We start from the raw sequence: 57671 nt of genomic DNA on the forward strand, positions 1-57671 counted from the left end.
AACGTATAATTTAATTCGATATCAAATGGTCGAACTCTGCTTAAATTTAAAGGGGAATTACCTTCCTTATCAGTTGAGTTTTAATGGAACCTTGGCCCATATATCGGCGTTACTTGTTGGCTTACCTTACTCAACGCCGGGCGCAATTCCAAGGCAACTAAAAGGCTTCCATAACATGGCAGAAAGCTTAGTGCTGGAGAGGCGAAGGGAAAGAACATTCCCAAGGGCAGTCAAACCTAGACCGCAGCGATATGCCAATAATAAAAAAGCCGTTCACACTCTTAAGTGAACGGCATTACACCTAAGTGGGCTTTACTATCACTTTTATCAACAAGTGATTTATTGAAGTACTTCAGAGTTAGGGAAGTACTCAGCCCAAATACCAAAATGGAATCCATTGTGAGTGGGTACTTGTTGATTTGTCTCAGCGTTGACTAAACGTACTACACTACCGTCGGTGATAATGCGTAATTTTTCGTCTGCTAATTCAAATTCGTACCCATTATTTGTGCGAGCAAACTCTGGATTAATCGCAACTTGCTGGCCGCGGCCATTGTCATAACCAAAAATTTCAGTTTTTGGATTCATACGTAAATCATCCAGTGAAAGAGTTGGGAATATGAACTCTTCTTTCTCCATATCGCGTTGATTAATCAATGGTTGTTCAAACAAATCAAGTAACACGCCGTCAATCATTCGCTGCATACCATAAACATAGACTTGTGCATCTGGGTACTGAACTTTAGCCTCATCCCATGTCATCATTGTGTTTGGAATCACCGTTGGTTTATGCTCTGTAAATTCTGATTGCATTGTTGCCTGCTGAATAGCAGTGCCATTATTTACATCTTTAAACACCAAATTATTATGGGTTTGTCCTAATACTTGTAAGTCTGCTTCCCCAAGACCGTAATCGGTTTCAACAACCATTGGTAAGTTTGACAAGCCACAATAGGTGATAGCGTAGTCCGTATCATTGTGCTGCCAACCTGCTACGTGTGGCAATTGAACGTGGTAGCGTGGAAATATACGAACCTCGCCATCTTGTTCTACAACATACACTCGTTGATCTTCTTGCGGTATTTGAGAGTCGGCTTCATCCACAGAAACGTAATTAGCAGTAAATTGCTCCGTAGGAAATGCCGTTGGCATTGCATAGGAGACAGCCCAAAACGTAATCAAAACACCTACGGTTGCAAGAGACATCAGCTTACGACTCCACATCCCCCATTTTTCACTTAAGTACCACAAACCAATAAGTGCGAAAGTTTGCGCAATGATAAAGGTAGAAAGGTTGTTGTAATAACCTAAAACCCAATCTCTGGGTACGGCCAGTGATTGGCCTGGTTCTGTCATTAAAATAGCGCAAAATATTGCAATCGAAGCAAGCAAAGCAGCATATACATTAAAGATTATTTTTTTCATCAGTGTATCTCTTAGTTATTAGGATGAAACGTGTCTTGTTTCTATCCGTAATATTGAGTTCTGTTACCGCGTCCTATCGCAGTAGTTCTAAAGTTCGAGCCATTAAATTAACTCATGTTATTGAGGTATTAATGGTGTTGAAGGCATCGACACTTTTTACTACATGTTAGTAATGTTGCGCCATCAACAATATGGTTATAGTGCTTTATTTTTGTTGATGACGCAACATAAAGCGCGTACTTTTGTTCTTTATGATTGGTTTTTTCTGTTAAGTTGTTGTTTTTAAGTGGATTGTTTTTGTGTCAAATATGTCCAGTCAAGTCGATATATATTAGTGGGGTAGTTGGTTGTTTTGGTTATTGTTGATGGCGCAATAAATATGCTATCTTTGTTTGGTATTATTTTGAATAAGAATAGAAGATGTCTAATCAATCACTTTCTGCAGCAGGGTTACCAAATCTTTCCATCTTGGAAGACAGTCCATTATTTTTAATGACGATTCTTACTCGCTTGCATCGTAATTTGACCCATGAGCAATTGCGTCAACATGCAGATATCACGTTGGAAATGTTAATGGCGATGCATATCATTGCTAAATATCAACCAATTAAACAGCAACAACTTGCTGACTATTTAATGCATGATCGAAGCGCAGCCAAAAGGACCGTTGATAATATGGTTAAACGTGGTTGGGTGATTACGATGAAAGATGATAAAAATTTAAAAAACAAGCTGGTTGCTTTGACTGAAAGTGGTGTTGCAGTGAAGGATCTTTGTACTGGTATTGCTAAAGAAACCCGTTCAACGTTTTTAGATTGTTTAACCGAAGATGAAAATAAAGAACTTACGCGTCTATGTACTAAAGCATTGATTGCGCGACATAAATAGGAAAGCGTGCTGTTTTATTAACATAAAAAAACACACTAAAGGTAGCACCTTAAAGTGTGTTTTTTTTAATTTTCACTATCTCTAATTTTAGCCTATCTAGCGACTAACAATAGAAATTGAAAATGAGACTGCTACTTATTAGTTGCGGCTTTCATGTTAGTGACAAAGCTTGAAAGTTGCTCAAGCATTTTATCGTCATCACCAAGATTACTCTCGATGATTTTCACTACCGCAGAGCCTGAAATAGCACCCGCTGCGCCAGCGTTAATTGCTGAAGCCACTTGTTCTGGTTGAGAAATACCAAAGCCAAGTAATGCTGGTGGCGCGTCAAATTTAGCGAGGCGCTCAAGCATGTGATCAACGGGCATGTTTGCTTTAGTTTCCGCGCCAGTGACACCTGCGCGAGAAAGTAGGTAAGTGTAACCTCCACCTAATTCTGATACTTCTTTTAGTGTTTCATCTGTTGCCGTTGGCGGCGCGATGAAAATAGCGTGTACGCCTGCTTTTTTAGCCGCAGCGTTAAACTCTTTACTCTCGCCAGTCGGTACATCGGCAATCAATACCGAGTCAACGCCAGCGTTAGCACAAGCTTGGTAAAAATGTTCAATACCATTGGCAAATACAAGGTTGGCATAAACTAACAAACCGATTGGCATATCAGGGTATTGTGCGCGAATTTGGCTGATTAGATCAAAGCAAATGCTCGGGGTAGTTTTAGAATCCAATGCGCGAATGTTGGCACCTTGAATCGTCGGGCCATCTGCAAGAGGATCAGAAAATGGAATACCTAATTCAAGTGCATCAGCGCCAGCCTTCGCTAGAGTCTGCATGATGCGCAGAGACTGCTCTGGGTTAGGATCGCCAATGGTCACAAACGGAACAAATGCACCTTGGCTTTTCGCTTCTAAACGCTCAAATAATGCTGCGTAACGGTCCATTACATCTCTCCTCTTTCTTTCAAAATGTCGTACACAGTGAAAATGTCTTTATCACCACGACCAGAAAGGTTAACCACTAATAGCTGTTCTTTTTCAGGTTCATCGTGCGCCATTTTTAATGCATAGGCTAGGGCGTGAGCGGACTCAAGCGCTGGGATAATGCCTTCTTTTTTCGCTAATATTTGGAATGCTTCAAGTGCTTCATCATCTGTTGCTGCGCCGTATTCTGCGCGGCCTATGGCATTTAGATGAGCATGCTGAGGACCAACCGATGGGAAATCTAGACCTGCAGAGATAGAGTATGACTCTTCAATTTGACCATCAGGGTCTTGCATTAGCGGTGATTTCATACCAAAGAAAATACCCAGCTTACCGTGTTTAAGCGGTGCGCCGTGCATTGTGGTATCTAAGCCTTTACCTGCAGGTTCAACGCCAATTAGGCGAACATCTGACTCTTTAATGAAATCGGCAAACATACCGATGGCATTTGAGCCGCCACCCACACAGGCAATCACAGCGTCAGGCAGTCTGCCTTCACGAGCTAAAATTTGATGTTTGGTTTCTTCACCAATCATACGCTGGAACTCACGCACGATAGTTGGGAATGGGTGAGGGCCGGCAGCTGTACCTAGTAGGTAGTGCGCCGTTTCATAGCTAGCAGACCAGTCACGCAGTGCTTCATTACACGCGTCTTTTAGCGTTGCAGAGCCAGAATGAACAGGGATAACCGTCGCGCCCATTAAGCGCATACGGAAAACGTTCGGGCTTTGACGTTCAACATCTTTTGCGCCCATGTAGATACGACACTTTAGACCGAGCAGAGCACAAGCTAATGCTGAAGCTACGCCGTGTTGACCCGCGCCAGTTTCAGCAATGATTTCTGTTTTACCCATGCGTTTAGCCAGTAGTGCTTGGCCTAATACTTGGTTAGTTTTATGCGCGCCGCCGTGCAGCAAATCTTCACGCTTAAGGTACAACTTAGTCTTGGTACCTTTGGTTAGATTTTGCGTCAGCGTGAGTGCGGTAGGGCGACCTGCGTATTCTTGCAATAAATGCATGAATTCGGCACGAAACTCAGCGTCATCTTGCGCGTCAATAAATGCTTGCTCTAGTTGGTCAAGCGCAGGTACGAGGATTTGTGGAACGTATTGTCCACCAAACTCTCCAAAGTAGGCATCAAGTTTTGCCATGATTTTTTCCTTAAAATTTCTGTCACGCCTTCTTAATAGGGAAGGCGTCTAAATCAATAGTGTCTGATCGCAGCAAAAGCTTGTTCAAGCTTCTCACGAGATTTTTTACCCGGCTCAGATTCCACTCCAGAATTGAGGTCGAGTCCCAAGCATCCTAGTTTGGATGCTTGTGGAATGTTATCGGCATTAAGTCCGCCAGCCAGCATCACATTAGGGTTGTCAATTTTAGACCAATCAAATGCTTGCCCAGTACCGCCGCTTTGCGCGCCCACTTTAGAATCTAAAAGGTGACGGTCAACGTTGCCAATAAATGATGGCATATCGTCCAACACGCCGTAGGCTTTCCAAATTTCAGTACTGTCATCAAGTTGCTGACGAAGGTCGTTAATAAACGCTTCATCTTCATCACCATGCAACTGCACCGCGTTAAGCTGTAGTGATTTTGCAAGACTGCTAATGTATTGGCAGTCCTGATTTTGAAAGACACCCACATAACGAAGTGGTGCGCCGCTCATGGTTAAGCGAGCCATTTCTTCATCTACTTTACGTTTAGACTTGTCAGCAAAGATCAAACCGCCGTAGATAGCCCCTGCATTATATGCTTTTGCTGCATCATCAGCATGAGTAAGACCGCAAACCTTGTTTTCACCAAGCAGTACTTTACGCACCGCAAGCTCAATATTCTCTTCTGACATTAATGAACTGCCGATAAGAAAACCATTGGCGTGGTTAGCCAAGTCACGAACTTGTTGGTGATTGTAAATACCAGATTCTGATATCACCGTTGTGCCTTGCGGAAGTTTCGGTGCTAACGCTTTAGTACGATTTAAATCGATGGTGAGATCTCGTAGGTTGCGATTATTAATTCCCACTACTTTAGCTTTAAGGTTGATAGCGCGTTGCAGTTCACCTTCATTGCTGACTTCGGTAAGGATGCCCATATTTAATGAGTTAGCAATTGTCGCAAGCGCTTGGTATTGCTCATCATCAAGTACTGATAGCATCAGCAAAATAGCATCGGCTTGATAGTGACGAGCAAGATACACCTGATAAGGTGTAATCATAAAATCTTTGCACAAGATAGGCTGTTTGGTTTGCTTCTTAATACGCGGAAGAAAATCAAAGCTACCTTGGAAGTATTTCTCATCGGTTAATACCGAGATGGCACTGGCATGGTTGTTATAAACAGAGGCAATGTAATCAAGATCAAAGTCATCACGAATCAGACCTTTTGACGGTGACGCTTTCTTACACTCAAGAATGAATGCGGTTTCTTCACCAGAAAGGGCGTCGTAAAAGCTGCGATCTGAGTCAGTGAGTGAAGACTGAAAGCTCTCTAGTGGTTGAGCCTTTTGTCTTTCTTCAACCCAAATGGCTTTATCGGTAACGATCTTAGCCAGTACTTGAGCCATGTCTTTATTTTGTTGTGAAATGTGCTCTGACATAATTAACCTCTTGCTGCCAATTGTTCGACAAGTTGATACGCCTTACCACTGCGCATTGCTTCAATAGCTTGCTTGGCGTTGGCTTTAAGATCTTCGTGACCAAATAGTTTCATTAGTAGCGCCACATTGGCCGCAACTGCAGATTCTTGCGCCTCAGTGCCTTTACCTGACAGTAGGTTGCTCACTAGAGTTCGGTTTTCATCAGGCGTGCCGCCTTTTAAGGCTTCTAGCGGATGAGTTTTTAGACCGAAATCTTCAGCGGTTAAGCTGTAGTATTCAATCTTGCCATCTTTGATTTCAGCGACAGTGGTTTTGCCATGAATGGCCACTTCGTCAAGACCGCTACCATGAACCACTGCGGCGCGCTTCATGTCCATTTGCAGCATGGTTTGCGCAATGGGTGCAACTAAGCTTTCGCCATACACACCCATCAGTTCAATGTTGGGTCTGGCTGGATTAATCAAAGGGCCTAAAATATTGAAAATAGTGCGAGTTTTTAACGCCTGACGGACAGGCATCGCGTGACGCACGCCTTGATGGTATTGAGGGGCAAACAAAAATGCCACGCCAAGATCATCCACCGCTTGGCGCGTATCTTGCGCGCTCATCGCCAAGTTAATGCCAAATGAATCTAATAAATCTGAAGAGCCAGATTTACTTGAAACGCCGCGGTTGCCATGTTTTGCCACTTTTAGGCCAACGGCTGCAGCAACAAAAGCGGCAGTAGTTGAAATGTTAAAGGTGTTTGAGCCATCACCACCAGTACCTACAATGTCAGCAAAGTCATAGTCAGGACGAGGGAAAGGCTTGGCATTTGCCAGCAGTGCTTTGGCAGCGCCTGCAATCTCAGCGGGCGTTTCGCCTTTAATTTTTAAAGCAGTAAGAACAGAGCTCAATACAATAGGTTCGACTTCACCTTTGATTATCTGATCAAACAGTGTCTGGCTTTGCTCTTGGCTTAGCGCTTGTTGACGATAAAGTTGTTCTAGAATGTCTTGCATTATTCTTCCTTGTTACTGCTGTTTTCTAAGCTTGCTGAATTTCTAAGGTCGCCAAACTCTAGTGCCCATTCAATTGAGTTGGCTAAAAGAGTCGCACCGTAGGTGGTCATTATTGATTCTGGGTGGAATTGGAATCCACAGATTTTATCTTGCTCATGCACCACAGACATTACCAAATCATCAACTTGAGCGGTAATGGTTAAATCGTCAGTGACTTTAGTTGCCACCAGTGAGTGATAACGAGCAATGGCAAATGGAGAGGGTAGATCTGCATAAGTCGCGTGGTTATTGTGCTCCATCATCGACACTTTGCCATGAATGATTTCGCCTGCGCCCGCAACGGTGCCACCATAAGCTTCAACAATGGCTTGATGGCCAAGACAAATGCCAATCATTGGCACTTTACCTTTAAATTGTTGAATGATTTTAGGCATGTTGCCTGCTTCACTTGGCGCGCCAGGACCTGGAGACAGTACGATAACGGGATTATCCAAGGTCTGTAAGGTGCTTTCTAACACGCTAAGATCGGTCTGGTTTCGATACACAGTCACGTTGTGGCCAAGAGTACGAAATTGATCCACTAAGTTATAAGTAAACGAGTCGAAATTATCAATAAATAGAATATTAGCCATGCTTCACCTCAGTATGAGCCGCTTGAATTGCGCTGATGACAGCTTGTGCTTTAGTGCGAGTTTCGTCTGCTTCCGATTGAGGGTCAGAATCAAACACCACACCCGCGCCGGCTTGTACTTTAGCGATGCCATTTTCTACGTACGCTGAACGAATCACGATACAAGTATCAAGGTCGCCGCGACCAGTCATGTAACCCACTGCGCCACCATAAGTGCCGCGGCGTTGCTGTTCAACATCACGGATAAGCTGCATTGCACGTATTTTTGGCGCGCCGGTTAAGGTGCCCATATTCATAGAAGCTTGATAAGCGTGCAATGCATCAAGATCTTGACGAAGTTGACCGACAACACGCGACACTAAGTGCATCACATGGCTGTAACGGTCTACTTTAAGCAAGTCAGCTACATGGCGAGTGCCAGCTTGTGAAATTCTCGCTACATCATTACGCGCCAAATCCACCAGCATCATGTGTTCTGCATTTTCTTTACGATCAGAGCGAAGCTCAAGCTCAATACGGCTGTCGAGATCAAAGTTAATACTGCCGTCTGGATTTTTGCCACGACGACGAGTACCGGCAATCGGGTAGATTTCTACTTGATTACTGTCTTTTTCATATTTAAGTGCGCTTTCCGGTGAAGCGCCAAACAAAGTAAATAGCTCATCTTGCATGTAGAACATGTAAGGGCTTGGGTTACTTTTTTTCAGGTGCTTATAAGCAACAAGCGGAGAAGGGCACTCAAGAGAGAAATGTCGTGAAGGGACGACTTGGAAGACATCACCTTTAATTACGTATTGTTTTAAGTCTCGTACCGTGCGGCAAAATTCTTCATCGCTGACACTGACGGTCACATCGCATTGATCTAATTTAATCGACTCAGGCGTTGGTTCAATGACCTTCATTTCAGCTTCAATTGATTGAAGTCTCTGCTCTAGAGTCGCGCGAGTGCTGTCATTAGCATCAAATAAGGTGCCAATTAATCGAGCTTGTTGCTGCTGATGATCGATAACAATCAAGCTTTCTGCTACATAGAAAACATAATCAGGACATTGGCTGTTTTCTGCCGCTTCACCTAGTGGTTCAAAGTTTGCCACTAAGTCATAAGCAAACAAGCCACCAATATACAGTGCCAATGGATCATGTTCATCGCAGTTGAAGCTGTGTTTAACAATGCGCAGCATATCAAACGATGATGGCTGACGAAGGCGGCTGTCTTCATCTAAATTATCATTAGGCGCATCAAAGTTAACAATCAGTTTGCTTGGAGTGGAGCTGGCAATGAATTGTGAATTGAGATTAGACACAATGCGCGATAGCAAGACTTGGCCGTTATCAGAGTTAGCCGTAAGTACCACTTGGTGGCCTCGGCACTCGATGCGCATTGCAGCATCAACAAGTAATAGACTCTTCAAATCTTCTTTGGAATCAACTTCGGCTGATTCAAGAAGAAGGGTGTCATCTTTATTGTTACATAAATGATGAAAGAGTTCGGTTGGATCTTGTGTATAGAATACATCGCGCTGCACAACTTCAAGTTGGCCTTGCGCGGTCAGATTTATGGTCTTATTCACAAGACCTCCTTGTAAGCTTTGGTTCTTTGCATCACATACTCTCATATTCTGTTGTTCCACCCAAAAATGATTATGCAAAAGTCGTTTGAAATTTGAGCAATCAATTCAATGCTTAATGTACTAGTGATGTATCAGGGCGTAAAAGTATCATAAAAAAAGCCCGCATATTAATGCGAGCTTTTGAGTTTTTATTAGGTGCACCCAAGGTTTAGCTCGCTTTATTATCGAACCACCAACGCCACTGCCCAGAAATGACACTTGCACAAACTCTGCTTAATGTACGGCAGATTGGCTTAGGCTGATGTATCATGACTGTATCCATAGCGATTTGCTAACACCTTTAAATAATCTAAGTGTACTAGTTAACTAGTACAGCAGTGGAAAGTCAAGCCTTTTATGATATTTGATCTACATTCTCACACGACAGCCTCTGATGGGCGTTTTACTCCCCAAGATCTTATCGATAGGGCGATTGAACATCGCGTATCGGTACTGGCGATCACAGACCATGATACGGTTGATGCCATTGAGCCTGCTAAGGCATACATTCAAAGTGCTAATCTTGATATACAGTTAATTTCAGGCATTGAAATCTCAACGGTGTGGTCAAATAAAGACATTCATATTGTTGGGCTTAATCTCGATATTCATAATCAACAGTTGCAACAGTTAATTGCCCAGCAGCAAGCAAGGCGCATCGAACGATCTGAGCTGATTGCGTATCGACTCTCTAAGCATTTAAAAGTCGATCCGCTGCCGGAAGTGAAAGCCATAGCCAATGGCGCGCCAGTGACTCGCGCCCATTTTGCAAAATGGCTGGTTGATAACGGGCATGCTAAAAACATGCAACAGGTCTTTAAGCGATTTCTTACCCGAGATAAACCCGGTTACGTGCCTCCTATTTGGTGTTCGATTGCGGATGCGGTGAGTGTGATCCACGCAGCCGGTGGCGCTGCGGTACTGGCACATCCAGGCCGTTATGATTTAACCGCCAAATGGCAAAAAAGACTGCTTGCAGCGTTTGTTGAGGCAAATGGGGATGCGATGGAAATTTCATTACCCCAACAAAGTCCACAAGAACGACGCATGTTAGGCGATTATGCGATACAATACGGCTTATTCGCTTCTCAAGGTTCTGATTTTCATTATCCTTCACCGTGGATGGAACTTGGGAAAAATTTGTGGCTGCCTGCGGGTGTAACACCGGTATGGGAACAATGGCCACAATTTGCAGCTTCGAAAACATCAACTCAATAGATGTTTGCTCATAAGGAGATATGATGAGTCAATATTTTTACGTACATCCAGATAATCCGCAGGCTCGACTTATTACTCAAGCTGCAACCATTGTTCGTAATGGTGGTGTCGTGATTTATCCAACCGATTCGGGTTATGCGCTGGGCTGTCAATTAGAGAACAAATCTGCGTTAGAGCGCGTATGTCGTATTCGTAAAATCTGTGATAAGCATAACTTCACATTATTATGTCGCGATTTGTCTGAACTTTCGTTGTATGCGCGTGTTGATAATAGTGCATTCCGTTTATTGAAAAACAATACACCGGGTGCTTACACGTTTATTTTTAAAGCCACTAAAGAAGTGCCTCGCCGCTTGATGAACGCGAAACGAAAAACCATTGGTATTCGTGTTCCAGATAATAAAATAGCGTTGGATTTGTTGGAAACATTGGGCGAACCAATGATGTCGACAACATTGATTCTTCCTGGAAATGACGTAACAGAATCTGATCCAGAAGACATCCGCGACAAACTGGAAAACGTGGTTGATCTTATTATCAATGGTGGGTATTTGGGTGAGCAACCAACGACCGTGGTTGATTTTAGTGAAGGCGACCCTGTGATACACAGACACGGCGCAGGCGATACATCTCCATTTGAGTAGCCAATGCCCTTTGTCGATAGGCGTTGGAATAGAACACAATATGACACTTTGCAAATGTGCACAAATATCGGATGATTTTTGCCTTCTTTTTTGCGATACTATGCGACCGCAATTTTTGCGGATCACTACTTCATCCGACGTCTGAGAAGACGACACTAAGGTTATTAAATGAACGAAAAGTTACAGAAAATTCTTGCTCGTGCTGGTCATGGCTCTCGCCGTGAACTTGAAAGCTTAATCAAATCAGGTCGCGTTAGCGTTAATGGTCAAGTGGCTACTCTAGGCGAACGCTTAGAAGATGACACCGCCGTTATTCGTGTTGATGGTCATCAAGTTTCAATTAAAGCCGAAGAAGAAGTAGTGTGTCGTGTTCTTGCTTATTACAAGCCAGAAGGCGAATTATGTACTCGTAGCGATCCAGAAGGTCGCCGTACTGTTTTTGACCGTTTACCTAAGATTACCGGTGCTCGTTGGATCTCTGTAGGTCGTTTGGATGCTAACACATCAGGCTTATTGCTATTTACTACCGATGGTGAGCTTGCAAACCGCTTAATGCACCCTAGTCGCCAAGTTGAGCGTGAATACCTAGTACGTGTATTTGGTGATGTGACTGAGCAGAAAGTACGTAACCTGACTAAGGGCGTACAGCTTGAAGACGGCATGGCTCGTTTTGAAGACATCGTTTACGCTGGTGGTGAAGGCATGAACCACACCTTCTATGTTGTTATCAACGAAGGTCGTAACCGTGAAGTTCGTCGTCTATGGGAATCTCAAGATACGACAGTAAGCCGATTAAAACGTGTTCGCTACGGTGATATCTTCCTAGAGAAGAAACTTCCTCGTGGTGGATGGATGGAAATGGACCTTAAACAGGTTAATTACCTTCGTGAATTAGTCGAGCTTGAACCAGAAAAAGCAACCGTCATCGATCCGCGTAATACTTCTCGCAACCGTGACCGTTCTCGCTCTCAAAAAATTCGTCGTGCAGTTCGTCGCCACGAAGAACGCATTACAACTGCGGGCCCATCTAAGCGCAAGCCAAAGAAAGCTCGTAAATAGAATCAGTAAATAAAATTAAAATTTAAGAGCGACTCGAAAGAGTCGCTTTTTTTATGCCTATTTTTCAGCTAAATAAGACATACTGTTTATTACTTTTTAAACATAGATAAGGAATGTTCAATGAACGGATATCAATTGGGCTACAACAGTGAATACTCAGAAGATGCCCCAAGCATTGACGACATAGAAGCCATCTCAGGGTTTGCCATTGTTGAATTTGGCGCATCTTGGTGCCCGCATTGTCAGGCAGGCGAGGTAGTGGTCGCACAATGCTTAAAAGCATACCCAACGTTGCCACACATTAAGGTATTAGACGGTAAAGGGAAAAAGCTAGGGCGACAGTTTTCGGTAAAATTATGGCCGACAATTGTGCTGTTAAAAGAAGGTACAGAAGTCGCTAGAGTGGTGCGTCCTACGGCTAACTCTGATTTAGAGCCACTTATTGAGTTGTTGAAATAAATTAATTTAACAGAGTGAATAATCATCAATATGAAAATTGTGATTGCTCCAGATTCTTTTAAAGGCTCGTTAAATGCCAATCAGGTTGCTGATTGTATTGAACAAGGCTTTTCTGAGATCTTTCCATTAGCTGAGTATGTGAAGATCCCGCTAGCCGATGGCGGAGAAGGCACGGTTGATGTATTGCTTGGTGCGCTCAATGGATCTAAAAATGAAATTGAAACAAGCGATGCATTAGGTAAACCTTGCCGTGCTGATTGGGGGCAGTTTACCCAAGTACATAATGGTATGAGTACATCCTGCGCGTTAATTGAATTAGCGCAAGCATCAGGATTGGCAAGATTAAGCGCCGCCGAACGAGCGCCACTACAGACCTCATCTTTTGGCACCGGGCTTTTAATTAAAGCAGCATTGGATGCGGGTGTTGAAAAGATCATTATGGGTTTGGGAGGAAGCGCCACCAATGATGCAGGCGCGGGAATACTGCAAGCTTTGGGCGCAAAACTGTTAGACGAAAAGGGAGATGAATTATCCGTTGGCGGCGCGCAACTTGGCAAGCTTGAGCGTATTGATTTAACGCACCTTCATCCACGCTGTAAAGACGTCGAATTTATTGTTGCGTGCGATGTCAGTAATCCCTTGTGCGGTTTACAAGGAGCCAGTGTGATTTTTGGTCCGCAGAAAGGTGCAACGCCTGAACAGGTGCAAACGCTTGATAAAGCACTAGGGCACTTTGCCGATGTGGCCTCTCAGCACTGTGGTATTAATAGCATTAACCATAGGCAGTCAGCAGGCTTTGGCGCAGCAGGTGGCACACCTTTAGGCTTAAGTTTAGCGTTTGATATACAGCTCAAAGTGGGCATTGATATGGTATTGGATATTCTAAATGTCGATGAAATATTAAAAGAGGCCGACTTGCTGATCACCGGTGAAGGGCAAATGGACAATCAAACGCTGCAAGGCAAAGCGCCATTTGGTATTGCAAAGCGAGCACAGCAATATGGCATACCAAGCATCGCCATAGCCGGATCTTTAGGGCAAGATGTGGATCAGTTATATGGTTTGATGGACAGTGTTTTTGGCAGTGTTCGATCTCCTCAACACATAGAGCAAGTATTGTGCGAGGCTGAAGCTAATTTAATTCGCACCGCTCGCAATATTGCGGCAACGCTGCATCTTGGTCAGAGCTTACGGTAACGAATATAAAACGCTAAGCATTAACGACAATTTGCCCATAAGCATACGCCAATTCCGCGACTGTTTTAGCGGCGAATTTTTTAAGTAAACTGGCACGGTGAACCTCCACCGTGCGCATGGCAATACACAGTTCATCTGCAATTTGAATATTTCGTTTACCGGCAATAATAGAGCGTAAGATTTCTTTTTCTCGTATTGTCAGCGAGTCATAAGCGGCATTTGCTAGATAAAGTTGTTGTTTTTCCAGCGATTGTTTTTGCCCTTTAATAATGGCTTGTGCAAGCTCATTACCTTTTACCGGCTTTTGAAAGAAGTTAATGGCACCGGCTTGCAGCGCATCGACCGCCATAGGCACATCGCCGTGTCCGGTCAAATAAATAACCGCCAACGGACTTCTTGCTTGATTAAGGATTTGATGAACTTGCTGGCCACGCAGGTTGGGCATTCGGCTATCGAGTATGACGCAAGCTGGCTGATGTATATCGATATTATCAAGAAACACCTGACCATCCTCGAAGGTTAGGACATTAAAATCATATTCTTCTAATAAGAAGGCTAATGACTCTCGTATTGATAGGTCATCATCAACCACATACACCGGTAAGTTTTGCTGACTAGTACTCATTGTTTCTCCGGTAAATCTTTGTTTATACGTCGATTTGATGCTGACGCGGGTACCTGATAGGGAAGTGTTAGCTTAGCCAAGCAACCATGAGATGACATAGACTGAAGGGTAAATTCACCGCCATGCAACTCCATGACATCGCGGCATATCGCTAAGCCCAATCCCAACCCTTGTTGTTTGGTGCTCACAAAGGCAGTCATCGGATTCTCATGTTTTAGACCCGTCCCATTATCAATGATATGGATAACCAAGTTAGCCGATTGATAATGAACATGTAGGGTGATTTTTGCTGCATATTCATTATCACGCTGCTTGGCATAACTGTCACAGGCATCGATCGCATTGTTAATCACATTGACCAGAACTTGCTGTATCCCGACCACATCAATCTCTATTTGACGTGACTGGCCTACGAAACTTTGCGCCAGCGTAATCTTGTGTTTTTGTAGGCGGAAATTGAGTAACTCAAGCGTATCAGCAACGACACTTTCAATTGCACACAACTCAATAGTGATGCTTCGTTTTTGAATTAAGGCTCTAAGGCGATGAATGATGGCATCCGCTCTATCTACTTGAAGCTGAATTTTTTGCAGTACAGGGACAATATCTTCATGGGGACGTTTCTTGGCTAAACGCAGCAACCCACCTTCACTGTAGTTTCTGATTGCGGCCAACGGTTGGTTTATCTCATGCGCCAGACTGCTGCCTAATTCTCTCACTATTGTGACGCGCTGTGCATGCTCCAACATCTCACTTTTCTCTTTTAGGCGCAGTAAAGTTTGCTCTAGCGCTTGTTTGCTTTTACTAAATCGAAACTCAATCCAGAAATGATAAAGGTTTAATGCAATGACAAACAAAAACAGCGCCCACGCCCAGTGTTGATGAAGCTGTAACCAACGTAATGCCTCTTTCCACCACGGTTGTTGTAAAGGGTGTAAGTCCAATGCTTGATAGAGTTTATCGATGGGCAGCAAGCTGACAGGCGAAGTCCAACCTGAATTTTTGGCCGCAATAGAGGCCGGATTATCAGCTGTCATAGCTAATAGTACTCGACTGATTTTTTTTGCCAGTTTGGGAGATCCTCGCTCGGTTTTAGCAAAAGACCAATTAGGGTATAAGGCGGTGGAAACAACGCAGTCGGTTTGTGAGGATTTGACAGGGCTAATGACTCTTAACTGTCCCGCTTCAAGCAAGCCTTCTTTGGTCATCTGCTCTACAAGGCAAGCAGGAACCACGGCCGCTTCTACGGTTTTATCACGCAATTGATATAAATTGGCATCAATAGGGAACCCTAAAAAACGAACATTGGCAAAAAAATCGTTGGGATTAATGCCTTGTTGAATAACCTGATACTTCATGGTCAGGTACCCGCCAAAGGCTTGTTCGGCAACGGCGGCAATCGGTAAACCCATCACGTCTTCTAGGGTGCGGTAATCGGAGTCAGAGCGAACCACCAGAGCCGATCCAATACCGTAGTTTGATCCTTCTGCTGATTGGTTCGTCAGCGTGGCAATCCATGACAGTGGAAATTGACGACCGAGACGCATCGCTTGTCCTGGGTTTGTCAAAATAAAATCCATGCTTTGGTTTTCTACGGCGCGCGTCATATCCACTAAGTTGAGAGGATGCAATACAAAGTAGACATCGGGGATTTGTTGATTAAGCCAATCCATTGTCGGTTGCCAGCGATGCTCAACACGCCACTGACCTCGAACGGCCAATACGCCAACATCAATTTGTTGTTTTCCCGAGTGATTCGCCGTTGAATTTGCCGAAACTGAATGCGATATAGCCGGGTGCGCCAAAACCGGAAGCGCCATAAACAGCCCGCAGCATAGAGCGATACTCATTATCCATAACCGAATAACACTGTGAATTTTTATCATGCGAATAACGTCTTATTTGTTTATGGACTGCAAGCGAGAATAAAGAAGCAATGCCAGTGCAGAGTTGTTTTAGATCAAATCTATTTACAGTATGTGGAAATCCACAATATCGGTCGAGCCTTACAAGTTAAATAATAGACCTAAGCTCAAAATCAATCTTAATAGGTGAGTTATGGATTCCACCAAACGTCGTTTTCTTCGGGCCGTTACCGCAGGCGCAGCACTGATTCCTGTTGTCGGGGTAGGGACCGCGACCGCATCAACCGTGATAAGAAATAATGATCAAGCTGATCGCAAAGGTCAGGTCGGTAAGCGTTACGCAATGATCATTGACTTGCGTAAATGCGTGGGTTGTCAAGCATGCACCGTCGGTTGCAGCATTGAGAATCAAGCGCCAATCGGTCAATTCCGCACTACGGTCAAACAGTATGAAGTGGCCTTAGATGACGGTTTGACTCAAACAAAAGAAGTGAAGGCATTTATGTTGCCTCGCTTATGTAATCACTGTGATAACCCGCCTTGTATCCCAGTGTGTCCAGTGCAAGCCACGTTCCAGCGAGAAGATGGCATTGTGATGGTCGATAATAGCCGCTGCGTAGCGTGTGGTTATTGCGTACAAGCTTGTCCTTATGATGCTCGCTTTATTAATGAACAGACATTGACCGCAGACAAATGCACATTTTGTGCGCACCGTCTTGAGCAGGGTTTGTTACCTGCGTGTGTCGAAACTTGTGTTGGCGGAGCGCGCATCATTGGTGATATGAACGATCCCGACAGTGAATTGCGCCGTCTACTCGCTGAACATAAAGAGGATATTAAAGTACTTAAACCGAGCGAGAATACGCATCCGCATGTTTTCTACATCGGCATGAATGAGCGCTTTACTCAACATATTGAAGGGCAAGCCGCCATTTACGAACCACAAGGGGATAAAGCATGAATATCACCGAGGTGTTAGTGCAACCGCAAGCCATTACATGGCTACCTTGGGCGGTGCAGTATTTCTTTTATATCGGCTCAGCTTATGCTGCCGCCATTTTATTTTTGTTAGCTCTGGTTTTTCAATCGCACACCAGTCATAGACTGCGCGCGGCGCTGGCATTAACCTTGGCCATTGGCGCAATTGTTGGGCCATTGGCACTGACTGCCGATCTACACCAACCTGGGCGTGCGTGGCACTTCTATGCGCATATTACGCCTTGGTCTTGGATGTCTTTAGGTTCGCTTTTTCTTCCTGTGTTTTCTGCGTTATCGGTCGTGACCGCGTGGTTGTACCTTCGCCCTGACCTCAATAACTTACAAAATCAACCCGGTAAGATATTGCCACTTCTTTCCAAGTTGTCTCTTGGTGATTGGGTGACTAGCCGCAAACTGATGCTAGGCACAAGTATTGCGACTGTGCTTTCCGGTCTTAGCATTGCGTTATATACCGGTATGGAAATCGCCGTATTAGAATCGCGCGCTTTGTGGAATCAACCAGAATCTCCCCTTATTTGGTTTATTACCGCGTTTTTAGCCGCGGTAGGTTTTTCGTTATTGTTGTGGCTATTGATGGCCGAAAAATCACAAAACCTTACCGCAGGGGATACCCGTTTACTCAGACAAAGCATCTTTACTAGTAGTGTGTTAGCGCTATTGCTGATACCGGTATGGGCATCCAATAGTCACAACTTTGAACTGTATAGCAACTCAGTTTGGATTGGTCATATTGGGCTGATCACGTTATTGCTTTTAGGTTGTGTATTGCTATCTCTATTCTGCTTAAGGGCTGCAAGAGGGAGTGTCATCAGTTTGTTCACTCTAGCGACGCTGACCCTAATTACGGCGTGGGTTGTTCGATGGGTGACAATGATGGAAGTGCAAACCATTGCCAAATTTGATGTTGGCCCTTACCCGTATCACCTGCCGATGGGCAGTAATGGCTTATTGGGGATTATTGGCATGTTTGGCCTATGGCTTGCTTTAGCCATGTTAGGTTCTGAACTGATTCAACCAAAAGACTCATTTAAAGTCTCTTCTCCTGTTACAAAACACTGATTCAAGAGGATTTCACTGTGGATAATAAACGACGTAAGTTTTTGAAATCTGGTATTGCGGTGGGAGGCATCGGTGCTTTTGCTGCAGGCTATACCGCCACAACCCAACATATGGCGAAAGGTATTGTCGATGGCACTTCCGGTGTTAAGACTCAAGATATTCATCATGGTAACTCTCTTGAACCTGAGTTCAAAGTGAAGGGAGAAGGCAAGTTAATTCCAAACCCGAATCAACGAGTTGCTCCTTCAATGTGTTTTGGTTGCTGGAGTTTGTGTGGATTGCGTGTGCGCATTGATAATCGTAATGATGAAATCTTACGAATTTCGGGCAATCCTTATCATCCGCTTTCTCATCAGCAACATATTCCATTTAATACCCCAGTCAAAGACGCTTTATTAGGCATGACAGGAGAGGCGGGTTTAGAGGGGCGCTCAACAGCCTGCGCCCGTGGTAATGGAATGTTAGAAATACGCAACAGCCCTTATCGAATTACCCAACCACTTAAGCGCATAGGCAAGCGCGGTGAAGGTAAATGGGTTCCTATCAGTTATGAGCAATTGATCGATGAGGTGGTCGAAGGTGGCGACTTATTTGGTGAGGGGCATGTCGATGGTCTGAAAGAGATTCGTGACATTAAATCTCCCGTTGATCCGCAAAATATCGAATATGGACCTAAAGCTAATCAGCTATTAATGACCAATGCGGGTAATGAAGGTCGTGACGATATCTTTAAGCGTTTTGCGTTTAATAGCTTTGGCACTCGAAACTTTGGTCACCATGGTTCTTATTGTGGTTATTCATTCCGCGCGGGTAGTGGCGCATTTATGAATGACTTAGATAAATATGCTCACTTGAAACCTGATTTTGATAATGCTGAGTTCATCATCTTTATTGGTATGTCTCCGGCTCAAGCAGGTAACCCTTTTAAGCGTCAAGCTCGTCAACTAGCAAAAGCGCGCACCGAAGGTAATCTTGAATACACCCTTGTTACCCCAAGCTTACCGGCCGGATCTTCAAGCCTTGCCGCTGGGGATACTAACCGCTGGCTTCCCATTAAACCGGGGACCGATTCGGCGTTAGTCTTGGGTATGATTCAATGGATCATGGACAATAAACGATACAACAAAACCTTCTTAGCCCAGCCGGGCGTAAAAGCCATGCAAAAAGCGGGAACCGCGCACTGGTGTAATGCCACTCATCTGGTGATTAGTGATGAAAATCATAGCCGAAATGGTGGCTTCTTACGTGCTTCCGATATGGGCATGGCACATGAAGGTGAAGCATTATCTGAAAGCGATCCGTACGTTGTCGTCGATGCAGAAAGTGGTGAGTTCGGTATCCACACTCAAGCAGACGAAGCGCAGTTGTTTGTTGACCGTGAAGTGATGGTAGGTTCTGCCATTGTTCGCGTCAAATCATCGCTACAACGCTTAAAAGAAGAAGCCTTTAAGTATGACTTGGACTTCTATAGTGCGCAGTGTGATATTTCGGTAGACGACATTACCGCACTGGCAAAACGTTTTACCAGTTATGGCACTAAAGCGGTAGTGGATACTCATGGTGGCAATATGCACACCAATGGCTTTTATAATTCATTTACCATTATGATGCTGAATGCCTTAGTCGGTAACATCAATATGAAAGGTGGTGCGATGGCGAAGGCAGGCGGTTACCCAACATCGTCAAATGGCCCTCGCTACGATTTCACTAAATTTGATGGAAAAGTCGGTCCGAAAGGGGTGTTCCTATCTCGCAGTAGGTTCCCTTATCAAAAAACCAGTGAATATAAACGTCGCGTCGAAGCCGGTGAGTCGCCATACCCAACTCGCGCGCCTTGGTATCCATTTGCCGCGCCGTTGCTTACTGAGCATTTATCGGCGGCCATTGATGGTTATCCATATCGCTTAAAAGCATGGATCAATCATATGGCAAACCCAATTTATGGGGTTCCGGGTTTGAAAGCGCTACTGGAAGACAAACTGAAAGATCCCGCGCAGTTAGGTCTTATTGTGTCAGTGGATGCCTTCATCAATGAAACAACTGCACTCTCTGATTATATTGTTCCAGATACGGTCACTTATGAAAGCTGGGGTATGGCTAACCCTTGGCACGATGTGCCGGTCAAAACGGTTACAGCACGTTGGCCTATTGTGGAAGCGCGCACACAGAAAACCGCCGATGGTCGCAGTATTTGTTTGGAAAACTTCCTGATTGATGTGGCTAAAAAAATGCAATTAGGTGGCTTTGGCGACAAAGCAATTAAAGACGCCAATGGTCAATGGCATGGCCTGCATTGCGCGGAAGACTTTTACCTGCGCTCTGCGGCAAACTTAGCGTATGTCAAAGGTGGGGTGCCGGAAGTGACAGCCGAAGATATTGCTTGGTCTGGTCTAGAGCGTTTGTTGCCAAAAATGAAACAAACCTTAACCGCCGAAGAAATGAAGCGAGTGGCGTATATTTTTGCTCGTGGTGGACGCTTTGAAGATGCAACAGAGGCGTACAAAGGGGAGCAAATGAAACATAAATGGACACGCCCAGTTGCGATTTGGAATGAGCGTGTCGGCCAAGCTAGGAACACCATGAGCGGGGAGCTTTATAGTGGCTGTCCTACTTGGCATCCACAAAAGCTTGCCGATGGAACGCCTTTAGAGAGCGTTTATCCAAAAACTCAGTGGCCATTTAGTTTAACGAACTTTAAGTCCAATATTCATAGCGCAGTATCCAACTTGTCTCCGCGTTTGAATTCAATTAAAGGGGTCAACCCAGTTTATATTCATCCAAATGATGCCGCGCAAGCGGGTATCGAAAATGGCGATGAGTTTGTGATAGAAACCCCGGGAGGGGCAACGAAAGCCTACGCTATGGTTTTGTCTGGCATTAGTCAGGGCACGCTAGGGTTTGAACATGGGTTTGGGCATACAGAGCTGGGTCAGCGCGCTCATTGGATAGGCGATAAGCAGCAACCGGTCAAAATGAAAGGTCATGATGGCGTCAATATCAATGATATTGGTTTGATTGATCCCACGCGAGAAGGTAAAGGCGTAATGCTAGATTGGGTAGTGGGCGCAGCTGCTAGGCAGTCACTTCCTGCGAAAATCCGCAAAGTATAAATTACAGCCTTACAATAAGGGATTGGGTTCTAGTGTTAGAACCTAATCCCTTTTCTGTGCCTATAAAGAGATAAAAAAGTTAATCGCGATAGCATTTAATATATCGACAAAGAATCCACATACCAGTGGTACGACAATAAAGGCTTGGTGAGCGGCGCCGTGTTGTTTGGTGACTGCCGACATGTTGGCGATAGCGGTGGCGGTTGAACCTAGGGTGATGCCGCCAAAACCGGAACAAATGACCGCAGATTCATAGCCCTTACCCATTAGTCGATAGACAATGAAAGTGGCAAACAGCACCGATACGATGATTTGTAAGCCCATGACTACCGATAAATAGCCCATCAAACCACTGAGTTCCCATACTTTAAGATCCATCAGTGCCATTACAATGAACATGCCAAGACAAATATCTGAAATGATGGATAGGCCGCGATCACTGCCTTCCACACTTTGTTTAGGCAGTACTTTGTAAAATCGGTTGCCAAAAATAATACCAGCCATTAGACAGGAGACAAATAACGGAAGCTCAACTCCTAAACTCTCTAAGCCTAAGTCGATACCGTAACCTAGCATTAGCGCAAGGTTTAAGCGTAGCCATGCAAATAACAGGCTGTAGCTGTCGACCATTTCTGATGGTTTTGAATAAGACTGACCGATATCTAACGACTCTTCAGTGTTACCTGATAAAGAGTGTTTTTTCATTAAATATTTGGCAATTGGGCCGCCAATAACACAAGCAAATATGAGGCCTATCGTATTACTGGCAATGCCCAGTTCCATAGCATTGGTAATGCCTAGCTTTTCAACAAAAGTCGGTGCCCAAGCGAGCGTTGTGCCTACGCCACCAATCAAGGAAACAGAGCCAGACATTAATCCAGCTTTAGGATCCATGCCAAAGGCGCCAGCCACTGACATACCGATGCTGTTTTGCAATACGATATAGAAAGCCGCAAGTCCGACTAAGATCAGTAGAGGCTTTCCGCCATTCAGCAGTGATTTAATATCAGCGTTGAGTCCCATCGCAGCAAAGAAGTACAGCAACAGGAGATCCCTTGCTTGCACATCAAATGTGACTTTAATACCAAACGCAAAATAGAGCGCCGCAACCGTGGCCGCGCACAGGAAGCCACCAATGACCGGCTCTGGAATACTGTAATTTCTTAATACACTGACTCTGGCTAAAGCCCCTTTACCTGCAAAAAGAAGCAATATTGCTAAAGTAAAAGAGAAAAAGCCACCTGCTACGATGTCATTCATTATCCTAAGCCTATGATAAACAATTGTTAATATAGTTTTTATCTTATAAGCATTTTTTGTTAAACACCAAAAAGATGTGCAACAAATTCAATATAAAGTGACGTTATATTACAAGGGTAGGGGAAAACTAGAAAAAATAGGGACTTAGAGGCGATGTCAGTAAGTCGGCCTAATCAATAAGGCCGACTTTGCTAATCATGAATATGAGTGAACCACTGGCATATTATTTGCCTAACATACGCGTAATAGTGGCATCTTTGTCGATAAAGTGGTGTTTAACCGCGCCAATGATGTGCAATGCGAAGACCGCGATGATGATGTTGACTGCACTATGGTGGATTGTGCCACCCAATTGTTGTAGCCACTCAATTTTGTCGCCTTTCTCAATGATGACCCAGCCAAAGATATCGATAGCTCGACCGCCACCTGCGCTCATAGCGATCCCTGAGATAGGCATGGCAATGGTCGCCAGCATCAATATGCCGTGCACGGCATGCGCCATTTTTTCCTGCCAAGGTAAGCTGGTGCCTAAGCTTGATAATTTGCCTTCTTTTAATCGCCAAACGATACGTAAAAGTGCAATCATAAGAATAATAGCGCCAATGGATTTGTGATAGCCCATCAGTTCAAACTTATCTGGGCCTCTTTCCATTTCAGCCATGATTAGGCCAACAATAAAGACGCCAATAAAAGACAGGCCGGTAAGCCAATGCATTACAATAGTAGTTCGTGTGAGTTTTTTTGAATTTTCAGACATAGGCTATCAATACCAAATAGAAGGATTTGAGGGAGTATTATGCCTATATTTGGGCAAACTGAAATGATATGACTTGTAAAGTAATGTAAATGCTTTAATCATCTTAACGCTTTGATATTCAAATATAAAAAACAGAAAACAAGGAAGAATAAAGTGGCAGAATCAACGCCTAAATATCCAAGAGCAAGCCTTAAAATTTTGCTTGAGATATTGCAGTTTGTAAGACCTTATCGAGCCAAAGTATTTGCCGCGTTATTTGCACTGTTGATCACATCAGGGTTAACACTATCGGTGGGTCAAGGTGTTCGGGTACTTATTGATCAGGGATTTTCTCAGCGCTCTGTGAGCGATCTTACTCACGCGATACAATTTATTGTGGCGGTGACGGTGTGTATTTCTATTGGTACTTACTTTCGTTTCTATTTGGTGTCATCGGTAGGTGAAAGGGGCAGCGCTGATATTCGTTTGGCCGTTTTTAAACATGTGATTTCTCTGCACCCAAGTTACTTTGAGCATAAAGGCAGTGGCGACATAATGGCGCGTATCACCACCGATACCACCTTGCTACAAAGTATTATTGGTTCGTCATTTTCTATGGCGATGCGCAGTGCTTTGATGTGCATCGGCGCAATCGTGATGTTGTTTGCCACCAATGTGAAGCTGACTTTGATTGTTTTAATTTCAGTACCATTTATCTTGGTGCCTATTCTTGTTTATGGACGTCGAGTACGCGCGCTTTCAAGGCAAAGCCAGGATTCAATGGCGGATGTGGGCAGTTATGCAGGTGAAGCAATTGAACATATTAAAACCGTACAAAGCTATGGTCGAGAGAAGCAAGAATATGCGTCATTTTCTACAGAGGTAGAGAGGGCTTATGACATTGGCAGACAAAGGGTAAAGCAGCGCGCCATATTAATTTCTGGGGTCATTGTTATTGTATTTGGCGCAATTGCTGGCATGCTTTGGGTTGGTGGGCGCGATGTGATTCATGGGGATATGTCTGCGGGCGATCTGGGTGCATTTGTGTTTTATGCCATTATGGTGGCATCTTCTACCGCGACCATTTCTGAAGTGTTTGGCGAATTGCAACGCGCTGCTGGGGCAACCGAGCGCCTACTTGAAATTTTAAATGTGAAAAGCGAAATACTCGCGCCAAAAAATACCGTGCACACGACGCAGGCATTATGTGCAGAAATTAGCTTTGATCAAGTGTCTTTCTATTATCCTTCTCGCCATGATATTCCTGCCATTGAAAACTTAACCCTGACGGCTAAAGAAGGCAAAGTGCTGGCTCTAGTGGGGCCATCTGGGGCAGGCAAGACCACCTTATTTGAGTTGCTATTGCGTTTTTACGATCCTAAACAGGGTAAGCTCTGTTTGGCCGGAGTGGATATTCGTGATGTAGATCCGAGTGAACTTCGAGACAAGATGGCGCTAGTGCCACAACAACCGGCTTTATTTAGCCAAGATGTATTTCATAACATCCGTTACGGCAAACCAGAAGCGACAGATGATGAGGTCATCACCGCCGCAAAAAAAGCCCATGCTCATGATTTTATTATGCAGTTACCGCAGGGTTATCACAGTCACTTAGGCGACAAAGGCGTTCGTTTATCGGGTGGACAGCGTCAAAGGATTGCCATTGCCCGTGCCATTTTAAAAGATCCGATGATATTACTGCTTGATGAAGCCACGAGTGCACTCGATAGTGAAAGCGAACATCATGTACAGCAAGCCCTTGAAGCATTAATGAAAAACCGCACCACCATCATTATCGCTCACCGATTATCAACCATTCAACATGCCGACCAAATTGCCGTGTTAGATCACGGGCACCTGGTGGATATCGGTAATCATCATCAGCTATTACGCAGCTGCGATCTTTATCAACGCTTAGTCGAGCTGCAATTTAAGCAAAGGGATTGAGTGAATTTGATTAGCGTATTAGTAGCATTAACGTACTAAAAATATAAACGCCCATAAGAAAATGGAGATTTGTGCAAAAGATAACCTTTCATCAATCGCTATTGCACATGTTGAGTGACTAGGTGAATATTTGAGTACAAGATTGAATGAACAGGGATAGATTAAATGACACGATCGGCTAAACAAAATCTAGCGGTTTTAATGTATGTATTAATTGCATTAGGCGGCATCGTTGTTGATATCATTGTTCCTTCGCTCCCCTCTATTCAAGCTGCATTCTCAACCAATCAATCATTAACCCAATGGGCTTTTACTGCGGCGATATTAGGCTTTGGCTTAGGGCAGATTGTTGCCGGTTTTGTGGTTGATGCAATGGGACGAAAAGCGCCGATGTTGATGGGGTGTGCAGTACTTATTATTGCATTATTTGCCTCTGCGGTTGCGCCTTCTATTGAAAGTTTAGTTGCTTTAAGACTGGTGCAAGGTTTAGCGGTATCCTTTGTTGCGGTTGGCGGCCGAGCTGCAATTAAAGATATGTTTCATGGACAAGAATACTTACGTGCGGTTAATTGGATTACGATTTCCTTCGCGCTAGGTTTAACGCTTTCCCCATTTGTTGGCAGTTATCTTGAGTCTCATTTCGGTTGGAGCATGGTGTTTTATGCTTTGCTTGGTTGGGTGACGATAGGGGCTATATTATTGCTGATTTTCTTTACCGATAATCATCAAAAAACCGAAATTAGTGCGCGCTTTATTACCGGTAGTTTATTGGAGATTTTAGGTAATCAGTCCTTTAGAAAAATCGCCATTATTTGCGGGATTCTTTACAGCATCTTACCTGCTTTTAATACTGTGGCCCCGTTTTTAGTGCAAACAACCTTGGGGCATACTTTTATCTTTTATGGGCGCATTGCGTTATTGCTTGGGGCATGTTGGCTGGTGGGTAATTTAGCTAATCGGTTGTTCTTTTCAGTTTCAGCAAACCTAAAGATTAACGTTTCTATGACGTTATCATTGGCAGCGGTGATCATAGGGGCAGGCTACCAATGGTATTTTGGGCTTAACTTAGTGGCGTTTGTGGTACCGGTCGCCGTTGTTGTGACAGCGCTGGGGGTCTTGTTTCCATTGTTTCTAGGTCAGGCTCTTGTTCCTTTTTCCCATTTAGCGGGAATAGCCAATGCGTTGGTATTTTCGGTTTGTTGGTTATGCACTGCATTCATTTCATTTATCGCGTCTGGTTTATCAAGTGTCAGTGCACAGCCCTTGCTGTTAATGTATGCGGTATTATTGAGCGTGGCGGTTGTCATTCATAAATTAAAAGAAAAATAGCCCTAAAACTGATTGTGTTTAAGGCTATCTACTTACTGTTATTGGTATTCGATTTTAAGTTTGGAAGCGGGCGATCTAATTGGATGAGAACGTATGGCTGTAAGACAAAATGATTTTTTTATCTGAGCCATAGTCGTTATCTGTTACTAACGTCAGTAAGCTAAGGCTATCTTTTTGGGTCATGTTAAAACCTGCGCCAGCGCCAATCCAATAGCCAAAGTAATCATCAGATCCCACCGATGCTCCGGCAAATGAAATTACGGTAAACTGATCATTAATCGGTTTTAAGGTGAAGAATCCTGCGTAACCGCCAGTGCTGCTAGTCGGATGTAATACAATAGGGTTATCTTGTTTTAAAAAATGGTTTGTTTCATTTAATGGTCTTTCACCATCGGTGTAGTTAAAACCGAGCATGGGGAAGATTTGCCATCCAGCCGGTTCAATACCAAAAACCGACAAGGGTACAAAGGTACCAACGCTGTAATTATTAAAATTAGAACCGTCTTCATACTCACTTCGCCCGAAGTTAAAGTTCACAATGCCGACATCAAACAGCCACGATCCGCCTAAGCTCCATTCTTGGGTGTCGGGATGATATCGAGCGTTGATCTTTTGTGCTTCACTCAACCCTATCGAGCCTGAGATAGAATAACCTGCTTTTTCCGACTCAAAGTTATAATCCCCAGCGATACCAATCTTGGTGACAATTCGAGTTGGGTCGTCTGCGTTTTTGTTTTCATTATCGTAAATATCACGCTTTTTTTCGGATGTGATTGACTCTTTATCTGAGCTTACAACATCATCTGAGAGCACAAAAGAAGGGTATAAACTTATACAAAGCAAGGAAATAGAGAAAAGGTGTTTTTGCATTAAAATGTCAGCTCCAAAAGGTGTGTAGATACACATCAAAGATGAAAATAACACAGAATATGAAACTGGTGTAGCATGATGATATTAGGTTGGCATAAAGTGGTAAGATTTAAGGTGATCTAACAGTATTTGATAAGGCGCTGATAGGAGATTTAATATAAAGGAAATTGAGTAAGGTGTTGCTTTAACAGTACTTTTAATTCAATAGGGTAAGGGTGCTTACTATGATTGGTATAATAGTAAGCCTTGTTACAAAGAGTTAATTCTAGGCTCTTAATTTCAGTTGTAACAAGGCTTATGAAGGTTACTTATTATTCCAAGCGCTTTTCGCTGCTGCTTTTTTCAAGATCATACGATTTTGATCATTAGCGGCTGGTTCAGATTCGCCAAAGATAGCGGCTAACCATTGACCATCAGTCGGGTTAGGGAATAGTACATATTTCATACCATACTTATCACGATCTTCTTTCATTTTATCCATACGGGCGTCAACATCGCCTTTAATATAATATTTACGACGGAAGTCATTCAGGCTATCACCAAGGAATACCGCAACGTCATATTTTTCCATAATTTGGTCTTGACGTGTTTCTTTGTTTGAAGTGTCACGTAATACAGTAAAGTGAGACTCATCTTTTAGTGGGAAGCCTAAATGATGGATATTATCTAGTGCATATTCAAACGTTTTTTCGCCTTGCTCACGGCTTGAAATATAGAATATTTCTACGCCATTCTTTTCACAATACTCTAAAAAGTCTTTTGCACCCGGAGAGGCAACTAAGCCGTTAGTTGGAATCCATTTATCCCAAATAGAATCATCAAAGAAATCTTTATTCTTATTAACTAGGTTGCCCCAATATCCAACATGTTGAACTAAAGTGTCATCAAAGTCAGACACAATCGCAATAGGCTTATCACCTTTTTTATGATTGGCTAGTGCTTCCTGTACATGCATTTTTGCAATGTTAAACCCTTGATAATAAAGAGCTTGGTATTCTGCTGCCGTTTGCTTCCATGCAACTGAGTATAACAAGGCATTATCGCCACCTGTCGCATTATCATTAGCCATAGCGAACGAAGTACCAAATACACTGCATATTGCTAACGTTTTAAATGCTCGTTTAAATAAAGTGTTCATAATATTATTCCATCAATTGGTTATTCATCCAATTTACCCATACGAGATAAGTTTTATATATTTATCAGGGTTTACTGAGTGCTGTAGTAACTGTCATGCATTGAGTTTAATATAATAAAAATTCAATTTTATGACTAAAGTAAGATAATAATACAGAGATTATTTTGTCAGGCAACCGAAATGAATAACAATATTATTGAGAATAAAGGCTAAAAGTCAAAATATCTTTATTATTTAATAGTTTAGGTGGTAGAGTGAATATTAAATAAATTTATTATTCAATATTAATGACTTTTTATAAGAAATCAATATGAAAGGCGGTGAGTATTAATTGAGTAGTATTTTAGGGTTTTATTATTAAAGTGTTATTATTGCGCACGATTAATTATACATATACGCACACTTTGATAGTCTTTATCATCATTACATTGGAATGCACTGCCACATTATTAAAAATGAGCAAGCGATAGCAATCGCCCAAGCAATGGAGCGTAGCGTACTAATGTTAAGTAAATAGAGAACGTTGTAGGCTATCCTGAAGCCAATATGAGTTATGGCGAGCAATTGAACCGTATCGTTTATGGTATTAGTCGTGATGGCCAACAATATTGAGATAGAAAAAATAATTAAAGATTCGAAAGCATTGTGATGGGCGGCCAAAGCACGAGCGCCGAACCCTTGCAAATTCGCCTGTTGCTCTCTTGGATGATGATTATCGTAACGACCTGTCTTATGCATCGCTATAGCCAGCGGAATTTTGGCTATGTAAGGAAGCAATGCGGCGCTAATGAGACATCCAATTAATAAGCTCAATGTAGTGTCCTTATGAAAGTGTAGGTAGAGTCGCTGTAAAACAATAGCTGACCATTGAGCAATTTTCCTGCTTGGGGTCGCATAGTTTATCAACAGGATGTGTATCTATATTAGGTCATACGGATTTGGTGATGCAAAAGGATAGAGGTAGAAGAAGGTTGGTTAAATCAGCTATTTAGAAAGGTAGGAATATATAAAATGAGCCAGTTTACTTTACTAACAATCGACATTAGTAAAACAAACTGACTCAAACGGTAAATTAAGGCATTTTAAAATTTACGCGACTTCGGCAAGTTTTTTCAGATGAGATAAATACTCATCATAAGTCCCTTGGAAGTTAACTAACTGCTTATCTTTAACATCAATGATGGATGTGGCTAAAGATGAGACAAATTCACGGTCATGACTAACGAAGATCAGCGTGCCTTGATAGTCTTTAAGTGCGTTATTGAGCGCTTCGATGGCTTCCATATCCATGTGGTTAGTAGGTTCATCCATAACCAGCACGTTAATATCTTGCATCATTAGTTTGCCAAACAATAAACGGTTTTTCTCACCACCAGAACAGTTCTTCGCTTTTTTATTCGCATCGTCTGCGGTGAAGAGTAGGCGACCCAAAATACCGCGAACCATAAGATCATCATGCTTCACTGTGCGCCATTGTGAGATCCAGTCAAAGATACTCAAATCGTTATCAAAGTCTGCGGTGCTATCTTGAGGGCAGTAACCAATAGAAGCATTTTCTGACCATTTAACAACGCCATGCTTTTGCTCTAGTTCGTTTACTAGGCAGCGTAATAGCGTGGTTTTACCTACGCCATTTTCACCGATGACAGCAAGGCGAGTGCCTGCTTCTAGTAATAGATTACCTTTTTCAAACAGCAGTTCGTCATCAAAGGCGTGTCCTAAGTCTTGCAACTCTAGTGCTTGGCGGTGCAGTTTTTTGCCTTCGCCAAAATCAATTGATGGGCTAATACGGCTAGATGACTTCACTTCATCAAGCTTGATTTTATCCATTTTTTTAGCACGAGAGCTGGCTTGTTTTGCTTTAGAAGCATTCGCACCAAAGCGATTCACAAAGTCTTGCAGTTCACTAATTTCAGCTGATTTCTTGGCATTGTTTGCAAGTAGTTGTTCACGAATAAGGCCAGAAGCTTCAAGGAAGTATTCGTAGTTACCTGGGTAGATACGAAGCTCACCGTAATCGATGTCAGCCATGTGGGTACAAACTGAGTTAAGGAAGTGACGGTCATGCGATATGATAATCATGGTGCACTTACGTTGGTTTAACTCTTCACCAAGCCAGTTGATGGTGTGAATGTCCAAGTTGTTGGTTGGCTCATCAAGAAGCAGAATATCTGGGTTTGAGAACAGTGCTTGCGCCAATAGCACACGCAATTTCCAACCCGGAGCAACTTGCTGCATTAGACCAAAATGAAACTCTTCTTCGATACCTGCTTGCAATAAAATGTCACCGGCGCGACTTTCGGCTGTGTAACCGTCCATCTCGGCAAATTCACTCTCAAGCTCGGCGACTTTCATACCGTCCTCTTCGCTCATTTCTGGAAGCGAGTAGATGCGCTCACGCTCTTGTTTGATTTCCCAAAGTTTACGATCGCCCATGATCACTACGTCAATTACGTTGTGCTCTTCAAACGCAAACTGGTCTTGGCTCAATACGCCAAGTTTTAACCCTGGAGTGATAGAGACATTGCCAGAGCTTGGAGTTAAGGCACCACTTAGGATTTTCATGAAGGTTGATTTACCACACCCATTTGCGCCAATGAGGCCATAACGGTTGCCGTTACCAAATTTGGCTGAAATGTTTTCAAATAAAGGCTCGGCGCCAAATTGCATGGTGATGTTTGCAGTAGATATCAAAGAACTATTCCTAAGTGTTAAGGGGGTGTTCCGCCTATATTAAGCGGTTTCAAACAATACGTTTCAGGCGCGCGATTATACAGAGTTATTCAACAAAAGACAGTTATGTGAGATGGATCACTGAGTATTTTGATTTGCTTCAAGTTTGAGATCTACGGCACAATGCTTTAAATAACTCGTGCGTCGCTAACTATTGGATAATGCACAGATTTTTATACCGACTTAGGAATGATGATGAAAGGTCAGATCGTAGAATGGAACGATGCTAAAGGATATGGATTTATCTCGGCATTAAATGGCGAAATAAAGGTGTTTATTCACGTATCATCGGTTAAAGGCGCAACAAGGCGACCTAAGTTAGATGATGCCGTTGTGTTTGAAGTAGAAGAAGACAACAGAGGTCGTTTAAACGCTAAACAGGTTGTTATTCAAGGGGCGGGCGGATTGTCGATAACGGTGTTGTTTGCTTTGGGGTTCTTGCTGATGGCAAGTGTCAGCATTATTGTCTTGAAAGGTTTGCCGTTTTTAGTGCCTGCTTATTTTGCATTGAGCCTACTTACCTTTGTGATTTTTTGGCGAGATAAACAAGCCGCGCAAAAAGGACAATGGAGAACACCAGAAAACACGCTTCATTTTCTTTGTTTAATTGGCGGTTGGCCGGGCGCGCTATTGGCACAGCACTATCTACGCCACAAATCGAAGAAGCAACCTTTCAAATTGATACTTTGGCTTGCGATTATACTGAATATATCCGGATTTATTTGGTTGTTTACTGGTGCAGGCAGGGAGTTAATTCAAAGCTTACTCCTGCGTTTATAACGCCACCCTTAGCGTTTGGGAATACTTTATGATGCTTGCAGTAAACTATTCCCACTCACCCAATAACTTACTCAACAATTGCTCAAGTTGTTGTTTTTCTAGATCAGAAAGCCTTGCCATGCTTTTTTGCTCTATCTGATGTAAATCTTGAATGACCATCTCGATTAACTCTTTTCCTTGCGGACTCAAAACAACCAATTTACTGCGCTTATCTAAAGGATTATCCATACGCTCGATTAATTGAGCGTCAGTTAATCGATTTAATACCTTGGTTAGCCCGCCTGAGCTAAATAACATGCCTTGATAAAGGTCGGTAGGAGATAGGCAATAGGGTTGCGGTTCTTTGCGTAGGGTTTCTAACACACCAAAATCAGCCGCTTGCAGATCATACTGCTTAACTAACTGCTCCATATTATTACGCAAATAGTCGTGTAAACGGTGTATTCGAAGAATAGAGGGAGAAAGAGTCGTAAAAGCTTCAGGCCAATTGTTTTTTGACTTTTCGACGGTATCAACAATGGAATGGTGGGGCTGCATTGAGTTCTCCTACTTAGTGAATGTCCGAATATACCTTGCTAGAAAGATATATTCCAGTTATTATCTTGCCGGAAAGATAACTGGACCTAGATTTGTTATGAAGCTCACAAAATCATTTATTGCATTACTGGTTGCGATTTCCGCAATTTCTCCCTTTGCCACTGACAGTTACTTGTCAGCTATTCCAATCATTGCCAATGATTTGGGTGCACAAACGTCGCATGTCGCGATTACAGTGAGCTTATATATTTTAGGGCTGTCCATTGGTCAGCTATTTGGCGGGCCATTATCAGACAGGCTTGGTCGAAAACCGGTCATAGTTGTTGGTCTTTTGATGTTTGCTATAGCTAGCATCGCGATTGGCTTTATTGATAGCCTGCATCAAATGTGGTGTTTTAGAGTGATTCAAGCCATCGGCGGTGGGGTAGCCGTTGTTGGAGTACCTGCAATCATTCGTGACCGAACAACAGGTAAAGAAACGGCGCGGTTATTTTCACTACTTATGTTTATAGGTATGATAGCGCCGTCTATTGCCCCATCAGTTGGCACCTTAGTGCTTAAGCTTTTAGGTTGGCATTGGATTTTTATTATGATGGGTATATTTGCGGTTGTGATTAGCGCAAGTGTCCTGCTGATTATGCCTAAACAAGTAACAGCAGTGTCGGCACACAAACCGAAAGGTTTAGGCTATGCCGCAGTATTTCGTGAAAGAAAGGCGTTGGGGTATTTAGCGTCTCAAGGCTTTGGTTTTGCCGTATTAATGTGCTTTTTAACCAATGTTGCGTTTGCTTATATTGAACATTTTGGCGTGTCTGAAGAGCTGTTTTCGGCGCTATTGGTGCTCAATGTACTCGGTGTGGGCGTTGTGAATCGAATTAACTCTTTCTTATTACACCGTTATGAGCCTTCATTATTGCTGCAAGGTTTTTTAAAGATGCAGATAGTGGCGGCTGCGTTTCTGGTCTTTGTGACGCTATGTTTCCCAGATAGCTTGGTATTGACAGTGATTGGCTTTGTGCTGACAACGGCAATGATAGGGGGAGTTATGCCTAATTCCGCTGCGTCTTTTATGCATTACTTTCCTAATAATGCGGGTACGGCATCGGCAACGCTTGGTGCAAGCCAATATATGATTGCGGCTATGGTCAGTGCGATTGCGGCGTTATTGAGTGTTAACTCGTTAGTGCCACTTGTTTTGGTCATGATTACATCAAGTGTGATAGCGTTGCTTGGCGCAATAAAAGCGTCCCGTTCAATTAGAAAGCTTTAAGCTATTCGCACTTGATGCATTTTACTTAGTCACGTTTCCATAAGATGTGACAAAATTTATGCTCAGTGTCGCGTGATACCAACATACGTGCAAACACATCATCAAGTATATCATCGGCTTCGTTTACGAGGCCGATTTTGATTTCAGCGTAAGTTTCTTTATCTACTTCAAAACCTACGTGCTGCGCCCAATCGTCAGCCGTTTCAACCAATTCTGCTGCGCCACGATCTTCAAATTGAAGAGTAAATAGAGCCACATCAGCCGCTTCTAGATTATCGGGTGCCATTTCTAGAAAAATGTCGTACGCCGTATCGATGGTGTCGTCGTAGGATAAAAGTTCACTCATTAGATTACCTTAGTGATTTCTACAATAATTGGCGTGATTGTACGCTTAAAATTGGCTAATTAGAACAAGCCAATTTGAGGTGCATTAATGTCATCAAACCTTAAACCAACAAAGGGTAAAATAGCATCAGCAATGGGTTTGATTTGCTTTTCAATGTAGTGCTCATAGTCGATTGGATTACGGGCATATTCGACTGGTTCAGGGCCTCCTTTAGTGATGATATAAGCAATACGGCTACGATTTTGATATTGAAGAGGGCGGCCTAACTGCTGATTGATTTCATCAGCCAATCGCGCAGCGCGAACCTGTGGCGGGATGTTTTTTTGATAATCGTTGAGCTTTCTGCGCAATCTCTTCTTATAGATAAGCTTATCGTCCAGCGAACCAGATTCCACCTGTTGTACGGTATCGAGAACAAATTGTGTGGGGTCAAGGGCATCAAAAATCAGCTCATACAGATGCGCCTGAAAGTCTTGCGCTAAATCCGTCCAATCACTGCGGGCACTTTCTAATCCTTTAAAAATAATCCGAGATTGATTTTCAGTTTGAATAAGGCCGGCATAGCGCTTCTTAGATCCTGTTTCTGATCCGCGAATTGTCGGCATAAAAAAGCGAGTAAAGTGAGTTTCGTATTCCAGTTCTAACAATGATGTAAGGTTGTACTCGTCCGCTAGATGCTGTTTCCACCATGAATTGATGTGTAGGGTTAGTGCGTGTCCCACTTCATCTGCTTGTTGCTGGCTACATTCACCTTTTAAAGAAACAAAGGTGGAGTCAGTGTCGCCATAGATAACTTCATAACCTTTAGCTTCGATAAGCTTACGTGTGGTCTTCATTATTTCGTGACCACGTAACGTAATAGAGGAAGCCAATCGAGTATCAAAGAAACGACAACCTGAAGAACCTAATACGCCATAAAATGAATTCATGATGATTTTTATTGCTTGAGAGAAGACCACTTCTTTATCTTTTTTAGCCTGATCTCGCGCTTGCCATAACTCTTCAATCAAATTGGGTAAAAAGTGTTTTTGACGATGAAACTGCGCTTTTCTAAAGCCGGGTACAGCTTGGTCTTCATCGGTTCCTATCTCTAGCTGTAAGCCTTCGATAAGCCCCATAGGGTCAATAAGAAAGCTGCGAATAATAGCAGGGTAAAGGCTTTTAAAATCTAAGACTAAAACAGAATCATATAAGCCGGGTTTTGAGTCCATCACAAAGCCGCCGGGGCTGGCTATCCAATCATTGGGCATCAAGGTTGGCGCAACATAACCACCACGATGCAAGCGAGGCAAATACAGGTTGGAAAATGCAGCAACACTGCCACCGACGCGATCAAGGGATAGCCCAGTTAATTTACTTCGTTGAACTAGGTAATCTAGCAGGTGGGTCTTTTCAAAAATCTTATTAACCAGAACGCAATCTTGCAGGTTGTATTTAGCCAATGAAAGCTTGTCATGGTGGAACATCTGGTTAATCTCATCCATTCTGTCATGAACATTATGGATGGCTTTACCTTCATGTAATAAGGTCTGTGAAACAGACTCTAAAGACCAAGAATCAAAGGAATAGGTCGCCGATTTTAGGCCGTCGATACCGTTGACAACCACACGTCCCGGCACGGTAATAAACCCTTGTTGACTCTGATTGGACTGGCGGTAATAACAGCGTTGTTTACCGCGCCCAAGGTTGAGGCGCATTTTGTGTTGCTCTGCCCGTTGCACCAGCAAGCGCATATCAAAGCCAATGACATTCCAACCAATAATAATGTCAGGATCAAACTGCTCAAACCATTGCACTAACGCAATCAATAGCGCCTTTTCATTTTCAATCCATTGTATGGGTGTTTCATCGCTAGGTTGAGGCTCGCCAATCATCAGCACGCGACTGTCTAAGGGAGAGTCTAAGCCAATGGAATATAATACGCCGTTGGCCGAACACTCTATATCTAATGATACTACCGAGAGTTTAGGCGTATAACTTTTTGCCGAGCGACATTGCGCATTAGTTAACTTAAGGTAGCCATCAGCTTGTATTTCATTGCCATCAAATTCAATTTGTCCTTGGATAAACCGCTCCATCAGGTAGCGATCGACTAGACGAATATCCGATTCATAAACCGCAATGCCCTGATCATTGAGTACTTTTTCAAATTCCAAGGCGTGCTTTCGCGTAGGGAAATAGCAGGCGGTAATCGGGTTTAATTGGAATGTCTTTAACGGCAGTGGCTTGGTTTCACAAGGAATACGACACTGTTGTGCAATTTGTATGACAAGAGGCGCGGATGCAGTTTCAATAAAAAACACGGATTTTTGCTTAGGGATCTGCAGCAAAGTAGGGCCTTGATCGGTGGCAACCCATAATTCGATAAGGCTAGAAGAGCCTAAATCTTTACTTTGGCGGGTTAAGATAAATCCTGAACGCAATGTGCAAGCCTTTTTGCTACTCTTATTAAGGTGAGATAGTAACAAACTAGGATGAGATCACGAACGATATTAGAACAAAATCATGTGCGTTATCGGAATAAGTCTTTGTTGCATGGATGCCACAATGAAGCCATCAAGGATGATTTCACGGCGTCTTGTGGAGATGATGTACATGATTGGTCGATAAGTATTCACTCATGTGTTCGCTCTAAGTAACAAACCCTTTAGCGTGTGTTTATATGAATTTAAATTTGATTAATCACAATGCCTAGTCAATTGCGCTTTGTATTAACCTTAGTACTCACGGATTTGGATGCGTCTCTGACATACCCATGACATATGGAACAAGGTGATATTGGGCCTAAAAATTAAGCGGTTAAATGTATTATTCTCGTACTAGGTCATAGTAATCACACTAAATTATTGTAAAAATAATGAATACTAAGCATATTTGCGTGTCGGAATCTGCGTTGATAACGTAGAATAATGACCGTGTGTTATGATTTAATCATGACGTTCTATGCAGTCAAGAATTAGAAGTGTGGAGATACAAGTTTGATTAATGTTTTCCTTGTAGATGATCATGAGCTTGTACGCACAGGGATAAGACGTATTATTGAAGACGTCCGTGGGATGAATGTAGCAGGGGAAGCTGAAAGTGGTGAAAATTCTATAAAATGGTGCCGAAATAACCATGCAGATGTCATTTTAATGGACATGAATATGCCTGGTATTGGCGGCCTTGAAGCAACAAAGAAAATTTTACGTTTTAACCCAGACGTAAAAATTATCGTGTTGACGGTTCATACTGAAAACCCTTTCCCAACTAAGGTAATGCAAGCTGGCGCGTCCGGTTACCTTACAAAAGGAGCGGGCCCAGATGAAATGGTCAATGCAATTCGTATGGTAAATAGCGGTCAACGTTATATTTCACCAGAAATCGCTCAGCAGATGGCTCTTAGTCAAGTTTCCCATTCTTCTGATAATCCATTTAAGGATCTGTCAGAGCGTGAGCTACAAATCATGTTGATGATCACAAAGGGGCAAAAGGTCACGGATATTTCCGAGCAACTTAGTCTTAGCCCTAAAACAGTCAATAGCTATCGTTATAGGCTGTTTAATAAGCTCGACATCAGTGGTGATGTTGAACTGACTCATCTCGCTATTCGTCACGGAATGTTGGATACAGAGACATTGTAGTGACAACAGAATTCGACTCAGTCGCTTTTCTCAAAACGGTTACACACCAGCCCGGCGTTTATCGAATGTATAACGCCGAGGCTGTTGTTATCTATGTGGGCAAAGCCAAAGACCTGCAAAAACGCCTTACCAGTTATTTCAGAAAAAAACTCGATAACGAAAAAACCCGTGCATTAGTCAGTCATATTGATCATATCGATGTGACCGTCACTCATACCGAAACCGAAGCGCTCATTCTTGAGCATAACTACATTAAACAGTATTTACCCAAGTACAACGTGTTGCTTCGGGATGACAAATCTTACCCTTATATTTTTATTAGCAATCACAAACATCCTAGATTGTCCCTTCATCGTGGTACTAAAAAACGCAAAGGTGAGTATTTTGGTCCTTATCCCGATTCTGGCGCGGTGAGGCAAACCTTACATCTTTTGCAGAAAATACTTCCGGTAAGGCAGTGTGAAGACACCATTTATGCCAATCGTTCAAGACCTTGTTTGATGTATCAAATTGGCCGTTGTGTTGCCCCTTGTATCAGTAGCATTATTTCTGATGAGGAATACGCCGATCTCATTCAATGGGTACGTTTGTTCTTACAAGGTAAAGATCAGCAGGTCGTGGGTAAGCTGATCGAGAAAATGGATGAAGCCAGTCGCAGCTTGCACTTTGAACAAGCCGCAAAGTATCGCGATCAGATACAAGCCATTAGACGCATTCAAGAGCAGCAGTTTGTATCCGAAGACAGCTTTGATGATATTGATGTGCTCGGTTATGCCCAAGAATCTGGCGTGGCTTGTATTCACATATTGATGATTCGCCAAGGTAAAATCTTAGGTAGTCGCAGCTTTTTCCCTAAGTTGCCACACAACAGTCAGCAAGATGAAATCTTTTACAGTTTCATTAGTCAGTATTATTTAAACCAATCTGAGGGTAGGGCGCTACCCAGTCGATTGGTGTTTGCCAGCGATCTGTTATTGGAAGAACAACCATTTCAAGAAGCGCTCACTCAGATGGCGGGAAGACGTGTGACTTTTCACGTTAATCCAACTGGTCATCGAGGGCGTTATCTAAAGCTTGCAAATACCAATGCATTAACTGCGATCACCACCAAAATAAACCATAAGATGACCATATCTCAGCGCTTTAAAGAGCTGCAACAAGTGCTGAATATGGAATCGATTCGTCGCATGGAATGTTTTGATATCAGTCATACCATGGGTGAAAGCACCATCGCCTCTTGTGTGGTGTTTAATCACGAAGGTCCGGTTAAGCCGGAGTATCGTCGTTATAACATTACCGGGATTATTGGCGGTGATGACTATGCGGCAATGGGACAGGTATTAGAGCGTCGTTACTCTAAGCAATTAGACGTTGATAAAATTCCTGACATTATCTTCATTGATGGTGGTAAAGGGCAGCTCAACCGCGCCATAGAGATTATTTCTAAGTATTGGGAACAATGGCCAAAACGTCCTAGACTTATCGGTATTGCTAAAGGTGTGACGCGTAAACCCGGCTTAGAAACCATGATTACCGCAGAAGGTGATGAATTTAATCTAGCCAGCGACGCACCAGCACTGCATTTAATGCAGCACATTCGTGATGAGAGCCATAATCATGCCATTGCCGGGCATAGAGCCAAACGAGGTAAAACTCGTCGTACAAGTGCTCTTGAAGGGATTGAAGGCGTAGGCCCGAAACGCAGACAAGCACTACTAAAATACATGGGTGGTCTTCAAGAACTGAAGAGGGCGACCGCTGAAGAAATAGCCAAAGTACCAGGTATCAGTAATTCTTTAGCAGAAAAGATTGTTCAAGCGTTGCAACACTAACTAAAATCCCGCAACATTAGGGATATACCTAAAGCCAAATGAGCACGTTAAAATTACGTGCCTTCAGAGTAAATAAAATGCGATTTACTATCCCAAATATTCTTACCTTGCTTCGCTTATTTTTGATCCCAGTGTTTGTCATTGCGTTCTATCTGCCTTTTACTTGGGCTCCTTTTGTCGCAGCGATGATTTTTTGGGTCGCCGGTTTTACCGATTGGCTTGACGGACTGTTGGCTCGAAAACTAGGACAAACTTCTCGTTTCGGTGCATTTTTAGATCCGGTAGCAGACAAAGTGATGGTGGCGACGGCGCTATTGTTGATTGCAGAGCACTACAATACGATTTGGATTACCATTCCCGCCATTATCATGATCTCTCGAGAAATCATTATTTCGGCATTAAGAGAGTGGATGGCTGAAATAGGTAAACGTTCAAATGTCGCAGTATCGTGGATAGGTAAAGTCAAAACGTTTTCACAAATGTTTGCGCTTTGGGTTCTCATCTGGCGTTATGACGATTGGATGATTTGGATAGGTTACTTGGCATTGTTTGTGGCTACCGTTCTCACTCTTTGGTCAATGATGCAGTATTTGAATGCAGCCAAAGATGATTTATTGAATGCCGATGAATAAATAACAATAAAAAAACCAGCGAAAGCTGGTTTTTTTTATATTTTTAACTCTACAACCCCGTATTTTCATCCATTTGCATCTGTTACCAGAGCAAACAAAGAGTTACTTTGAAATACGCTGAAGAAAAATAATACAATTCTGGCGGAATTTAACCAGTTTTTGATACTTATCTAACCATCTTTCACAGGTTTGATTGTAAAGCGAGCAAACGAATCATATTTCGAAAAATTTTATTGACTCACAGGGTCTAATCCGTAAAATGCCACCCCGTACCCAAGAGGAATTACCTCAACAAGTACAACGGCGCCTTGGCAGAGTGGCTATGCAGCGGATTGCAAATCCGTGGACCTCGGTTCGATTCCGGGAGGCGCCTCCATTCTCTTTTAGAGAATAATGCGACACTAGCTCAGTTGGTAGAGCGCAACCTTGCCAAGGTTGAGGTCACGAGTTCGAACCTCGTGTGTCGCTCCAAATTACAAATTATAAGATAGTGAACGTAAGTTCGGTATCGAAGATGGTGTCTTACCCATCGCAACAAGTTTGCGTGCCCTGGTGGTGGAATTGGTAGACACAAGGGATTTAAAATCCCTCGGCGTTCGCGCTGTGCCGGTTCAAGTCCGGCCCGGGGCACCATCTATTTTATGTTCTTCTAAAGAACATATTGCGACACTAGCTCAGTTGGTAGAGCGCAACCTTGCCAAGGTTGAGGTCACGAGTTCGAACCTCGTGTGTCGCTCCAAATTAAAAAATGAAATACCAAGTTCATTTTAAAAAAGAATATGGCGCCTTGGCAGAGTGGCTATGCAGCGGATTGCAAATCCGTGGACCTCGGTTCGATTCCGGGAGGCGCCTCCATTATTCTTGAAAGTTATGCGACACTAGCTCAGTTGGTAGAGCGCAACCTTGCCAAGGTTGAGGTCACGAGTTCGAACCTCGTGTGTCGCTCCAAATTTGAATATAACTACTAACTCAGTTGGTAGAGCGTAACCTTGCCAAGGTTGAGGTCACGCTTATGTTCAAGGGAAAGCGAACCTCGTGTGTCGCTCCAAATTATAAGATAGTGAACGTAAGTTCGTTATTGAAGATGGTGTCTTACCCATCGCAACAAGTTTGCGTGCCCTGGTGGTGGAATTGGTAGACACAAGGGATTTAAAATCCCTCGGCGTTCGCGCTGTGCCGGTTCAAGTCCGGCCCGGGGCACCATCTATTTTTATGTTCTTTAAAAGAACATATTGCGACACTAGCTCAGTTGGTAGAGCGCAACCTTGCCAAGGTTGAGGTCACGAGTTCGAACCTCGTGTGTCGCTCCATATATAAAAGCCTCAGTAGAAATGCTGAGGCTTTTTTTATGCTTGTAATTTACAGAGTCTTCATGCCTATCAGTTGGTAGAGCGCAACCTTGCCAAGGTTGAGGTCAGGCTTATGTTCAAGGGAAAGCGAACCTCGTGTGTCGCTCCATATATATGAAAGCCTTAGCAGAAATGCTAAGGCTTTTTTTGTTTGCCCAGCGAAGCTGGCAAACCCGTCAGGTTGAAAGAAACCTGAATCACCCCGACTGAGGGGAAGATAATCCGAATCGCAAGGGCGTTGCTGGCTAACGGCAGGGTCTGAAGGAAGCGATAGGAAGTTAACAGTACACAACGCAAGTAAACCTGCTTCGGCAGTATAGGTGGGTAAGCGTCCGAAATAGCGCGAAGCCCTATACTCAGTCAGACCTATGCTGTGTTTGAGGGTGGCATTGTTAACAGGGAGCGAGTGCAGTAACTGGGGAAGCCTGGCATCACATCCGGGCAAATGCCGGAGGCGTCTATCAAGATGAGACTCAAGATGCACGTTTGGTGTGAGGTGGCAGATGAATCCGTAGTAGTGAGTAAGGCTCAGCCAGAGAAGCCCAGTAATGGTGTGGAGGATAAAACTGAGCTGACTGTCAGCATTATGTCTGGTGGAGCATTGACTAGCCAAAAGCTTATCAGTGTTGCGAAGGGAGGAAGTACACTTTAAGTTATCTGATGACAGTGAATATTGGAGTAAGGGTACACAAGCCGCTTGATCAGCGGGGTACGTCAAACTGGTTCCTTTAGGAATAAAGTACTGGTGAGAATGACCGTACATTGGAAGTAACTGTGACAACATGTTGGTAGATTGCCACTGAGCTAGAACGCCGCATCTCACAGAGAATTTTACCAGCTTACACAGTAGGAACTGAAACAAGGCTGCGCTCACTGAGGGAGCATATGCTTTCGAAGAGAGTTACTTTAAAAAGTAAGTGGAGTGTGCATGAGCCGTATACGAGGTCCGTACGTACGGTTCTGTGAGAGGGATGAGGCGGCAACGCCTCACCCTACTCGATATGCTTAAATATAAAAATGTTAGCCATGAAACATTTTGAAAACAATAGCGATGTATAAATCGAATGATTATGAGTATTGCTGTTGCTATCTTCTTGTTTTCTTGCTAAATTCCCGCGCAATCTCGGAGAGCTCTGGGGGACACGCGTAATAAGCATTCTAAGCTGATTGTGATATTACGTAGGGTAGGTATCAAACGGCCATCGTTTGATAGATGGGAATGACCATGTCAGTGATGACATCGAAATAGGCACCCAACATGTATCAATCTAATCTGACAATCAGCTTTGTTCTTCCGGCGTACAGTATTATTACTGAGCCTTGATCTGTCACGTCTGACAGTTCACCCCAAAGTTACTAATTTCTTTATCTTCTCTCTTTGAGAGAGGTTTACGTACAATCTTTTTGTAATGCGTTAGGCCCTTTTTACTAATGGTCTTGGGCAACTACTACTCCAATTTAGGTAAATCTATGAGTTCTGCATTTGAATTTGAGATATCAGCAACCAATGCTGTGTTTTCAAGTGATGTTCCTGTTGTTGAAGGCCTTTATGACCTCACTCCAGATCAAATGTTAATTGATCAAGCTGAGCATGAATCTGAGGTTCGTTCATACCCTCGTCGTCTTCCCCTTGCCATTAAGCGTGCTTATGGCGCGTTGGTTGAAGATACTCGCGGTCAAATGTTTTTAGACTGTTTGGCAGGCGCGGGTACTTTGGTGCTTGGCTATAACCATCCAGAAATTAATCATGCTTTGAAAGAGCAGCTTGAAAGTGGACTGCCGTATCAAACTCTTGATATGACAACACCCGCTAAAGATACCTTTATCAAGCGAGTAAAAGCGTTTTTGCCTGAAGACTTTGCTAAAAACTCGGCAATTCAGTTCTGTGGTCCTTCTGGTGCTGATGCAGTAGAAGCGGCGATTAAATTGGCGAAGCAAACCACAGGTCGTAACACCGTATTTGCCTTCCGTGGTGCCTATCATGGCATGACTAACGGCACTATGGGCATGATGGGTAACTTAGGCACCAAAGCGCGCCGTACTGGCTTAATGTCAGACGTACACTTCATGCCATTTCCATATAACTTGCGCTGCCCGTTTGGTTTAGGCGGTGATGCAGGTGCTAAAGCAAGCATCCGTTATATGGAACGTCTGCTTAACGATGATGAGTCGGGCATTATGAAGCCTGCCGCTATTTTTGTAGAGACAGTGCAAGGCGAGGGCGGCGTGATCCCAGCCCCAGCATTTTGGCTACGCGAACTACGCCGCATTTGTGATGAGCACAATATCTTATTGGTGCTTGACGAAATTCAATGTGGCGTGGGTAAAACTGGTTATAACTTCGCTTTTGAAGAAGCAGGTATTAACCCTGACATCTTGTGTCTTTCTAAGGCAATTGGCGGCGGTTTACCGATGTCATTGCTGGTGTTTAAAAAAGAAAATGACACTTGGAACGCTGGAGAGCATACCGGAACGTTCCGTGGTAACCAGTTAGCGATGGTGACCGGTGCTAAAGCCCTTGAGATCATTGAGCGTGATAACCTTGTTGAACATGCTGCAAAAGCAGGTCAGTACTTACGTGAAGGCTTAGAAGCCATTCAGCGTCGCGTTAACTGCATTGCAGAAGTGCGTGGTAAAGGTTTGATGCTTGGCGTTGAGATTGTAAAACCAAGCGGTGAATGCAACAAATTTGGTGAGCGTATTGCCGATGGCGACCTAACGCTTGCCATACAGCGCGCCGCACTTGAGCGTGGCTTGATGGTCGAAAAAGGCGGTCGTGATGGCAGTGTTATTCGCTTCCTTCCTCCTATTATCATCTCTTACGCGCAAATCGACTTTGCGTTGAAAACCATGCAGGAGGCGATTTTAGCCGCAGGCGGTTCTCCTAAAGATCCTGAGCCGACCGATAAGCAGTGGCAACAACATTTTGTGCATACTGGCGCAGAAGGCGCAGATGAGTTCGCTAAAGTCATGCATCACACAGTGGATGCGATGAAGTCGGTTTTTGCCGCGGTCGATAAACCATATTCTGGGATGAACCCGCAACAACTTGAAGCGAAAATCAATGAAGTTGATCTTAATTCTGGTAATCAAGATCTTACGCAAGTTGTCGATACTACTGCCGAATTAGTCGCTAAAAACTCAATTATGGTGCAACACCCTAATTGTATTGCGCATTTACATACGCCTCCTATGATGCCGGCGATTGCGGCAGAAGCGATGATTGCAACACTCAATCAATCGATGGATTCATGGGATCAAGCCTCTGCTGCAACTTACGTTGAGCAAAAAGTGGTGGATTGGCTGTGCGAGCAATACCAAATGGGCGAAGCCTCTGATGGCGTATTTACCAGTGGCGGCACGCAAAGCAACCAAATGGGTCTGCTTCTAGCTCGCGATTGGTTTGCAGATGTCACCAGTCAACATTCTATTCAAAAGCTTGGCAACCCAGACTATGCAGACAAACTGCGTATCTTTTGCTCTGACAAGTCTCATTTCACCGTGCAAAAATCAGCGGCGTGGATGGGGTTGGGCGAAAAATCAGTGGTGTGTATTGCAACCTTTGAAGATGGCAGCATAGATACCCAGGCTCTTGCCGATGCCGTCACTAAAGCTAAAAGTGAAGGTCTAATGCCGTTTGCTATGGTAGCCACTGCGGGCACAACCGATCACGGCGCCATCGATGACATTAACGCGATGGTCGATATCGCCAAACGCGAAAATCTGTGGCTGCATGTGGATGGCGCGTACGGCGGGGCATTAATCCTCAGCAGTCATAAGCATCGTCTGCAAGGCATAGAAAAAGCCGATTCTGTATCGGTAGATTTCCATAAGCTGTTTTATCAAACAATCAGCTGTGGCTCGCTACTGGTCAAAGACAAAGCCAACTTTAACTATCTATTGCATCACGCTGACTACTTAAATCGTGAGCATGATGAATTGCCAAACTTGGTTGATAAAACCATGGCGACCACTAAGCGTTTTGACGCGCTAAAAGTGTACATGACCATGCAAAACGTGGGTCCTAAAACACTAGGCGCAATGTACGACCATTTGCTTGAGCAAACACAGCAAGTCGCCAGCATGGTGAAAAAGCACGCTATGTTTGAGCTGTTGGCAACGCCTTCACTTTCAACCGTATTGTTCCGTTGCAAGCACCTTGATGCTGGTCGCTTAGATAAGCTAAATCAACAAGTGCGTATTGAAGCATTAGTTCGCGGCGTTGCAGTATTAGGTGAAACCATTGTGAATGGTCATTCTGCGCTTAAATTTACAATTTTAAATCCGTGTCTGACCTTGTCGGATTTCGAAACATTATTAAATGACATTGATAAGCTAGCGGTAGAGCTAGCGGCACAATAAAGGAAATACAAAATGGCAGTTTTGCAAATTGGCGCAGGTGGCGTTGGTTGGGTAGTGGCACATAAAGCCGCGCAAAATAATGATGTGTTGGGTGATATTACTATTGCGTCGCGCACCATCGCAAAATGTGACAAGATCATTAATTCGATCAAAGGTAAAAACAACCTTAAAGATCCTGCAAAAAAATTAGAATCACGTTCGGTTGATGCAGACGATGTGGCCGCTCTGGTTGCGCTAATCAAAGAAGTAAAACCTGATTTGGTGATTAATGCTGGTCCTCCTTGGGTTAACATCACCATCATGGAAGCGTGTCTGCAAGCGAAGGTGTCTTACTTAGATACTTCTGTAGCGGTAGATTTATGCTCTGAAGGACAACAAGTACCACAAGCTTATGATTGGCAGTGGGGCTTCCGTGACAAGTTTAAAGAAGCAGGTATTACCGGTATTCTTGGCGCAGGTTTTGATCCAGGCGTAGTGAGCGTATTTGCCGCTCACGCCGTTAAGCACTTGTTTGATGAGATCGACACCATCGATGTAATGGACGTGAACGCAGGCGATCACGGCAAGAAGTTTGCCACTAACTTTGATCCTGAAACCAATATGCTAGAAATCCAAGGCGATTCTTTCTATTGGGAAAATGGCGAGTGGAAACAAGTCGGCTGTCACGAGCGTATGTTTGAGTTCGATTTCCCGTTAGTAGGCAAGCATAAAGTTTACTCAATGGCGCACGATGAAGTGCGTTCTATGCAAGAGTTTATCCCAGCAAAACGCATTGAGTTTTGGATGGGCTTTGGCGATGCATACTTAAACTACTTTAACTGTATGCGCGATATTGGTCTGCTTAGCCCAGATCCGCTGACTTTGCATGACGGCACGGTTGTACAACCTTTGCATGTGCTGAAAGCTATGCTGCCTGATCCAACGTCTCTAGCACCGGGTTACAAAGGTAAGACTTGTATCGGTACTTGGGTTCGCGGCACTAAAGACGGTAAAGCGCGCGGCGTATTTATCTACAACAACGCCGATCATGAAGTGGCGTATGAAGATGTTGAGCATCAAGCCATTTCTTACACCACTGGCGTTCCTGCAATTACGGCTGCGCTGCAATATTTCCGTGGCAAGTGGGCAGAAGCAGGCGTGTTCAATATGGAACAGCTTGACCCTGATCCGTTCTTAGCAACGATGCCAGAGATTGGTCTTGATTGGCACGTACAAGAGCTTGATCCACAGCAAGCGCCAGATATTCAAACTCTGAAATAGACTTAACGATTATCTTCTAAATTAAAGCCGGTATTTATGCCGGCTTTGTTCGGTTAAAGAGCTAGACAACTTATGAACCATTCCCAATTGCAAACTCCGTACTTCATGATTGATGAAGCCAAACTCATTCAAAACCTTGAAACCGCTAAAAAGCTCAAAGAGCTTTCTGGCGTCAAACTGGTCTTGGCACTGAAATGCTTCTCTACTTGGGGCGTATTTGACATCATCAAGCCTTACCTTGATGGCACCACCAGCAGTGGTCCTTATGAAGTCAAATTGGGTCACGAAACCTTTGGCGGCGAAACTCACGCTTACAGTGTGGGCTACACCGAGCAAGACGTGATCGAAGTGGCGAGTGTTTGCGATAAAATGATCTTCAACTCTCAAAGCCAGTTGGCGCACTATCGTCACCTTGTCGAAGGCAAAGCTTCAATTGGTTTACGTTTAAATCCGGGTGTGAGCGTAGCAGGGCAAGATCTTGCCAACCCTGCACGTCAATACTCGCGCCTTGGCGTGCAAGCCGATCAAATTAAGCCTGACGTCTTTGCTAGCATTGATGGCGTCATGTTCCACATGAACTGTGAGAACAAAAGCGCTGACTCGTTTATTGGCTTATTGGATTCGATTTCTGCGCAGTTCGGTGATTACCTAGACCAAATGAAATGGGTCAGCCTTGGTGGCGGCGTCTTTTTCACATGGCCGGGATATGAGCTTGAAAAACTCGCCTCCGCTCTAAAAAGCTTTTCGCAAAAGCATGGCGTTCAGCTTTATCTAGAACCCGGCGAAGCCATCATCACCAAAACCGCCGATCTTGTGGTCACCGTGGTTGATATTGTAGAAAACGACAAAAAAACCGCCATTGTAGACTCGGCAACCGAAGCGCACCGTTTAGATACGCTTATCTATGACGAGCCCGCATCTATTTTAGAGGCGCAAGAGGGTGCAGAACATCACTACGTGATTGGCTCATGCTCTTGCCTAGCAGGCGATCAGTTCTGCGAAACCCAATTTACCCAACCGCTAACAATAGGCCAACGCCTACACATCATGGATAGCGCCGGCTACACCATGGTAAAACTGAACTGGTTCAACGGCATTAAAATGCCATCCATCTACTGCCAACGCACCAGCGGCGAAATAGTGAAACTAAACGAATTCGGATATTCCGATTTTAAACGCTCACTGTCGCAGTGGTCTGTTTAATAGCAATGTAATGCTCGTTTAAAATTGTGATGGTATAAAGCCCTAATTGACTTGTGATGATGCGAGTTGTTAGGGCTTTTTTGTATTTATATTTCCCAATTTTCCGCAACAGCGATAGTAAATCAGCAATCCGCAACTAAACGGTTATAGCAATAAAGAGTGTTAGCTTTTTATAGTCGCTCGGAGTTAACGGTAACCTTCAACATTAGAGGATTTAAAAATGTATAAATTTACGGCTTTACTATCAGATTCTGGAACGTAAATAGGTGGCACTCACTTTAACCTACGTAACTGGTAGGGCGAACGCATGAGTGAATACTTATCGACCAATCATGAGCATCATCTCCACAAGACGCCGTGAAACCATCCTTGATGGCTTCATTGTGGCATTCATGCCACAAAGCCTTGTTCCAATAATGCACATAATTCTGTTTAAATAACGTTCGTGATCTCACCCTGACGTAACTGGAGGTTAGCACTGGCGTGGCGGCATTATGTCGTGACTTCTTAAATAAAGTTCTTTACGGCTAATCCAATAATCGATGTAATCGCTACTGAAAGTAATGAACCTAATAGAACATATTCTGTTAGTTTATGATTTTTTGAATTGTTTAATTCACCAAACCTGAATATCGACTTAGCAGCTAATATGAACCCTATGACGGAAAATTGGCCTGTTATAGTAAAAGTGAGTATTAATGTTCGTTCTAAATACCCGATAACGACGCCACCTGAAATCAAGTCTTCGTTTTCTTCATTAACCCCTGGTGTATATTTAGATAAAACAGAACCAATGACAATTGAAGTAGGCTGGTAAATGACAATATAAGCAAGTGCGATAGCTAGGTTACTTTTAGTAATAATGATATCCGTCATTGTTGATATAGACAGATCTAATGGGGATACATGCAACGCAACTGCAACTAAGACTGTTATGTGCAGTATTTGATCAAGAAGGAAGTAACGTAATTTTTTGCCTAAGTATGTCTTAACGAGATCGATTAGGTAGTGAGAAACGCCAATAATGATCAGCATACAGATAATGGTATACCAATTTGTAGTGATAAATAAAATTGGGATGGACGAAACTAAGGCGTGTATTGATGAATGTATATACAGCTTGATAGACCTTTCTTTCTTGTCATGTTTATCTTGAATCCATGATTTTGGCTGCAAATAGAAGTCGATCACTACATGCAAAATGGTAAGAAATAGAAGTAAAATGAGAAATGTATTCAAAGAAAAAACGCCCTTACTTTTTGCGAAAATAATTGAGTATATTCAGTGACTAGGTTTAATCTTGCCGAATTTATAGAACGGTTTACTGATACTCTATGTACACCCAATAACTTCGCTATTTCTTTCTGTGTCAGAGTGTGCTTATTTTTAAGTACGATATATGTGATTGCGCATTGGCGCTCTGTCATTTCTGATATTTGCTGATCTAAGTATTTAGTGAGTAGATCAAAATGTTCATTGAACGGTTGTACTAGCGACGAGACTTTCAATGTGTCTGTCGTCATATTGTCTAATGCTCTTCCTGATAAAGTGAAAGCATCACCTGTTGAACTGCCAATAGTATGTCGAATAGACACATCATGTCCTATAGCAAGGCTTATTCTACAATCATAGGTGCTATTTCTATTTTTTAGGCCAGTTTTCAGTAATAGTGCGTACGTGGCTGCATTTTCTACGTCTTGGACTAAGACTTGAAATGAATCGCCTCTAGTCACTTCGAATTTATTGTTTGGGTTTAGAGAGCGAATCAGTGCTAGCTGATTATGCAAGGTATATAGTAGGTCCTCATACATACTGTGTTCTAGTTCGGTAGAACGTATAATATCGCCACTTAATACGGCTATAGGCCTGACTCGCTGTTCTTGTTCTTCCATATCTAAGCTCCTATACACATAAATAGTGCTGTATTGCTACCTTACTTTAATAGTAACGTGTTTAGGTTACTTCTTCTACTAGTAACCTATTTACGTTACTTTCTTTAATAGTAACGTTTTTACGTTACTTATTTTGAGTGTATTTGCCACATATCCCTAAGTAGCTCCTTCTGGCAGGGTATAACTGTTAGAATTAAGCATTCTTGAAGTACCTCCTCGGGGGCATTATGTCTATATTCACCAAGCTTAAAAATCAAATCCGCATTGGATCCGTATAAGTTGCGCTTTGGTTGTTTGAATTTCATACTCAATTTAATTGCGGAATCACTCTGTATGATTGGAGGTTTTATGACTACAGCAAGGCTTGATATTCACTTGGATGAGAAATTAAAGCTAAGGCTGAGAAAGCATCAATTGGACTGTGGTGAAGAAGAGTTAAACGATTTTATCCAAACTAAGCCGCTAAAATATGCAAGTAGGCATCAGCCGCACTATGGTTTTGGCTGCTTCTATGCCATTACCTTAGTATGGGGCAGTAAAATTAGAGGGTATTGATAGTATGGATACCGTATATGAAATTGATGTGACGGAAGCTCAGCACAAGTCGATCGAAATTTTGAGAAGCCACTCATTTCCAGAGCATCAAGTTGATCGCTCCTATTACAAACAACTCCCTCATATGCGCGCTTTACAATATGAAGGTGACACACTCGTTGGTTATCTAGGGCTAGATTATCGCGTGATAAATGTTGGAGGCGAGGTGTATCGTGTCTTAGGAGTCATTGATTTTTGTATTGCTGAACAGTTTCGAGGAAAAGGTATTGGATCACGTATGCTTTCTGAAGTCTCGTCGTTTGCAGAAGGAAAGGGCGTTGATTTTATTATACTTATCTCAGAGTTGGATACGTTCTACCAAAGACAGGGTTATCGCAAAGTAGAAGGCATACACTCTTGGTTAAGGCTTAATGAACATACAAATTATGGTGTGGCGGTCGAGTATATAGATGAATTGTTTATAAAATCTATAAGTGGTAAGAAATGGGTTAATGGACATGTCGACTGGCTTGGATATATGTACTAGTTGGTAACAGGACTCATCTTGATACGTACTAATTTTTTAGCCAAACTTAGGAGACATTAATGTCTACAATTGCGAAAACACCTAAACCGCCATATTTTGCGGTGATTTTTACTTCCACCCGAACCGATGGCGATAATGGCTATGCAGAAATGGCTGATAAGATGGTCAAACTTGCTGAGCAACAACCCGGATTTTTGGGTATTGAGTCTGCAAGAGAGGAGGTTGGTATCACCGTCTCTTATTGGGCTGATCTAGACTCAATCAAAAATTGGAAAGCCCATTCTGAGCATTTACAAGCACAAAAATACGGCCGTAAATCTTGGTACGATTCTTTTAAAGTGCGCATCTCTAAAGTAGAGCGAGATTACGGTTTATAACAAACAATGACAGGGATCACGATTGAACCAATGTTCTCGTTGCCGCTTATGCTGTTGAAAAAAGAATAAATATCACTTATTGTTCCGACTACTTTCCCCCGTTCTTTGCTATCTAGCCGTTGTTTACTAGTCTCTAGTAATGACCCCACTATTGCCAGTAACTGGCACGTTTAAACAATTTAATGAAGATTACTCAGCAACTTAACGTGAAGAATACTTCGTCACGCTTTGACATAATGATCAGGTTTTAATAATGAATAATTCGGATAAAAATCAGAATAACAGTCCATCAGTTGACGTATTCTTTGAGCTGGCGTTTCGACCTTTCTTTCTCTGTGCATCAATATTTAGTATTGCAGCGCTTGTAGGGTGGGCGGCATTTTGGAACGGCAGTGTCAGCCTTAATGTCTATGGCGGTGTAATGTGGTGGCACATGCACGAAATGCTATTTGGATTTGCGGCAACAGTGGTGGTTGGCTTTTTGTTGACGGCGGTACAAAACTGGACTGGTGTGCGCAGTATAAATGGCGGCTGGCTGATGCTGATGCTGGTGGTATGGCTTATAGCCAGAATTGTCATGTTCCTGCCGGATCTTTTTAATCAATGGTTTATTGCTGCGATTGACCTATTGTTTTTGATAATAGCATTAGTCTCTCTTGCCAGTAACGTTATCAGCGTTAAGTTGTGGCGTAATTTTCTGTTCGTTCCAATACTGTTTTTCATGATTTTAGCCAATGGGGTCATGCATTATAGTGTGCTGTTTCAAAAACCATTATTGATGATGCAAGCCAGTACTACGATGGTGTTATTGATTACATTGATAATGTGCATTATGGGAGGCAGAGTCTTTCCTATGTTTACGGCAAACGGCACTCAAACTCCAAAAACTGAGCCCATTCTATGGCTTGAAAATTTGAGTATTTCAAGTGCGATACTTGCCGTTGCGCTTAACTTTCAATTATTCCCAGTCCCTCCACAAGTAGTCGCTGGTGTCTTTATTCTCAGTGGTTTAGCCAATGCTTACCGAGCCATACGTTGGAAAGTGTGGGTTGCGTATAAAACGCCACTAGTGTGGACTCTGCATGTCAGTTATTGGGCGGTGGCATTAGGCTTAATTCTATTTGGAATGTCTTTGGTTTCCCCAACTGTTACGCAATCACAAGCGGTACACTCATTAACTGTTGGCGGAATGGGCGTGATGATCTTGTCAATGATCTCGCGAGTTTCTCTTGGTCATACTGGTCGAGTAATAGTGATCGGAAAAGTAATGACAGCGGCACTTGTGGCGATTATTTTTGCTTTCCTTGTGCGTGTATTTGGTGGCTACTTTGTTGATAACATTATAAGTATCATAACGTTATCAAGTGTATTGTGGGTATTTGCCTATAGCTGTTTTGTGGTGTTGTATCTGCCAATACTCATTAAGCCTAGAGATTAATAATGCTACTTATTTAATCAATATAGGTTTGCATAATATTAAAGTTGCATTTTATATGCATCTTTAATATTATAGCAGCGATTAGTTAATACACACCCTTTAAAAGAGAAGATGAATATGAGCTGTTGCGGCGGATGCGGTGGTACAGGCCACGGACAAAAAACTAAAGAAGAAGAAAAAAAAGAAACTAAACAAAAAGATTCTGAGTAATTACTCTCAAATTTTGTGATAGTTTGAACTAAATTTAGAAGCCAGAGATTTCATTGAGATCTCTGGTTTTTTTGTATCTATTACGCTGATCAATTCGAGATTCATGTAGTTGCCTATTATTAATAACCTCAACGCGATTGGGAAAACAGGCTAGGGTGATTCGCTCGTTAATGGCAATGCTATCAAACCTAGCTACTTCAATAGATCCTCATAGCGCAACTTGTTTGTTTCAGTAATTTTCTTTTCCATAAAATCTAGGAAAACTTTTACTCTAGCGGGTAAGATTTTTCCTGGGGGACGTATAGCCCAAATTTTGCTGTCATTCACCAGATCATAATCAGGCAGAACTTGAACCACTCGCCCAGCTTTTAACGAAGGTCCGGCATGCCAATATGCCGCCATACCAATACCCATATCAGCTTCCACAAGATCTCGCATGGCATCACCTAGGTTCAAAGAAATAGGATTAGCTTGTGATATTTTATGTGATTTCCCGTCGCTATCCTTTAGCTCCCAGTTCACTGAGGTACTTAATGATAGGCAGCGATGGTTTAGCAGATCCTCAGGTATCTGAGGTACGCCGTATTTCTTTAAGTATTCAGGTGAAGCCACTAAAAGCATGGGGTTATCGGCAATCCGTCTGGCCAATAGATTGCTCGATGATAAGTTGCCGATACGAAAGGCTAGGTCATAACCCTGTTCTATTAAATCTACGTTACGATCACTAAAATCAATTTCTAGCTCTAGGTTTGGATACAACTCCAGCAATTCTGGGATAAAAGGAACAAGGTAGTGGCGTCCGTATGACGTAGACACAGCCACCTTGAGCCGACCTTGTACATTCTTGTCATCGCCTTTAAAGACATTGCGAACCTCTTCCACGTCATCCACGATGCGCCGTGCATGAGGCAGAAACACTTCACCATCATGAGTTAAGGTGATTGTTCTGGTTGAGCGATGGAAAAGCTTTACTCCAAGATCGGTTTCCAATTGTTGAATTCTTTGGCTCGCATTGGTTGTTGATAGTCCAAAGTCTTCACCAGCACGGCCAATTTTGCCAACTTCTACAACTCGTAAGAACAAAGTTAAGTTTTTCAGTTCAAAATTCATTCTAGGCTTTCCTGCTTATAATCCCGAATTTCAGGATAATGTTTCCTTATATTAGTGGATGATACCAAATAATGACACGGATATACTCGTCGGCACATTCACTGATAGTGACTAACCAATAATAGCTATGATGATTAATCAGGGCGGGGCGGTTGAAATACTAAAGTGAACCATCTTAGAATTTACTATTAAGGATCATCATGACTCATCCAATTCTTCGTGATTTAAACACTCGTTACACTGCAAAAAAATACGACCCAAGTAAACGTATCTCGGCAGACGATATGATGGTGATTCGCGAAGCTCTGCGTATGTCAGCATCTTCTATTAACTCTCAACCTTGGAAGTTTATTGTTGTTGAGTCTGATGAAGCAAAACAGCGATTCCACGGTACCTTTGCCAATATGCACCAGTTCAATCAGCCGCACGCAAAAACGGCTTCTCATACTCTTCTTTTGGCCTACGATCCAAAGTTTACTAAAGAGAAGTATGCAAAGCGTGTTGATGCGGAAGTGGCGTCTGGTCATCTACCAAAAGATATGTACGACATGATGATGGGAGCGTACGCGTTTGCAGAGTCTAATACTGATGAAGCTGGTTTTAACGGCACTTGGACTAAAGCTCAGGTTTATATTGCGCTAGGTAATATTCTGCATACACTTGCGCGTTTAGGTATCGATTCAACACCAATGGAAGGTGTCGATTCAGCCCTAATTGGTGAAGAGTTTAAACAAGAGTTAGATGGGCATGTTTGTGAAGTTGCACTGGCTATGGGTTACCATTTGTCAGATGAAGATTACAATCATGGCCTGCCAAAAGCGCGCCTAGATTTAGAGTCGATTGTTACTACGCTTTAGTACTTTTTAGCAATCGTAATCAGCCATCATTTATGGCTAATAAAAGCAATGGTTAACAAAAACAATAGTTAACAAAATCTATGCTTAGCAAAAGTCCCTTTTAAAAGGGACTTTTTTCGTTTCGTTACGCCGCTTTCATTATTTAGATTCAAAATGGATTTGGGCTATGGCCATGAACAGGCTCGCCTGTTGCAGGATGAGTAAAATAAATATCGCTGGCATGCAGCATGAGACGTGATGACAGTGCATTGAGTGTATTAAGTTCATTGAGTTCATTGCTGTTTTGTGGCGCAACGGCATTATAAAGATCACAGCCTACAATAGGATGACCAAACTCAAGGCTATGAATCCGCAGCTGATGGGTGCGACCGGTGATCGGGGTATATTGCACTAACGTTCTTGGTGGGTTATCCAAACGATCAATTACCTGATACTCACTAATGGCACTTTTGCCACCGCTATGACAAATCTTCACTCGGGGAAATAAAGCCTTATCCTTCGCGATTGGCGCAGATATTTGACCGCTATCAGATTCAACCCAACCTGCTAACACTGCTAAGTACTGTTTTTGCACTGTGCGTGCTCGAAACTGCTGATTGAGGCTTTTTGAAGCCGCGCTATTTAGCCCAACGACCATTATCCCTGAAGTCCCTAGATCTAAGCGATGTGGTAATTTAGCCTCGACAAAAGCCGCGGTTGCCTGCTGATTTTGCGTCGCTTGTTGCCCATGAACCAGACGATAATGAACAGAATCCCAGTTAAGCGGGTTCTTGCCCGATATAGTTAATAAACCACTGGGTTTATTAATCAATAAAATATCATCATCTTGATAAAGAATTTCCACCTTAGCGTGACATTCTGGCGCGACGAAATGATCAATGATTTCACTGGTCGAAGGGTTGGGTTGGGACATTTATAGACCTTGGGTAATGAAAGAAGATAAGGTTCAAGTTGCAATGATAGAGTGATATCGCTGGCTACTTTGGCGCTAAAGCACGTATTTTGCAATCGCTAATATTCGCCTTGTTCTCAAGTGTTTTTCCTGCGTTATTTCTGATCATTCCCGATTTCAGATAATAACTGTGATTGGTATAACTGTCGTTTTTTTTCAATCTTAGTTGCAGCGCATTCATTAATATTTGTGGCATCCGAAAGCGCTGTCTTCTTCGAAGATAATGATTCGCTTTCTTCCTTATCCATAAAACTGGGTCAAAGTAATGTTACAAATTAAACCAATCGAAATTTTAGAAGAAATCAGCCACCTAAAGCAAGATTACTTTGCTCAGTCTACCGCGCCCCTTGATGGTATGTGGCACTTTGGATTTGTGCCTATGTCTGCGCACTTCGGTTTTTATGAACAAGAAACCTTAGTGGGCTATTGTTGCATTAATGGTGAAGGCTATATGCTGCAATTTTATCTATCCTGCCAAGCAAAGACCGACGCAAAAGAACTATTCACTCTTATTGCACAGCAAAATAGTGTGGTGATTGGTGACGTTAAAGGGGCATTTGTGAGCACTGCAGAGCCTCGCTATTTGTCACTTTGCCTTGATAATTCATCGGCATTTAATGTCAATGCACTTATGTATCAGCAATTAGATAGACAGCCTAAAAATAAGCACAGTGCGCTTGGGCTTAAACTTGCACAGGCAGAACAACTGAGCACATTTGTTGAGTTTGCAGCAACGAATATCGGCGCACCAGAGCAGTGGATAATGGGATATTATGGTAATTTAATCAGTCGTAAAGAACTGTTTGGTTACTGGGTTGATGGTGAGTTATTGGCAACCGGCGAGTGTCGCCTATTTGATGAGTATCAAAGCGAGTATGCGGATTTGGGTATGATTGTCGCACAAGATTTACGTGGTAAAGGCATTGCAACTCAATTGTTTATTGAACTAGTCAGTTTTGCCAATGAGCGAGGATTAACCGCAATCTGTTCCACAGAAAGTACCAATCTTGGCGCGCAAAAAGCCATTAAGCGTGCGGGATTAACGCCGTTAAATCGTATTATTCAGATTGAATTTGATTGATATTCTCTGAGCCTAGACTACAGACCCCTTGCCAGTTTTAGCAAAGGGGGACTGTGGTTGCTATTATCTAGATTATATTGATAGTTAACCCTTAGTCAGCAAG

At 43.1% G+C, this 57671-nt stretch carries 48 protein-coding genes, 8 tRNA genes and 1 pseudogene; 35 read left to right on the forward strand and 22 right to left on the reverse strand.

The features are described from left to right. A pseudogene (locus tag A9260_RS10305) lies at nt 1-289 on the forward strand (IS4 family transposase); the annotation flags it as partial. Between the two features lie 50 nt (nt 290-339). Here the strand turns inward: A9260_RS10305 and A9260_RS10310 are convergent. Beyond that, nucleotides 340-1425, reverse strand: coding sequence for a DUF3179 domain-containing (seleno)protein (locus A9260_RS10310; protein ID WP_068698691.1), 1086 nt, complete (start codon nt 1423-1425; stop codon nt 340-342). 420 nt (nt 1426-1845) lie between these two features. On the opposite strand from A9260_RS10310, the gene A9260_RS10315 reads away from it, so the two are divergent. Next, nucleotides 1846-2313, forward strand: coding sequence for a MarR family winged helix-turn-helix transcriptional regulator (locus A9260_RS10315; protein WP_068698693.1), 468 nt, complete (start codon nt 1846-1848; stop codon nt 2311-2313). A gap of 131 nt (nt 2314-2444) precedes the next feature. Here A9260_RS10315 and trpA read toward each other — a convergent pair whose 3' ends face one another. Genes trpA through A9260_RS10345 form a run of 6 tightly spaced genes read right to left on the reverse strand, consistent with a single transcriptional unit; the run spans nt 2445 to nt 9134 of the window. After that, nucleotides 2445-3251 carry a tryptophan synthase subunit alpha gene (trpA, locus tag A9260_RS10320; RefSeq protein ID WP_068698695.1) on the reverse strand — a complete coding sequence of 269 codons (807 nt, stop codon included), beginning with the start codon at nt 3249-3251 and terminating at the stop codon, nt 2445-2447. Continuing rightward, on the reverse strand, nt 3251-4441 hold the full coding sequence (gene trpB, locus A9260_RS10325; protein ID WP_068698697.1) for a tryptophan synthase subunit beta: 1191 nt from the start codon (nt 4439-4441) through the stop codon (nt 3251-3253). The genes trpA and trpB overlap by 1 nt, the downstream gene beginning before the upstream one ends. 53 nt (nt 4442-4494) lie before the next feature. After that, nucleotides 4495-5886, reverse strand: a complete 1392-nt coding sequence (gene trpCF, locus A9260_RS10330) for a bifunctional indole-3-glycerol-phosphate synthase TrpC/phosphoribosylanthranilate isomerase TrpF (RefSeq protein ID WP_068698699.1) — start codon at nt 5884-5886, stop codon at nt 4495-4497. Nucleotides 5887-5888: 2 nt separating this feature from the next. Next, entirely contained in the window at nt 5889-6887 is a 999-nt protein-coding gene (trpD, locus tag A9260_RS10335; RefSeq protein ID WP_068698701.1) for an anthranilate phosphoribosyltransferase, read from the reverse strand. Then, a complete protein-coding gene (locus A9260_RS10340; protein ID WP_068698704.1) occupies nt 6887-7519 on the reverse strand; it encodes an aminodeoxychorismate/anthranilate synthase component II in 633 nt (210 codons plus the stop codon). The genes trpD and A9260_RS10340 overlap by 1 nt, the downstream gene beginning before the upstream one ends. Next, a complete protein-coding gene (locus A9260_RS10345) occupies nt 7512-9134 on the reverse strand; it encodes an anthranilate synthase component 1 (RefSeq protein WP_082957079.1) in 1623 nt (540 codons plus the stop codon). Before A9260_RS10345 ends, A9260_RS10340 begins: the two co-directional genes overlap by 8 nt. Before the next feature lie 351 nt (nt 9135-9485). Between A9260_RS10345 and rnm the strand changes: the two genes are divergently transcribed. The 5 genes from rnm to A9260_RS10370 all read left to right on the forward strand — a co-directional run bounded on the left by rnm (nt 9486) and on the right by A9260_RS10370 (nt 13705). Further along, nucleotides 9486-10346: an RNase RNM gene (gene rnm / locus A9260_RS10350; protein WP_068698708.1), complete on the forward strand. Its 861-nt coding sequence runs from the start codon at nt 9486-9488 to the stop codon at nt 10344-10346. A gap of 23 nt (nt 10347-10369) precedes the next feature. Beyond that, nucleotides 10370-10990, forward strand: a complete 621-nt coding sequence (locus A9260_RS10355; protein ID WP_068698710.1) for an L-threonylcarbamoyladenylate synthase — start codon at nt 10370-10372, stop codon at nt 10988-10990. Between the two features lie 168 nt (nt 10991-11158). Beyond that, entirely contained in the window at nt 11159-12049 is an 891-nt protein-coding gene (gene rluB / locus A9260_RS10360; protein WP_068698712.1) for a 23S rRNA pseudouridine(2605) synthase RluB, read from the forward strand. Between the two features lie 120 nt (nt 12050-12169). Beyond that, nucleotides 12170-12508 (forward strand): thioredoxin family protein, encoded by a 339-nt coding sequence (locus A9260_RS10365; protein ID WP_068698714.1) that lies wholly within the window; start codon nt 12170-12172, stop codon nt 12506-12508. 30 nt (nt 12509-12538) lie between these two features. Next, entirely contained in the window at nt 12539-13705 is a 1167-nt protein-coding gene (locus tag A9260_RS10370; protein WP_068698716.1) for a glycerate kinase, read from the forward strand. 13 nt (nt 13706-13718) lie between these two features. Here the strand turns inward: A9260_RS10370 and A9260_RS10375 are convergent, their stop codons facing one another. Both A9260_RS10375 and A9260_RS10380 read right to left on the reverse strand, forming a co-directional pair. Next, nucleotides 13719-14330, reverse strand: coding sequence for a response regulator transcription factor (locus A9260_RS10375; protein ID WP_068698718.1), 612 nt, complete (start codon nt 14328-14330; stop codon nt 13719-13721). Beyond that, nucleotides 14327-16216 (reverse strand): sensor histidine kinase, encoded by a 1890-nt coding sequence (locus tag A9260_RS10380; protein WP_068698720.1) that lies wholly within the window; start codon nt 16214-16216, stop codon nt 14327-14329. The genes A9260_RS10375 and A9260_RS10380 overlap by 4 nt, the downstream gene beginning before the upstream one ends. A 172-nt stretch (nt 16217-16388) precedes the next feature. On the opposite strand from A9260_RS10380, the gene dsrO reads away from it, so the two are divergent. From dsrO to A9260_RS10395, 3 genes are read left to right on the forward strand one after another with little or no spacing between them, the layout of a single operon-like run. Then, nucleotides 16389-17156 carry a sulfate reduction electron transfer complex DsrMKJOP subunit DsrO gene (dsrO, locus tag A9260_RS10385; protein WP_068698722.1) on the forward strand — a complete coding sequence of 256 codons (768 nt, stop codon included), beginning with the start codon at nt 16389-16391 and terminating at the stop codon, nt 17154-17156. Beyond that, nucleotides 17153-18253, forward strand: a complete 1101-nt coding sequence (gene nrfD / locus A9260_RS10390; protein WP_068698724.1) for an NrfD/PsrC family molybdoenzyme membrane anchor subunit — start codon at nt 17153-17155, stop codon at nt 18251-18253. Before dsrO ends, nrfD begins: the two co-directional genes overlap by 4 nt. 17 nt (nt 18254-18270) lie before the next feature. Then, on the forward strand, nt 18271-21363 hold the full coding sequence (locus tag A9260_RS10395; protein WP_068698726.1) for a tetrathionate reductase subunit A: 3093 nt from the start codon (nt 18271-18273) through the stop codon (nt 21361-21363). A 60-nt stretch (nt 21364-21423) separates the two neighbouring features. On the opposite strand, the gene gltS is transcribed toward A9260_RS10395, so the two are convergent. Continuing rightward, nucleotides 21424-22623: a sodium/glutamate symporter gene (gene gltS / locus A9260_RS10400; protein WP_068698730.1), complete on the reverse strand. Its 1200-nt coding sequence runs from the start codon at nt 22621-22623 to the stop codon at nt 21424-21426. A gap of 223 nt (nt 22624-22846) precedes the next feature. Then, nucleotides 22847-23380 (reverse strand): cytochrome b, encoded by a 534-nt coding sequence (locus A9260_RS10405; protein WP_068698732.1) that lies wholly within the window; start codon nt 23378-23380, stop codon nt 22847-22849. A 153-nt stretch (nt 23381-23533) separates the two neighbouring features. Between A9260_RS10405 and A9260_RS10410 the strand changes: the two genes are divergently transcribed. Next, nucleotides 23534-25306, forward strand: a complete 1773-nt coding sequence (locus A9260_RS10410) for an ABC transporter ATP-binding protein/permease (RefSeq protein WP_231892579.1) — start codon at nt 23534-23536, stop codon at nt 25304-25306. 165 nt (nt 25307-25471) lie between these two features. Then, nucleotides 25472-26635, forward strand: a complete 1164-nt coding sequence (locus tag A9260_RS10415) for an MFS transporter (protein ID WP_068698734.1) — start codon at nt 25472-25474, stop codon at nt 26633-26635. Nucleotides 26636-26710: 75 nt separating this feature from the next. On the opposite strand, the gene A9260_RS10420 is transcribed toward A9260_RS10415, so the two are convergent. The 4 genes from A9260_RS10420 to A9260_RS10435 form a co-directional block, all read right to left on the reverse strand. Next, nucleotides 26711-27505, reverse strand: a complete 795-nt coding sequence (locus A9260_RS10420; protein WP_068698736.1) for a hypothetical protein — start codon at nt 27503-27505, stop codon at nt 26711-26713. A gap of 304 nt (nt 27506-27809) precedes the next feature. Then, nucleotides 27810-28643: a 5'-nucleotidase, lipoprotein e(P4) family gene (locus A9260_RS10425; protein ID WP_068698737.1), complete on the reverse strand. Its 834-nt coding sequence runs from the start codon at nt 28641-28643 to the stop codon at nt 27810-27812. A 423-nt stretch (nt 28644-29066) separates the two neighbouring features. Then, the gene (locus A9260_RS10430) at nt 29067-29456 is read right to left on the reverse strand and encodes an MAPEG family protein (protein ID WP_068698739.1); all 390 of its coding nucleotides are present in this window, start codon (nt 29454-29456) and stop codon (nt 29067-29069) included. Nucleotides 29457-29732: 276 nt separating this feature from the next. After that, nucleotides 29733-31337, reverse strand: a complete 1605-nt coding sequence (locus A9260_RS10435) for an ABC-F family ATPase (protein WP_082957080.1) — start codon at nt 31335-31337, stop codon at nt 29733-29735. A 234-nt stretch (nt 31338-31571) separates the two neighbouring features. Between A9260_RS10435 and A9260_RS10440 the strand changes: the two genes are divergently transcribed. Next, nucleotides 31572-32156: a DUF1294 domain-containing protein gene (locus tag A9260_RS10440; protein ID WP_068698741.1), complete on the forward strand. Its 585-nt coding sequence runs from the start codon at nt 31572-31574 to the stop codon at nt 32154-32156. Nucleotides 32157-32201: 45 nt separating this feature from the next. Here A9260_RS10440 and A9260_RS10445 read toward each other — a convergent pair whose 3' ends face one another. Then, nucleotides 32202-32693 (reverse strand): MarR family winged helix-turn-helix transcriptional regulator, encoded by a 492-nt coding sequence (locus tag A9260_RS10445; RefSeq protein WP_068698743.1) that lies wholly within the window; start codon nt 32691-32693, stop codon nt 32202-32204. 97 nt (nt 32694-32790) lie between these two features. Here A9260_RS10445 and A9260_RS10450 point away from each other — a divergent pair, with 97 nt between their 5' ends. After that, nucleotides 32791-33963, forward strand: coding sequence for a multidrug effflux MFS transporter (locus A9260_RS10450; RefSeq protein ID WP_068698745.1), 1173 nt, complete (start codon nt 32791-32793; stop codon nt 33961-33963). A 25-nt stretch (nt 33964-33988) separates the two neighbouring features. On the opposite strand, the gene A9260_RS10455 is transcribed toward A9260_RS10450, so the two are convergent. Together A9260_RS10455 and A9260_RS10460 are read right to left on the reverse strand one after the other, a co-directional pair. Continuing rightward, nucleotides 33989-34309 (reverse strand): HI1450 family dsDNA-mimic protein, encoded by a 321-nt coding sequence (locus tag A9260_RS10455; RefSeq protein ID WP_068698747.1) that lies wholly within the window; start codon nt 34307-34309, stop codon nt 33989-33991. Nucleotides 34310-34368: 59 nt separating this feature from the next. Next, on the reverse strand, nt 34369-36732 hold the full coding sequence (locus A9260_RS10460) for a DNA polymerase II (RefSeq protein WP_068698749.1): 2364 nt from the start codon (nt 36730-36732) through the stop codon (nt 34369-34371). Between the two features lie 555 nt (nt 36733-37287). Here A9260_RS10460 and uvrY point away from each other — a divergent pair. The 15 genes from uvrY (at nt 37288) to nspC (ending at nt 48570) form a co-directional block, all read left to right on the forward strand. Next, nucleotides 37288-37932 carry a UvrY/SirA/GacA family response regulator transcription factor gene (gene uvrY, locus A9260_RS10465; protein ID WP_068698751.1) on the forward strand — a complete coding sequence of 215 codons (645 nt, stop codon included), beginning with the start codon at nt 37288-37290 and terminating at the stop codon, nt 37930-37932. Next, entirely contained in the window at nt 37932-39764 is a 1833-nt protein-coding gene (uvrC, locus tag A9260_RS10470; RefSeq protein ID WP_068698753.1) for an excinuclease ABC subunit UvrC, read from the forward strand. Before uvrY ends, uvrC begins: the two co-directional genes overlap by 1 nt. Nucleotides 39765-39841: 77 nt before the next feature. Further along, on the forward strand, nt 39842-40396 hold the full coding sequence (gene pgsA, locus A9260_RS10475) for a CDP-diacylglycerol--glycerol-3-phosphate 3-phosphatidyltransferase (protein ID WP_068698755.1): 555 nt from the start codon (nt 39842-39844) through the stop codon (nt 40394-40396). A 302-nt stretch (nt 40397-40698) separates the two neighbouring features. Next, nucleotides 40699-40772 (forward strand) — tRNA-Cys (locus A9260_RS10480). A 19-nt stretch (nt 40773-40791) separates the two neighbouring features. Next, a tRNA-Gly gene (locus tag A9260_RS10485) sits at nt 40792-40867 on the forward strand. 75 nt (nt 40868-40942) lie between these two features. Continuing rightward, nucleotides 40943-41029 (forward strand) — tRNA-Leu (locus tag A9260_RS10490). Nucleotides 41030-41059: 30 nt separating this feature from the next. After that, nucleotides 41060-41135, forward strand: a tRNA-Gly gene (locus tag A9260_RS10495). Nucleotides 41136-41177: 42 nt separating this feature from the next. Continuing rightward, a tRNA-Cys gene (locus A9260_RS10500) sits at nt 41178-41251 on the forward strand. A gap of 17 nt (nt 41252-41268) precedes the next feature. Continuing rightward, nucleotides 41269-41344: transfer RNA gene (locus tag A9260_RS10505), tRNA-Gly, on the forward strand. Nucleotides 41345-41512: 168 nt separating this feature from the next. Beyond that, nucleotides 41513-41599, forward strand: a tRNA-Leu gene (locus A9260_RS10510). Between the two features lie 31 nt (nt 41600-41630). Continuing rightward, nucleotides 41631-41706: transfer RNA gene (locus A9260_RS10515), tRNA-Gly, on the forward strand. Nucleotides 41707-42211: 505 nt separating this feature from the next. Further along, nucleotides 42212-42397 carry a hypothetical protein gene (locus A9260_RS10525; protein WP_156684040.1) on the forward strand — a complete coding sequence of 62 codons (186 nt, stop codon included), beginning with the start codon at nt 42212-42214 and terminating at the stop codon, nt 42395-42397. A gap of 818 nt (nt 42398-43215) precedes the next feature. After that, nucleotides 43216-46107: a pyridoxal phosphate-dependent class III aminotransferase gene (locus A9260_RS10530; protein WP_068698761.1), complete on the forward strand. Its 2892-nt coding sequence runs from the start codon at nt 43216-43218 to the stop codon at nt 46105-46107. 12 nt (nt 46108-46119) lie between these two features. After that, entirely contained in the window at nt 46120-47367 is a 1248-nt protein-coding gene (locus A9260_RS10535; RefSeq protein ID WP_068698763.1) for a carboxynorspermidine synthase, read from the forward strand. 72 nt (nt 47368-47439) lie between these two features. Continuing rightward, complete coding sequence (gene nspC, locus A9260_RS10540; RefSeq protein WP_068698765.1) at nt 47440-48570, forward strand: carboxynorspermidine decarboxylase; 1131 nt, start codon at nt 47440-47442, stop codon at nt 48568-48570. A 507-nt stretch (nt 48571-49077) separates the two neighbouring features. On the opposite strand, the gene A9260_RS10545 is transcribed toward nspC, so the two are convergent. Further along, nucleotides 49078-49809 carry a DUF3307 domain-containing protein gene (locus A9260_RS10545; RefSeq protein WP_068698767.1) on the reverse strand — a complete coding sequence of 244 codons (732 nt, stop codon included), beginning with the start codon at nt 49807-49809 and terminating at the stop codon, nt 49078-49080. Further along, nucleotides 49806-50462, reverse strand: a complete 657-nt coding sequence (locus A9260_RS10550) for a MarR family transcriptional regulator (protein WP_068698769.1) — start codon at nt 50460-50462, stop codon at nt 49806-49808. The genes A9260_RS10545 and A9260_RS10550 overlap by 4 nt, the downstream gene beginning before the upstream one ends. Nucleotides 50463-50810: 348 nt before the next feature. On the opposite strand from A9260_RS10550, the gene A9260_RS17040 reads away from it, so the two are divergent. From A9260_RS17040 to A9260_RS10570, 4 genes are all read left to right on the forward strand, one after another. Continuing rightward, complete coding sequence (locus A9260_RS17040; RefSeq protein ID WP_068698771.1) at nt 50811-51017, forward strand: hypothetical protein; 207 nt, start codon at nt 50811-50813, stop codon at nt 51015-51017. Nucleotides 51018-51021: 4 nt separating this feature from the next. Further along, nucleotides 51022-51543 (forward strand): GNAT family N-acetyltransferase, encoded by a 522-nt coding sequence (locus tag A9260_RS10560; protein WP_068698774.1) that lies wholly within the window; start codon nt 51022-51024, stop codon nt 51541-51543. Nucleotides 51544-51602: 59 nt separating this feature from the next. After that, a complete protein-coding gene (locus tag A9260_RS10565) occupies nt 51603-51920 on the forward strand; it encodes an antibiotic biosynthesis monooxygenase family protein (RefSeq protein WP_068698776.1) in 318 nt (105 codons plus the stop codon). A gap of 253 nt (nt 51921-52173) precedes the next feature. Continuing rightward, nucleotides 52174-53358, forward strand: a complete 1185-nt coding sequence (locus A9260_RS10570) for an NnrS family protein (RefSeq protein ID WP_068698778.1) — start codon at nt 52174-52176, stop codon at nt 53356-53358. A gap of 402 nt (nt 53359-53760) precedes the next feature. Here the strand turns inward: A9260_RS10570 and A9260_RS10575 are convergent, their stop codons facing one another. Further along, a complete protein-coding gene (locus tag A9260_RS10575; RefSeq protein ID WP_068698780.1) occupies nt 53761-54678 on the reverse strand; it encodes a LysR family transcriptional regulator in 918 nt (305 codons plus the stop codon). Nucleotides 54679-54878: 200 nt separating this feature from the next. Here A9260_RS10575 and A9260_RS10580 point away from each other — a divergent pair, with 200 nt between their 5' ends. Beyond that, nucleotides 54879-55535 carry a nitroreductase family protein gene (locus A9260_RS10580; RefSeq protein WP_068698782.1) on the forward strand — a complete coding sequence of 219 codons (657 nt, stop codon included), beginning with the start codon at nt 54879-54881 and terminating at the stop codon, nt 55533-55535. A 148-nt stretch (nt 55536-55683) separates the two neighbouring features. On the opposite strand, the gene A9260_RS10585 is transcribed toward A9260_RS10580, so the two are convergent. After that, a complete protein-coding gene (locus A9260_RS10585) occupies nt 55684-56448 on the reverse strand; it encodes an RluA family pseudouridine synthase (RefSeq protein WP_068698785.1) in 765 nt (254 codons plus the stop codon). 304 nt (nt 56449-56752) lie between these two features. Here A9260_RS10585 and A9260_RS10590 point away from each other — a divergent pair, with 304 nt between their 5' ends. Then, entirely contained in the window at nt 56753-57568 is an 816-nt protein-coding gene (locus tag A9260_RS10590) for a GNAT family N-acetyltransferase (RefSeq protein WP_068698786.1), read from the forward strand. The last annotated feature ends 103 nt before the right edge of the window (nt 57569-57671 follow it).

The sequence above is a fragment of the Vibrio sp. UCD-FRSSP16_30 genome (assembly GCF_001676025.1).
Taxonomy (GTDB): Bacteria; Pseudomonadota; Gammaproteobacteria; order Enterobacterales; family Vibrionaceae; genus Vibrio.

What these genes read in the sequence shown, in the direction of transcription:
- A9260_RS10310 (WP_068698691.1), bottom strand. Translation starts at nt 1,425, where the DNA reads ATGAAAAAAATAATCTTTAATGTATATGCTGCTTTGCTTGCTTCGATT.
- A9260_RS10315 (WP_068698693.1), top strand. Translation starts at nt 1,846, where the DNA reads ATGTCTAATCAATCACTTTCTGCAGCAGGGTTACCAAATCTTTCCATC.
- trpA (WP_068698695.1), bottom strand. Translation starts at nt 3,251, where the DNA reads ATGGACCGTTACGCAGCATTATTTGAGCGTTTAGAAGCGAAAAGCCAA.
- trpB (WP_068698697.1), bottom strand. Translation starts at nt 4,441, where the DNA reads ATGGCAAAACTTGATGCCTACTTTGGAGAGTTTGGTGGACAATACGTT.
- trpCF (WP_068698699.1), bottom strand. Translation starts at nt 5,886, where the DNA reads ATGTCAGAGCACATTTCACAACAAAATAAAGACATGGCTCAAGTACTG.
- trpD (WP_068698701.1), bottom strand. Translation starts at nt 6,887, where the DNA reads ATGCAAGACATTCTAGAACAACTTTATCGTCAACAAGCGCTAAGCCAA.
- A9260_RS10340 (WP_068698704.1), bottom strand. Translation starts at nt 7,519, where the DNA reads ATGGCTAATATTCTATTTATTGATAATTTCGACTCGTTTACTTATAAC.
- A9260_RS10345 (WP_082957079.1), bottom strand. Translation starts at nt 9,134, where the DNA reads ATGAGAGTATGTGATGCAAAGAACCAAAGCTTACAAGGAGGTCTTGTG.
- rnm (WP_068698708.1), top strand. Translation starts at nt 9,486, where the DNA reads ATGATATTTGATCTACATTCTCACACGACAGCCTCTGATGGGCGTTTT.
- A9260_RS10355 (WP_068698710.1), top strand. Translation starts at nt 10,370, where the DNA reads ATGAGTCAATATTTTTACGTACATCCAGATAATCCGCAGGCTCGACTT.
- rluB (WP_068698712.1), top strand. Translation starts at nt 11,159, where the DNA reads ATGAACGAAAAGTTACAGAAAATTCTTGCTCGTGCTGGTCATGGCTCT.
- A9260_RS10365 (WP_068698714.1), top strand. Translation starts at nt 12,170, where the DNA reads ATGAACGGATATCAATTGGGCTACAACAGTGAATACTCAGAAGATGCC.
- A9260_RS10370 (WP_068698716.1), top strand. Translation starts at nt 12,539, where the DNA reads ATGAAAATTGTGATTGCTCCAGATTCTTTTAAAGGCTCGTTAAATGCC.
- A9260_RS10375 (WP_068698718.1), bottom strand. Translation starts at nt 14,330, where the DNA reads ATGAGTACTAGTCAGCAAAACTTACCGGTGTATGTGGTTGATGATGAC.
- A9260_RS10380 (WP_068698720.1), bottom strand. Translation starts at nt 16,216, where the DNA reads ATGATAAAAATTCACAGTGTTATTCGGTTATGGATAATGAGTATCGCT.
- dsrO (WP_068698722.1), top strand. Translation starts at nt 16,389, where the DNA reads ATGGATTCCACCAAACGTCGTTTTCTTCGGGCCGTTACCGCAGGCGCA.
- nrfD (WP_068698724.1), top strand. Translation starts at nt 17,153, where the DNA reads ATGAATATCACCGAGGTGTTAGTGCAACCGCAAGCCATTACATGGCTA.
- gltS (WP_068698730.1), bottom strand. Translation starts at nt 22,623, where the DNA reads ATGAATGACATCGTAGCAGGTGGCTTTTTCTCTTTTACTTTAGCAATA.
- A9260_RS10405 (WP_068698732.1), bottom strand. Translation starts at nt 23,380, where the DNA reads ATGTCTGAAAATTCAAAAAAACTCACACGAACTACTATTGTAATGCAT.
- A9260_RS10415 (WP_068698734.1), top strand. Translation starts at nt 25,472, where the DNA reads ATGACACGATCGGCTAAACAAAATCTAGCGGTTTTAATGTATGTATTA.
- A9260_RS10420 (WP_068698736.1), bottom strand. Translation starts at nt 27,505, where the DNA reads ATGCAAAAACACCTTTTCTCTATTTCCTTGCTTTGTATAAGTTTATAC.
- A9260_RS10425 (WP_068698737.1), bottom strand. Translation starts at nt 28,643, where the DNA reads ATGAACACTTTATTTAAACGAGCATTTAAAACGTTAGCAATATGCAGT.
- A9260_RS10440 (WP_068698741.1), top strand. Translation starts at nt 31,572, where the DNA reads ATGAAAGGTCAGATCGTAGAATGGAACGATGCTAAAGGATATGGATTT.
- A9260_RS10445 (WP_068698743.1), bottom strand. Translation starts at nt 32,693, where the DNA reads ATGCAGCCCCACCATTCCATTGTTGATACCGTCGAAAAGTCAAAAAAC.
- A9260_RS10450 (WP_068698745.1), top strand. Translation starts at nt 32,791, where the DNA reads ATGAAGCTCACAAAATCATTTATTGCATTACTGGTTGCGATTTCCGCA.
- A9260_RS10455 (WP_068698747.1), bottom strand. Translation starts at nt 34,309, where the DNA reads ATGAGTGAACTTTTATCCTACGACGACACCATCGATACGGCGTACGAC.
- pgsA (WP_068698755.1), top strand. Translation starts at nt 39,842, where the DNA reads ATGCGATTTACTATCCCAAATATTCTTACCTTGCTTCGCTTATTTTTG.
- A9260_RS10525 (WP_156684040.1), top strand. Translation starts at nt 42,212, where the DNA reads ATGAGACTCAAGATGCACGTTTGGTGTGAGGTGGCAGATGAATCCGTA.
- A9260_RS10530 (WP_068698761.1), top strand. Translation starts at nt 43,216, where the DNA reads ATGAGTTCTGCATTTGAATTTGAGATATCAGCAACCAATGCTGTGTTT.
- A9260_RS10535 (WP_068698763.1), top strand. Translation starts at nt 46,120, where the DNA reads ATGGCAGTTTTGCAAATTGGCGCAGGTGGCGTTGGTTGGGTAGTGGCA.
- nspC (WP_068698765.1), top strand. Translation starts at nt 47,440, where the DNA reads ATGAACCATTCCCAATTGCAAACTCCGTACTTCATGATTGATGAAGCC.
- A9260_RS10550 (WP_068698769.1), bottom strand. Translation starts at nt 50,462, where the DNA reads ATGGAAGAACAAGAACAGCGAGTCAGGCCTATAGCCGTATTAAGTGGC.
- A9260_RS17040 (WP_068698771.1), top strand. Translation starts at nt 50,811, where the DNA reads ATGACTACAGCAAGGCTTGATATTCACTTGGATGAGAAATTAAAGCTA.
- A9260_RS10560 (WP_068698774.1), top strand. Translation starts at nt 51,022, where the DNA reads ATGGATACCGTATATGAAATTGATGTGACGGAAGCTCAGCACAAGTCG.
- A9260_RS10565 (WP_068698776.1), top strand. Translation starts at nt 51,603, where the DNA reads ATGTCTACAATTGCGAAAACACCTAAACCGCCATATTTTGCGGTGATT.
- A9260_RS10570 (WP_068698778.1), top strand. Translation starts at nt 52,174, where the DNA reads ATGAATAATTCGGATAAAAATCAGAATAACAGTCCATCAGTTGACGTA.
- A9260_RS10575 (WP_068698780.1), bottom strand. Translation starts at nt 54,678, where the DNA reads ATGAATTTTGAACTGAAAAACTTAACTTTGTTCTTACGAGTTGTAGAA.
- A9260_RS10580 (WP_068698782.1), top strand. Translation starts at nt 54,879, where the DNA reads ATGACTCATCCAATTCTTCGTGATTTAAACACTCGTTACACTGCAAAA.
- A9260_RS10585 (WP_068698785.1), bottom strand. Translation starts at nt 56,448, where the DNA reads ATGTCCCAACCCAACCCTTCGACCAGTGAAATCATTGATCATTTCGTC.
- A9260_RS10590 (WP_068698786.1), top strand. Translation starts at nt 56,753, where the DNA reads ATGTTACAAATTAAACCAATCGAAATTTTAGAAGAAATCAGCCACCTA.